Genomic DNA, 57,671 nt, shown 5'->3' with positions numbered 1-57,671 from the left:
CATACGGATCTTCGGGATGAATGCTTTCATTCGCAACTGGATAATGAAATACTTTCGTATCTTCAATATCTGCTTCAATATTCCACGGTCTGTACGTCATTTGCGGAATAAGAAGTACGTGATGAACACTTGGCTCTGGCATATAGTTCACTCCGCCAGTCGCCCATTCGACAAACTCTTCCGGCTTCATCTTTTTATTCATTTCATTTTTTGCTTCATAATCTCGTTTTAATATAGAAAATATTTCTTCTTCCTCTTTCTTAATTACACTCTCATACCAACCTGTCATAACAGCAATTAAATGAGATTTCAGCACTTGTACATCTACATCACATATAAAGCGAATATAAGTAGAATAAAACTGATGATCATCTGTTAGTTCCTTTAGTTCGTGTATTGCACATACAACTCCCGTTGCAGCTAAACGTCTTTTCTCTTCATACTTCTCTCCTAAAAACGGTAAACATATATACTTCAAATCTTCTTCTGAAAGTGAATCGATTTTAGCATGAAACTGCGATAAATCCTGAAAATCCTCTTCATACAACAACTGAAGCAATGCTTTCCACGTATTATGTTCTTCTACAAACTGTAAGTGTTCTCTCATCTCATTTGTTAATGATTGTCTAATTCCTTCCCATTCACTTTCAGTCTTTTCAAGTGTATCAATTAACCTTTTATGAGTAATTGCTGCAATGCCAAGTGCACATTCGAAAAGTATCGAATACTTTACTTGAACGTTATAAGTTTCCCTCTTTCTACTCGTTATGTGATAAACCTCCATTTTTATCCCCCTCCTTGTTTGCTATGTATTAAATTCTATTTTTATCGAATTTTACCTTCTATATTTTTAGAATTTACAAAAATATAAATTAAACCACATTCATTCTAAATTAAGAAGAATAAGAGCTTTTTTATATACAAATAATAAGCCTCAAGGAGTTGTTGACATGTATTTCATATTGAATATGTTAGGGATTTTCGTTGTCATATTAATCGTTTTCTTATGTTCGCCTAATAAAAAACATATAAAATGGAGGCCAATTGTAATTCTCATCCTATTGGAGCTTTTTATTACGTGGTTTATGTTAGGCACAAAGCTCGGCAGTATTATCATTAATAAAATTGCGTCATTTTTCAGTTGGCTACTAGCATGTGCGAATGAAGGTATTCGATTTGCATTTCCTTCAGCTATGGACAGTCCACACATTGATTTCTTCTTTAGTGCGTTACTTCCTATCATTTTTGTTATTACTTTTTTCGATATTCTTTCTTATTTCGGAATCTTAACTTGGATTATTGATAAAGTAGGTGCAGTTATTTCAAAGATTTCTCGTTTACCAAAGTTAGAAAGTTTCTTTTCGATTCAAATGATGTTTTTAGGAAACACCGAAGCACTTGCGGTTGTTCGTGATCAATTATCTGTTTTAAAAGAAAATCGATTATTAACTTTTGGAATTATGAGTATGAGTAGCGTTAGCGGATCCATTCTTGGGGCTTATTTATCAATGGTTCCAGCAACATATATTTTCAGCGCAATCCCATTAAACTGTATTAACGCATTAATTTTAGCCAATGTATTAAATCCTGTGGAAGTTTCGAAAGAAGAAGACGTTGTTTACACACCTTCAAAACATGAAAAAAAGGATTTCTTTTCTACTATTTCAAACAGTATGTTAGTCGGGATGAATATGGTTATCGTTATTTTAGCTATGGTAATTGGTTATGTAGCTTTAACAGCATGTTTAAATGGGATTTTAGGATTTTTTGTAACGGGGTTAACAATTCAAAAAATCTTCTCCATTATCTTTAGTCCTTTTGCATTTTTACTCGGTTTATCAGGCAGTGATGCTATGTATGTAGCTGAATTAATGGGGATCAAAATAACGACGAATGAATTTGTTGCAATGATGGATTTAAAATCAAACTTAAAGTCGCTACAACCGCATACGGTTGCGGTTGCAACAACATTTCTAGCTTCTTTTGCAAACTTCAGTACAGTAGGTATGATTTACGGAACTTACAATTCATTATTTGGCGGAGAAAAATCATCAGTCATCGGTAAAAATGTTTGGAAGCTTCTTGTTAGCGGGATGGCTGTTTCTTTATTAAGTGCTATGCTCGTTGGGCTATTTGTATGGTAAATAATTTTTATAATAAAAGACACTCAAGCCAATTGAGTGTCTTTTATTATTATTTTCGAATTTGTCCATTTCCACGAATTACATATTTTGTGGAAGTTAATGCCGGAAGCCCCATTGGTCCTCTTACGTGTAACTTTTGTGTACTGATACCAATTTCCGCTCCGAATCCAAATTCGGATCCGTCCGTAAAACGAGTCGATGCATTATGATAAAGTGCCGCGGCATCTACAGAAGTAAAAAACTTGCTGACGTTTTCCTCGTTTTCAGTAATAATTGCTTCAGAATGCATAGATCCATACGTATTTATATGATGAATCGCTTCTTCAACAGTGGAAACCACTTTCACTGCTAGTGTGAGAGATAAAAACTCAGTTTCCCAGTCTTCTTCTGTCGCAAGTAAGATAGAAGGATCAATCGCCACTGCTTTATTATCACCACGTAGCTCCACTCCTCTTTCCTTCAAGGAAGAAAACAACTCGCTACCATATTGCTCTGCCCAATTCTCATGAAGTACAATCGTCTCAATTGCATTACATACAGATGGACGCTGTGTTTTTGCGTTTATAATAATATTAAACGCCATTTGTTTATCTGCTGTTTCATCAATGAATATATGACAATTTCCCGCACCTGTTTCAAGTACTGGAACAGACGCTTCTCTCACTACTGTATCAATTAATTGTTTACCGCCTCTTGGTATAAGAACATCCAAGTACTCGTTCAATGTAAACAACTGTTTTGCACTATCTCTCGTTGTATCTTCTATGAGCTGTACACTTTCTGAAGGCAAGCTAGTTTGCTTAAGCGCCCGGTGAATAACGCTAACGATGGCTTTGTTAGAATGGATAGCAGAAGAACTACCACGTAGTATTACTGCGTTTCCTGTTTTTAAACAAATTGTAGCAGCATCAACAGTTACATTCGGTCTTGCCTCATAAATCATTCCGACAACACCAAGTGGTACGCGCATCTCCTGAATAGATAGTCCATTTGGCCGTTCCCATGCACTTACACATTCTCCAATAGGATCACGGAATTCAATTAACTGCTTAATACCCTCTGTCATATCAACAATTCGCTGTTCATTCAGCAAAAGGCGATCAAGGAGTGAATGAGAAAATCCTTTCTCCTTACCTTCTTCAATATCCCGTTTGTTTTCTTCTAAAATATAAGCTGTTTCTACTATCAGCTGATTAGCAATTGCAGCAAGTGCTTCATTTTTTTGATCTGTAGTTTTAAGCACAAGTTCTCTAGCAACCTCTTTTGCTTTTATCCCCTTTGCCGACACTTCATTCATTTTTATTTCCTCCTTTTTAAAGTGAAACCCAATGATTCCTATGGATGACTTCATAACTATGTCTCTCGCCTCTTACTTGAATATCTTGGCTTTGCATACCTTTTACATCTCTTAGTTCCTCTGCACTATATGTGCATTGTCCTTTTCCTATTACGCGCCCTTGTTGCGTTACAACCTCTACAACTTCGCCCACTTGGAAAAATCCTGATATATTCGTAACACCAGCTGGAAGTAAACTCTTCCCATGCTGAATGATGGCAGTAGCTGCCCCAGCATCTACTTCGATTTGTCCGCTAACAAGCGAATGCAAGGCAATCCATTGCTTGTTCATCTTCATTTCTTTTTGAGGAGCATTACCGACATACGTTCCATCACCCTTACCCTTCAAAACATCTACAAACTTTTCCTGTCCACGTCCTGTTCCGATAAATACACTCACACCAAGAGAGAGTGCTGTCTTTGCAGCATCGATTTTTGATTTCATACCGCCAGTCCCAAGTTTTGAGCCGGCATCTCCTGCAAGAGAAGAAATTTCTTCTGTAACTTCAGGAAGAAAATAATATTTTTTTGCATCCGCATTTTTCTGAGGATTTTTATCATATAAACCGTTCACATCCGTAAAGATCATGAGCGTATCTGCCGAAACAAGTCCACTTACTAAAGCTGACAGCATATCATTATCACCGAACGTCAGCTCCTCTAAAGAGATGGAATCATTTTCATTAATAATTGGAAGAGCGGAACGGTTTAGTAATTCTCCTAACGTAGCGTAAGCATTACTATATTGTTCTTTTCTAGAAAAATCACTTCTCGTCAGCAAAAGTTGCGCAGTAACGATGCGATATTTACGGAATTCCTCCGTGTACGCCTGCATTAACAAACTTTGTCCGACAGCTGCTGCAGCCTGTTTCCCTTTAATCGTTACAGGTCTGCTAGGATATCCTAGCGCTGAAAAACCTGCAGCGACGGCTCCAGATGTAATTAACACAACCTCGTGCCCATCTTCTTTCAACCGAGCCAATGCGGCAACGTGATCTGAAAGCTGTTCTGTAGAGATGCCTCCGTGACTATCTGCCAAGGAACTACTCCCAATCTTTACAACAATTCGTTGTTTTTTCACCTTTTTATCCCCCAAGTCTAAAATCAAAGTTTTTATAGTTTACACTTCATTCACTTTGCAACTATATCCATTCTCATCAATGCTGCATTGAAGTATTTAAGAGCAAAATAAAAATGACCGCTTCGCCCTTAATAAAATAAAAAGGACGAAACGGTCATTGTTCCGCGGTACCACCTTAATTGATATACATAGATATCCACTTGGTGCCTATAACGCAGGCGAACGCCTAAACTTTCATTTAAGACTCAGGGATAGGTTCGATACATTCTATACGAGGAATCTTTCAGCCGGTGAATTCCACTCTCTTTCGCAAGAAGACATATGTACTAATTCCCTTCAACGATTTTCGATCTAATTTTTTTATATTATGCGATATAGTTCGATTCGGTGTCAAGAGGTATTTTAAAAAATAAATAGAGCCACAAGTGACTTGTATGAAATTATTGCCCTACTGAATGAAAATACAAATTGATATAAGTTTAACTCATATACATAAATATAAAACCTTAAGTTATAGTGTATATATTTACAGAATGTTGAATGTAATTGATTTTTATCTTTTAGTGTTGCAAAAAGGAATATATTCTCTTAGAATGTTTCTTTATATTGCATGGTGATGTTATTGTTATTCTAAAATAACAATTTCAAAATGATATAATTTATTATAAAAGGAGCAAGATTGAGTAATTATGGACAAACAAATTGGATTCATCGGATGCGGAAATATGGGGATGGCTATGATTGGCGGAATGCTAAACAAAAAGATAGTGTCTTCAAATCATATTATTTGTTCAGATTTAAACACTGCTAATTTAAAAAATGCTAGTGAAAAATATGGGCTAACTACAACTACCGACAACAATAAAGTAGCTAAAAATGCTGATATTTTAATTTTATCAATTAAACCAGACCTATACGCATCAATAATTAATGAAATAAAAGAAGTAATCAAAAACGATGCTATCATCGTTACGATCGCTGCTGGTAAAAGTATTGAAAGTACTGAAAATGCCTTTAATAAAAAATTAAAAGTTGTAAGAGTAATGCCTAACACTCCTGCTCTTGTTGGAGAAGGAATGTCTGCATTATGCCCTAATGAAATGGTGACAGAAAAAGATTTAGAAGATGTACTAAACATTTTCAATAGTTTTGGTCAAACAGAGATCGTAAGTGAAAAACTAATGGATGTTGTAACATCTGTAAGTGGTTCTTCACCAGCATATGTATATATGATTATAGAAGCGATGGCAGATGCTGCTGTACTAGATGGTATGCCAAGAAATCAAGCATATAAATTCGCTGCTCAAGCTGTGTTAGGCTCTGCAAAAATGGTACTGGAAACAGGAATACATCCAGGTGAATTGAAAGATATGGTTTGCTCTCCAGGCGGAACGACAATAGAAGCTGTCGCAACATTAGAGGAAAAAGGATTACGAACAGCGATTATTTCAGCAATGCAGCGTTGTACGCAAAAGTCTGTTGAACTATCTGGCCAAACTAAAAAGTAAAACTATAAAAGAGATTACGTTAGCTATGAATTCACATGAATTTAATTAGAAATTCACTACATGATAAACGGCCAAACTCATATATAATTGAGCTTGGCTGTTTCGGTTTTTAATTATATTAAAATAATTTCATTTGAATCTTCTTTAAAGGTTCTGTTTTATCCCTTACCTATTCCCTACTATGATTGTGTAATTTTATTAGAAACTAATAATTTTTCAATGCATTTCGGTAACATATCTAATAGTGTTTCAAATGCGTAGTTTACATCTAGACGTTCTGTCCATTGATGTGCATCTTTTCCTACCGGCCCCATATTTAATACTGAAACATCAAACTCTTCTAATTCCTGAAGCGGAATTGAATAACCTTTATCCCATAATGGCATATTGTCTACAAGCGAACTCATTGAATCCAGTGGATACTGCAAGCCTACATAGCTTAAATCTGAAATTCCTCCAAAATAATTTTGGTTTTCAAATGTAATTTTATGATTGTAGTGTGCATACTTTTCCATTTCTACAACTACCTCTTTTATTAAAGGATTGTTGCGTGAACTCACAGCTGGATAGTACGGCGGAGCGAAGAAAAGTACAATCATTGGTGCCTTTTCTTTACATAGAATCGCTAATTTATCTACTAAATCAATCGTTACCGCACGATCATCTTTATCCTCTCTATTTTTTATAATATTAGATTGAATATGATCTATTTTTTCTTGTCCATGTTGCTCAATTGCATATGTGATAAGCTCTTCATAAGTTAATACATTTACTTTGAGATTAGGTGGTATAAATGGATTATATTTAGAAAAACGATATGCATGTTTTTCATACGACTCTTCTATTTTCTCTGCTACTTTCGTTACTTTTTGACGTAACAATGAAACTACATCTGTCATTGATTTTTCTAATAAAAACAAATTAAATAATGTGACTGCACGATGCGGAATTTGTACAGAATAATCCTCTTTTAAGTCCCTTTGAAGTAAGTTAGTTGGCGGAGGACTCGCTTCCCCTTCTACAATATCACAAAGGTCTGTGTTTAACTCTAATTCTGCTGTTATTAATGAAGCCATATAACTCCCATTTAACCCTGCAAAAGGTTCACCTACATGTGTCTCTTTTCCGTAGCAAAGAAATCCAGGTAACACTTTACCAATAGAGCCAGTGTAAATATACTTATTTTGGTCACCAGGATGTCTTGAAAACATAGGCTCTGAGTTTAAGACCGTTTTATAATCTAAGTTATGCTCTCTTGCTAAATCTAACAGTCTCGGAACAGCGGCCCTCATCCCTACAGAATTCACTTCTTCATCTGGTACAGCCAATAAAAGAACATTCCCATCGAATCTTCCTTCACATGCTTGTTCAATCATTACCATTTGTAATGCTAGACCGCATTTCATATCCATTGTTCCTCTACCAAACAGCCATTCTCCATGTTCTATATCTTCACGTACATGGTCTGGAAGTTCATCTTTATGAGAATAAAACATAGATGTTAACTTTTTAGGATTAAATGCATCTTCTTTCCACACTCCGTAATCTTGTACATCTACAACATCAAAGTGACTTACTAGAATTACAGTATTTTTTGTACTATCGCTTTTCTTTACTAATGCTGTAACAAAATATCGTCCGTCCCCCGTCGGATTTTTTTGTAAATGGTGCGGGTTTTCTTTGAAATACTGTAAGTCAGATAATTGTTCTACAACAAAGTCAGGCAAAATAACTTCAGCTTCTGAACCTGTAATACTAGGAATTTCAACAAGACCGCTTAATAATTGAATCAATTGTTCTTTTGATTGCCACTTTGACATATAAATCCCCCTATTTTTCCGCATTATGAAAATAGATTCCAGTATATGAATAAAAAATGACGACAGCTATCAAAATTATAGTTCTGATGTACTGCCGATTTTTATTGATATTTCATGAGCCGCTTGTTTTACCTTGCTAATAAGAAAAGATAGTCGATCATCATTAATACGATGACTAATTAACCCAACACTTAATGCTCCTACTACTTTATGATTAAATCCGATAATAGGTGCAGCTACTGAAGCTGTCCCTTCTGTTTTTTCACCATAACTGACAGCATATCCTTCATTTTTTATTTGCTTTATTTGATTAAGAAGAATTTGCTTTTGTTCTGGTAATGAAGAAAGTAAATTTTCTACAATATGTTCCATTTCATTCGTTTTCATATTGGCAAGCATCGTTTTATTTGCGGCACCAATTGAAAGTGGAATTTGTTCCCCTAAGTTATCAATAACTCGAATTTTTAAAGGACTATCAATTCTTTCAATGATAATAGAATGTGTTCCGTTTGGAATATTTAAATAGACACTTTCCTCCACTTCAGCAGCCAAACGTTTCATCACTTCTCTTGCAACAGATCTATAGTCTACCTTCTCCAATTGACGTAACCCTATTTCCATCCACATTGGTCCAATTCTGTACTGTTTTGTCTCTGGAATTTGTGTAACTAACCCATGCTCCATTAAAGAGTTAAGTAATCTATGTACTGTACTAACCGGGAGATGGGTTCCATCTGCTATATCAGAAATAGCCCAATACTCTTTTTCATTTGTAGAATTCAATAATTTAATAATACTTATCGCTCGATCAATGGACTGTACCATAACTCGCCTCAACTTTACTCGTAATATGTTAGTACGTTTAATTAACTATCAATTTAGCAAACATTCGAAATGAAATCAATCTATTTATTTAATTTTCTAACAATAAAAGCATATCACTAACAACGAATTGAAAACGCAAACAAAAAAATATTGACTTTTCTTTTTAATTGTCTGAAAATTATAACAAGATTTCACATCACGGAATATATTCCATAATACGGAAAAATATCAAACTTTATTCTATCAACTAAGAAAGTGAGGAAAACAATGGCGCAAGTAAACAATACAAACAATGAATTAAAACGTACGATGAAAAGTAGACACTTATTCATGATTGCACTCGGTGGTGTGATTGGAACAGGGTTATTTAACGGATCTGGCCTTATTATAAGTCAAGCTGGACCTGGTGGATCCGTACTTGCCTTTATGGCCGGTGGATTATTAATGTATTTCGTTATGCTATGTCTTGGTGAACTCGCTGTAGCCATGCCTGTTTCGGGTTCTTTCCAGGAATATGCCACTAAGTTCATCAATCCTGCAACTGGCTTTACAATTGGATGGTTGTATTGGTTAAGCTGGGCGAATACAACCGGTCTTGAATTTACAACTGCCGGTATTACAATGCAGCGCTGGTTTCCTGATATTCCTGTTTGGGTTTGGTGTTTAATATTTGGCGTTACAATCTTCACTATTAACGCATTATCTGCTCGTAGTTATGCAGAAACAGAATTTTGGTTTTCAAGTATAAAAGTATCTGCCATTATAGCTTTTATTATCCTTGGTGGCGCCGCTATGTTCGGTTTTATTGATTTAAAAGGCGACGAACCAGCTCCGCTTCTTTCAAATTTCGTAAATCATGGTGGTTTATTCCCAAATGGACTTGCAGCTATTCTATTAACAATGGTTACAGTCAATTATTCCTTCCAAGGTACAGAACTTGTCGGAATCGCAGCAGGTGAAAGTGAAGATCCAGCAAAAACTTTACCTCGTTCTATTAGAAATATTATATGGCGCACAATGTTTTTCTTCGTCTTAGCAATCTTTGTTCTTGTTGCTTTAATTCCTTGGGAAGAAGCAGGACTCACAAAGAGCCCATTCGTTGCTGTTTTTGATAATATCGGTATTCCATATGCAGCTGATATTATGAACTTTGTTATTCTTACTGCTGTTCTTTCTGTTGCAAACTCAGGACTATATGCTGCTACTCGAATGCTTTGGTCTTTATCAAAAAACGAAATGGCTCCAGCATTTTTAAAGAAATTATCATCACGTGGGATTCCTCTCAACGCTTTAATCATGACGATAGCTATTTCTGCTTTTTCTCTTTTGACAAGCGTAGTAGCTGCTGAAACGGTTTACTTATGGCTCATTTCAAATTCCGGAGTCATTACCATTATTGTTTGGATGTCAATTTGTGTTTCTCAATTCTTTTTCCGCAAACATTATTTAGCAGACGGTGGAAAATTAGAAGACTTAAAATTTAAAACGCCACTTTATCCAATCGTACCAATTCTTGGGTTTGGATTGTATGGCATTATATTAATCAGTCTTATTTTTATCCCAGAACAACGACTTGGAATCTATTGCACTGTACCATTTATCATCTTTTGCTATACCTACTATCACTTTAAAGTTAAGAAAAGAATATCTACTAACACTCATAGTGAAAGTAAAATTAGCGAGACTTCGTAATATTTGACGATACATAAAAGACCACACGTGGCGTTTCACTTCATGTGTGGTCTTTTATCGTTCCTTCTCTCATTTCCCCCTACTATTGAAAGAATTATTTATAACACTTTAAGTTCTGGATTGCTCAGGTGAACTTTGGGTTGAAAAATGAGCATTTCTATACCTTTCCCAAAATTTCAAGTTCTGCCAATGATGTTGTAGAAAGTGTTAATGTAGTAAATACTATAATACTAACAATTACTATTTTTACTATTCATAAGTTGATGATTCTGCTTACTATTACTGTTTTGTTTTGATATATTTAATATATATTTAAAGACAGACAGGAGTTAGATACGATGATAAAAGGTTTTGGAGGAATATTTTGGAGAACTAAGAATCTTGATGTTATAAAAAAATGGTACAGTGAAGTGTTGAAACTTGATATAGAAGATTGGAATGGAACTGTGATTAAACCCCAGTTAGGAAATGAGACCATCTTTTCTTTCTTTACAGATAATGACAATTATTTTCCAAAAGAACAACAAGTGATGTTAAATTTCGAAGTACATAATCTAAACGAGACTATAAAGCATCTTGAGAATATTGGTGTACCTCTTGAGAAGAAAGAAGAAATCAGTGAATTTGGAAAGTTTATTTGGATTAAGGATCCTGAAGGTCGATTGATCGAACTTTGGGAGAAATAGTGGATTATACTTATTTACTATTAAGTTAACAGCTGCGTTAATACATCAAGGTAAATAAAAAAGTCGATTCCTTTAACTCCACAGGAAATCGATTTTTTTGTGGAGTTAAACTTCTTAGCTTTGTAAATCCTCATTTTTCAAATTCTACCCTATGGCCACCAACTTAAAAACATAAAAAAACGCTATTCTTACGAAAAGAATAGCGTTTTTCATTATTTAAATATGATTTCATCTGAATTTAATAGATATATCCCCTCTCCTACAAAAGTAGTAGAGTGTTCATTTAAACACTTACTACCTCAGTGGGATTTATCACATTCCAATTTCAATATAATAGTAAATAGGTATATCGGATATAGATGTACATTACTAGGCTTATACATATTTCAACTTTAGAATTACATTCACTATTTAATTGGTAGTTACCAATAAAGAAAGGAATGATCATAATAATACAGAACATATACGAAACTCATTTACATGTAAGAAATTTAGAAAAGGCAATAAATTTCTATCAAAACAAGCTAGGATTAACGTTAGCAAGAAAACTCTCCAAAAGAAGAGTGGCTTTCTTTTGGGTCGGAGAAAATAAACAACAAATGCTTGGACTATGGGAAGTAAATAATATCGAAGACTTTGAGCCGAGACATTTTGCTTTTGGTGTAAATTTAGAGTCTTTAATGACTTCTAAAGCGTGGTTAGAGGAACGTGGAATAGAAGTGATAGGAAGTCAAGGAAAAGGAAATCAAGAGCCAATTGTCCAAAGGTGGATGCCCGCTGCAAGTGTATACTTTCTAGATTGTGATGGAAATAAATTAGAATTCATTTCTATGTTACATGAGAATCCAGATGAATTAGAATATGCATCCTATTTAAGTGTATGGAATACGGAACACCAAGAAAAATGAATGATATTTCCGTTCAAGTCTTTTCTTATTTTTAGATATAATGTTGTACTATCCCCCTTTTGCTATTAATTTTCGTCGGATTTATGAACAGTTATCGTAACGGAACATTCATGATAACTCCACTTGTTAACATAATACATTTATTGCCACCTTGTATTTGTACTTACGTACTAGCAATTCCTAATCTGCTTCCATTACAATTTGAAACATTTAATTTTTCTTCTTATCTGGCATCTAATCTTTAAACAAAAACTCCCCTTAAATCGAAAATGATTAAGGGGAGTTTTATATACGATGCAATTATAGTTCAGATTTCATCCGAACAGAAACATTATTTTTAATTATATTTTTGACATCTTTAAAGCTAACAAAATTGTTACTTTTCTCATCCCAAAGACGGAAACGGAGTGAACGCAAGCTTGTAGCAAGCGTAATTGTTGGTACATTTTTTAAAGGAAGGGTATTGTTGTGTGCCTCTTCTAGTTTATAGTTAGGTACTCTTGGACTTAAATGGTGAACATGATGGAATCCAATATTACCCGTTAGAAATTGCAAAATTTTTGGAAGTTTATAAAAAGAACTTCCCTCCACTGCCGCTTTCACATATTCCCACTCTTTATCTTCTTCAAAATAAGAATCCTCGAATGTGTGCTGTACGTAAAACAACCAAATACCTATTGAACCTGCTATTAAAAATATAGAACCATGTACTAAAAGAAACGATTGCCATCCAATTGCCCAGCAAAGCATTCCTATAATAGCAACGATTAAAATATTCGTTAAATAAGTGTTCATACGTTCTTTTTTTCTAGCACCTTTTCGGTTAAATCTATTTTTAAGCAGGAAAACATAAATCGGGCCTAACCCAAACATAACGAATGGATTGCGATATAAACGATATGCTAAACGGAGTCTAAATGGTGCTGCTACATATTCATCTACTGTAAGCGTCCAAATATCACCTGTACCCCTCTTATCCAAATTACCACTCGTAGCGTGGTGAATAGAATGCTCATGCCCCCACTGATCAAATGGGAATAATGTTAAAACACCCATACACGTTCCAACTATTCTATTTGCACGTCGACTTTTAAAAAACGAATAATGGGTGCAATCATGAAAAATAATGAAAATCCTTGTCATAAATCCAGCGGCTAACAGTGCTGGAACTAATGTTAACCAATAAGAAACTGACAAACTTTTATAAGCAAGGTACCATAAAATAATAAATGGCACGATTGTGTTGATCAGTTGCCAAACACTTTTTTTAATCGTTGATTTTTCAAAAGGAGCAACTTGTTTTTTTAAATTTTTAGTATTTTCTAAGGTCATTGTTCTAATTCCTTTCCTTTTTGTTGCTAATTCATATTATAGCACACTATTAGTATCAGGTGTTAAAAGTAGATATAATAAATATTATATACTATGAAAATCTCTTTTTTCTTACTTATTACTTACAAATTACTTACGCCCAAAATAGCTTCTATAATTGGACAGACGGGACATTTCATTTATTAAAGAAACTTCGAATTTTTCCAATAAGTACATAAAAAACAGCGAGCTTTTCCCCAAGAAGAAAAAAGCTGCCATAAGTCAGTTTCACCGACTTATGGCAGCTCCTCTTCGTTTTCCTTATTTTATCGATGAAGCCAAACTGCACCTGCAGACTTGTCTTCAGCTTGGCCTACTACTTCAAACTTCAGTCCTAGTTTCGGCAACTTACGTCCTGCATCAGGAATGATGCTGTTGATGTATTGCTTAGAATCATCAAATTTTGCAACTCCTGGTAATCCTTTATAATCAAAGATACCGCGAGTTGGTGAATTTACTTTCCAAGCTGGCGTTTGATCAAATGAAAATGCCGCATCGGCAATTTGATAACGCGTACTGCTCTTCACAGTAGGTTGTCCGTTTAATGTCCCTACAATTGCCTCTGGATGAGAATCTACTACTCCTAAGAACCCTTCACCTGGATGAACGCCTACCCAGTTATCTGTAAAGCTTTGATCCGCATACCATACAACCATTCCTGTATTAAATACTGGGCCACGCGCATGTTGTAACGCAGTGTCAGAACCAGCGTAATTTCTCCACTCTACATAGTAATTATGTTTTTTCTGTTCAAATCCGTTAGACACAGTAAAGCCTTTTAACGTCATTGCTGGCTGACCTTCTGCATCATCAGAGAAAACAACTTTTCCATCTACAGTTAAGGCTGCATTATCTAAAGCAAATCCTTTATAGGCTACTGCAATATCTGTTAAGTACTCAAATTGCAGTTTTACTTTTTTTCCTTTGAATTGGCTTAAATCGTATGATTTATCAACCCACTTACCATCAGTTGTATCCGCGCCGCCTTTTACATCTTTTTCGCCCATTCTATCAATGCGTGTCTTCGTTCCATCTTCTGCAATCGCATATACGTCAAGGAAATCATACTTCGCTTCAAGTTCGTAAAATGCCTTATAATCGAACTTAGCATCCTTTGCATTTGTTAAGTCAAATACTGGTGTCTCAAGTGTTGTATGAATGTCATTTCCTTTTGTACTGTAATAGAACTTCTTTCCAAACGCCGATTCGATATTTTTTATATCTTTGTCCGGCAAGTTAACACGAACGATTCCAGGTCGTTTAGATTTTGTAGTACTTTGATCTACATATGTCGCAACACCGATTCCTTTGCTAAGTTTGTCATAATCTACTTCAAGGATATTCGCCCAGTTCCCCTTCATATTCTTTTGGAAAAACTCTTTATTTTGTGGTGAGAAACTCGTTGGCTCTGTTCCTGCAATTTTTCCAGCCCAGCTACCACCACTCATAATAGACCATGACTCAACAGGTTCACCTTGTCCTGAGTACTTTGTATCATATTCATCTGGTAAGCCTAAATCATGACCATACTCATGCGCAAACACACCAACTGCTCCGTCTTCAGGCTCGATTGTATAATCATATGCAGCCATCTTTCCGCCCCAGTTCGAAACAGAAGATTTCGTGCCATCAATTGCATATGGTTTTGAACCTAGTTTTGAACGATGTGACCAAATCGCATCATCTTTCAATTTACCACCGCCAGCTTCTTGACCAACGCCAGCATGTACAACCATTAAATGATCAATAATGCCATCTGGCTCATTTTTATTTCCATCACCATCTTGATCGTATTGATCAAATTGGTCATAATCTGCTAAATTGATTCCTTTCGCTACCGCTGCTTTTAATGCTTCTTTCACAAAATCTTTTGGTCCTAAAGGCCCCTTGTTATCATGACCAGTACCCGCATCAGCACCATAATCTGATGCTTTTCCTGGAACAGTAAGCCACTCTGTTACAGTCCCATCAACTGTATAGCTACCACCAGATTGTTCTTCATAATATTGCTTAAATGTGTTAATCTTCGATCCATCAAATAAAGTGAATGGTTCATCACCAAATAACATTTTTTGATAATGTTCACGATTAAAGTCCTTAGAATACATGTATCCTGGCTCTTGATCAATATTGTTATGCTTAAAATCGCTAAATTCTACAAGTAAAACAAGTACTTTATCTTTTCGAACAGCTCCATTGTATTCTTCTTGTTTCGCTGATGTAGTAGGTACTTTTCCATTTAATTTCCCAGGGTTCAATACTGCACCTTGTCCAGCTACTGGGCCTACTTCAGGCTGCTGCGCCTGTTCATTTTCCTTCATTTTTGCATCTTTTACTTTTTTCATAAAATCAGAAGCTTCTTGCGTAAGGCTATCTCCTGTTAAGATTTCTTTCCCAGGGTTTTCCCCTTTCTTTTTCTCAACATATTTTTCGACAGCCTTTGACGTCTCAGCTTGTGATGCAGATTGATCAATTACCCCCCGTTGTTTTAGTGCTTCTGCCAAACGCTCCTCCGGTATTAAGTGCTCATCTATTGGTAGAGATGATGTTGGTGTCTCAGCATACGCTGCGTGACCTCCAAAAGCAAACGTACTACTTAGTACTGCTGCTGTTGTTAATACGGCTAATGGTTTTAATTTCTTTTTCTTTTTCAATGTATTTCCTCCCCAGTGTCTGCAAATTATCGTTTTTTGCCGATAACAACATAATATTCGTTATAATACGAATATTCAATATTTTTCAACAAATAAAATGTTGAGAAATATTTTTTATGCAGGGTGAAATACATAAGTTAGAAAAACAAACTCTCCTATAAATAACAGTGAACTTTTTTAGGCATTCTGTATATAGACGGTCAATCTGTTATCCAATTACCAATTAGTATCCTACTCATTGTTCTATCATCCTCTATTAGAACTTTTATATGTTCTTAGTTACAATCAAAATCCAGTAAATCTGAGATTTATATTTTTTTAATAAAAATAAGAATTAAATATTTTCTATACTATTTAATCTATGGATTACCATATTACTCACTATTCTCATTATTACAAGCTAATAGTGGTTCATACATCATTATAGCGTGATTCTCCGTTACATATTGATCTTCTATTAACTGTTTCTGTTGATTATATACTTTACGTTGAATCACATTATGTCGTATATAACCGCCCCAGTATGCAGGTTGAATTGAGTGTTCTTTCTCATACACTTCATATTGATAAAGTTGCGGATAGACTGTTCTCCATTCACCAACTAAATATTCATCTGTCATATAAAGGTGAAGTTGATACGGTTGGTCCGTTTCATTTTTAATTTGTAAATCCAAATAGTTATAGGAACAAGTCGCTCCACTCCCAAACGGTTGAGTTCGCCTAGAATCAGGAAAGACATCAAAGCTATGACGATATCGTTCTGTTACTGTCAGTGGTGTATGTAAAGTCATCCAATATATTAAATTCGAAAGCTGACAAAGACCTCCTCCAATACCTGTTTTAAACGATCCGTAGTGTAATACCATACCTTCTACATACCCTTTTTTCCTCGTAGGCTTACCTATTAAACGCCAGTAAGAAAATGTTTCTCCTGGTCTAATGACGATACCATTTAGTTTTTTAACAGCAATTTTCAAATTAACAACCTTATTCTGTTGATACCACATATCTACATCTTTGAGCTTACGAAGTAATATCGTTCGGTGCTGAATTGCTGTACAAGGTAGCTTTTCTTGTTGGAGCCTTTTTGCATATGTTTTTCCGTCTACTAACCACTGAATGTATCTCTTTGTAGAGTAATACCACGTCCCTAGCATAATACGATACTTAGACCGCTGTTTAGGACGTAAGTGCACTATATTCATTTTATTCCCTCTCTCTTTCTTCAACTAAATTCTAATATACCTCTAATCCAATAAACTACAGTTTTCTTAGCTGCATAATAATTTTCGTAAATAAAGTGAAACTTTAATCAGCCCTCACCAATCGGGCTTTTACAGGCAGCCCGACCCCCACCTAACTTCTTTGCTTTCGCTGATTTTTGAGGTGGGGGTCTTACTGCCCGGCAAATAGCGGGATAAAAAAGACAAAAAAAAATAATAAATTTACTCTAGTGGAGATTTTATTTTGAGGATTGCTTTATAATTATATGAAATTGCGCTGCAATACGATAAATTGAAATAAACACATTATAAATATAACGAATAATATTAAATAAAAAATAATGAAAATTAAAGAAATTCTAAAGTATTAATATATTTTTCGTAAATATTAATTGATAATACATTAGACTTTACTATATGTATAAATTCTCTATTCTACAAAACGAAATTTTTTAATGTAAGAAAAAAATATAATTCCCCTTTAACGTTTATACAAGTCTCATCTGGAAAAATTCCCAAAACAATCCGAACCCTTATATTTAGAATAAACGCAAAAAATTGCCACCAGTTAGCTTAACTGGTTGGCAATTTTTTAACGAGAATGCTTTACAAATAGTTGAATTGCTTCTTCTGGTACATAGCACTTTCCATTACTCTCTACAATAATACTTCCTAATTCATACCCTTTACCATTGATACGAATTATATTTTTGTTACCAAATAGTTGTGCTTCTACTTTATTATGTTTTACCACGAGTAACGGGTTTACTCCTTCGGTTTTGTCGGCTGTTACAGTTGCACCGATTTTCTTAAAGGCTTGTTCACTCTCTAAAAATATTTTATTCGTTACTTCTTCTAAGTTAAAGCCCATCGCTTTGGCCATCGTCTTCGCAATGTCTGTATTCTGGATTAAGCCTTCTGGTTTTTGAGGTCCATAAGAATATAAGAATACATCCTCACCTGTATGTCCTCCTGTCGTAAAGCCGATATTTGCACGATTAGCCAATAATATAGTAAGGATTCGTCCTACATCCATTTTCTTTTTTGCCGCTTTTAATTTTTCTTTTTCATCATGAGTTAAATTGTCCAAACCGTATAGTTTAGCTACATCTTCTACATTTGATAAATCAGATTTCAGTTTATTTATAGTTCCTTCAAGTGTCATTTCCGCCTTTTTCAATGGATCGATGTATGCAGAAACTGGTGTAGTATTGTATCCTTTTGTCGTATTCCTATTCCCTATAGAGATACCACTGTTACCATGATCAGTTAAAGCTATAAGCATCGTATCCCCATCTTTCTTCGCAAATTGTAACGCCTTTGCTACCGCTTTATCAAATGCCAATACATCACTAATCATCCCAATTGGATCATTAGCATGGGCTGCCCAATCAGGCTTACTACCTTCTACAAATAAAAAGAAACCATCTTTGTCTTTTGATAATGTTTGAATTGCTTTTTCTGTCATTTGAGAAAGTGTTGGTTGTTCTGGATTTGTTGCTATACGATCTATATCAAACGCAAGAGCATGATTTGAGAAAGAGCCCCAAATTTTATTAGATTTGGAGTTCAATAACGCATCTTTCGTTTCAACAAAATCGTATCCTTTGTCTTGAATCACCTTCACTAAATTTTCACCATCTTTTCGGATTCCATTACTTTTCATAGGTAGCAGCGCCGCTTTTCCCCCGCCTAATACGACATCTATATTTTGATATACTTGCTGCTTCGCAATTACGTCAAATTGCTTGCGATTGACATGGTGAGCCGAGAATCCCGCCGGAGTAGCATGCTGAATTTCAGATGTAGCAACAATTCCAGTTGCACGACCAGTACGTTTTGCACCTTCTAATACGTTTGCGACCGGCCGTAACTTGTCCTCTTCTTTTATTGGCTTTAAGTTAGGCGAATTTATAATAGAAGGTAGTACGCCTACATATCCTGAATTCGATTTATTTCCAGTTGCTAATGCTGTTGCTGCTGGCGCTGAGTCTGTAATAGCTGATTCTGCAGAATATGTACGAACACCTCCTGTTACAATTTGATCTAACGTAAGCGGTGCCCCTTTATACCAGCGAGCCAATGTTGTCGCCGTTGAACTCGTTCCGTCCATAACCATCATAATTATATTTTTAGGCTGGTGTTCTACTTTTTTCACCTTAGCTTTGGCCGTATGATAATTCATCATACTTTCCGTACTTAATACGCTTACTATTATAGCTCCCACTAATAGTAACTTTTTCATCTTCACACCATAATTCAACATTATTGTTCCTCCATAAACTTTGCATTCATTTAAATACACCTTATTTCCTTTTCCATTCCAAAACCTACATATGTTTTATTAGTTCCCAATTCTCATAAAGCTAACAATAGTTACTTTCTCTTTCTTTAATTAAATATAGGTATGTGTCATCTATCTTATAAAAAAGATTTAGCATTCTTTACATTAATTACTTGTTTAACAATAAATCCTCGATTAAAAGAAATAAAAATTTATTGTTAAACAATAAATTTCGTGTTAAATTAATAAGACATTAAATAAATGAGGTGCTTTTTATGAAACAAGGATCCACACTCTTTTTAAAGACCGTTGTGATTCTGATCGGAATCCCTGTTCTTGCTATGTGCATTTTTTTAGTCCCTAAAATAGGAAATTTCGCCGCAGAATTATATCCAGATATTTCATATATTAAATATCTTGTATTTATCAATTTATACGCAACAGCAATACCTTATTACTTCGCACTGTACCAAACATTTAAGCTTTTAAACTACATTGATAAAAACAACGCATTCTCAGAGTTATCTGTTAAAGCTTTAAAAAATATTAAGTACAGCGCATTGGCAATTAGTGTATTATATGTATTAGGTATGCCACTTTTCTATCTCGTGGCAGAGAGAGATGACGCCCCTGGCATTATTATTATCGGAATGATTATGATTTTTGCTTCAATGGTAATCGCGGTCTTTGCTGCCGTTCTCCAAAGACTATTAAAAGATGCTATAGATATAAAATCAGAAAATGATTTAACGGTCTGAGGTGAATAATATGGCAATTATTATTAATATTGATGTAATGTTAGCAAAAAGAAAAATGAGTGTCACAGAACTTTCGGAGAAGGTTGGAATTACAATGGCTAACCTTTCTATCTTGAAAAATGGAAAAGCAAAAGCAGTCCGTTTTTCAACTTTAGAAGCAATATGTAAAGCATTAGAATGCCAACCGGGGGATATTTTAGAATATCAACCTGAAGATACCGAATAAAAAGAGTCCTTCATACGAGAAGGACTCTTTTTATTACACATTACGGCGCAAAACTAATTTGACCAGTAAACAATAGGATAATTGCTATGATCCAAAATATAAAGAATGATGAGGACAGTATTAATGAAAGGATAGCAATCCCCTTCTTCTCTGTTTTTTTCGTCATTGTGATTATTGAAAGCATGATACCTACACCTGTCAGGGCAATTGTAATATAATCTCCAACTATATTACCTGCATTCGCTATCCTTGTTGGCGTTATAAAAACGAATAGAAAACACAAAATGCCGATGAGTAAAGATATATAGCTTATTATACTGTACTTCTTTTTAGGAACTATTTCTGTTTTCATACTAATCCCACCCCTTCTATATAGCTATGAGTTTATATTAGCATGAATAACCATAATTTGGTTATAATAAAAAGCAGATAAAATGGACACTATCACTTTATCTGTCAATTTATTTCTATCTAACAACTAACCTGACTATTTCTTTACTAAAGATAGACAATCATTCTTTAATCCACGGCAATTGGTATATAATAGCTCTAAAAAATAAAGACTGTACCTTTAAAATGAAAGATACAGTCTTTATTAATAACTTTTTTTATAAAGAAAACTCTCTATCACTCACTACCTTAAAAAACTGCGAGTAATGCGATAAAGAATAATCCGCTACATCACAATTACCTTGAAACATACATGTTGAAATACCTAATTCTTTTGCAGGTAATAAATCTAATTCTCTATCTCCAATAGCTAAATCAATATTGTATTTTTTATGCAGATGATCGTAAGCTAAAGAGTTCGGCTTTCGGGGAAAGCCATCGTCAATTGTAACCATATCTACAAAGTATTTTTCCCAGCCATAATATTTTAAAATGTCCATAACTCCAGCCCTATGTTTATGGGTCATAATCACATTTTTATCTGCAAATTTCAAAACCTCTTCGACACCTGCAAAAGGTTTCATATCTTTTGGCGTGAATTTTCCCTTCAAAACTTTAATCTTTTCTTCCTGCTCGCATGAAATATTATAATACTGAATTGCATGAGATTATGATATTTTTAAGTTTTTGTATATTTCTTGTTTTTCTACTGAATCACCTAATATTTCAGAAAGCATCATTGTATATGCAGGATACGTATCAAATAACGTCCCATCAAAATCCCATAAAATATTCATTCTATTCACCTTCTATGTTCAAATCATTTAATGACTAAATCCGCCCTATCCCTCGGCGATTCCATTTCTAAGTAATAATCCTCTGTTTTCCAATACCTATTTTCAAACTTTGAAAGGTTTTTCTGCGTTTTTTCACTCTCACGTAGAAACCTTGTTTCTCTTGGACAGTCCAAATAGACCATATAATGAAAGAAATCTCTCCATTCTTTTCTCTGCAGAAAAACTCCTTCAATAACAATTACGCCTACAATAGGAATCTGTACTTTTTTCATTTCACATGAGTCTGTTTCCTCTTGATAAAAAGGCAAAGTCAATTTTGTCTCATGTTGTAACTTCTGAAAAAACTTCTGCCTCAAGTATGTAATATCCCACTGTAAACAATAATACTCATACCATTCTTCATGGTTTGTATAATAGCGTCGATTACGCTCCACTATATGATCATCAATATGGAAAATATGAAACGGAATGCCTTCTTGTCTCATATTTTCTTTTAAATTTGCTACGAATGTTGTTTTTCCTGAACGACTTAAACCATCTATACCTAAAATGAATCTATTTTCCCTATGCTTCTTCATAATCGTTATAAGTTCGTTTGTACTCATTACTTCTTCCACTCTTCTTTTAATAAAGAATATAAAATGGTATCATGAGCAACTCCATTTTGAATCATATGTTTTCGAAGTAATCCTTCTTCTTGAAATCCTGCTTTTATTAACAGCTTTTGAGAAGCTTTATTTTCTACATATACAACCGCTGCGATTCTTATCAGTTGCAACATTTCAAATCCGTAAGCTAAAATCGCTTGTAATGCTTCCGATGCATATCCTTGTCCCCAATACGTATCATCTAATTCATAACCAATTTCAGCTCGTTTATGATTATTATTAATTAAATGAAATCCGCACGTTCCGATTAATTGGCCTGTCCCTTTTTTCTCGATTCCCCAGCGAAATACACTGCCCTCTTCATAACGATTTTTAAACGTTTGAATCGTTGTTTTCGCTTGCTCAATATTTTCAAAAGAATCCATTCCGAAATAACGTATAACTGATTCTTTCGAAAAATATTGGAACAGCGTTTCTGCATCTAATAGTGTAAGTTCTCTTAGTCGTAAACGTTCTGTTTCTAGTTTCGGAAATCCCATCTCTCTTTCACCCTCTATTCTAATGAACTGCAAATTTCAATATAATTTCCATCTGGATCAGCAATGTAGGCAATTGTTTGTCCCCACGGTTTTACAATAGGTTCAACTAAAATCTTGATTCCTTGTTCTCTAAATTGCTCAATCGTTTCTTGTACATTCTCAACAACGAATCCTAATTCGAAATGAGAAGACTGTAATTCACCTTCTGTAAGCGGTAGTCCTGTTAATTCTTTCACATCTTGCCGCGTATTCATCGCTAAAATGGTAGTTCCAGTATTAAATTCAATATATGTACCGTGCTCTGCTTTTATAGGTAACTGTAAAATATCTTTATAGAATTTTAAACATTCCTCAAACTTTTCTACATATAAAATGATGTACTTCATTTTCAAATCCATTTTACATCCCCCTTTATATCTATCCCTAAAATTTCGACAAAAGTCTCACAAAAACTTTGTTCCTTGTAGTAATGAGCAAAAAAAATGAGGCCGATTTCTCGGCCCCCCAGCTTATTGGCATAAAACAGGAGATTTGGTTTGGACATAACCAGTTCGTACTTTTATTATATTTTATTTTTTCTGAATTTTAAATACATTAAACACCTATTTATATTGAGAAAGTTTTTTGCTTGCATAAAATTAAAGAGTTTAAGAAATGATACAAATGGAGGTGTATACATATGGAACCAATGCTATGTCCAAGCTGTAAAACGAACCGTACTCGCTTTAATATTCTTGAGCAACAAGTAAAACCAGTCAAATTAAACCCACAAACTGGTCAAGTAGAAGAAGAATACACAAATGACACAATGAATGCTTTTCATATGGCCTATCAAGGACCTACTTATCGCGTCCAATGCGCTGTATGTGGGCTTGTTGAAAACCCAGAACAATTTATTAAACCTGCTCAAAATCAGTCTTTCTAATAAAAACATTATTATCCCTTATAGAAATAGAGTTTTCTATAAGGGATTTTTCCGTTTAATACGGTAAAAAAACGTATTTCTTCCTTATTATATGTTAAACTTCGCACTCTTTTGTTAATATTCAAAAAAGGACAATACATCAAGTAATATTAATATTTAGGATTTCAGATTATTTTAACTAGTGGTTTATTATTAAGAATCATTTCTTATTCATTTATGATTTTTATTTGGTTATAATACTTTAACTAGTAGTTCTACACCTTAATTGCATAGTTTTTATTATATAAAAAAGAGTGAGCAAATTACGTTTATATAGAAACAAAAGAAGTTAATCCCGGTATTTCGTATTTCCTCTCATCAACTTCTTTTAAACTCCACTCTTTATTATAATATTTCACTTTTTAATTTTTTGATTTTCCAAGAGAGTCTTATAAAGAAGTACATCCACATGCAACCTGAAAGGCCTGTCGTAACTTTCGCCCACATTGGCACTCTTGATTCCATCGGGCTTAAAAATAGGTTATACATTGATGGTAATATACTTGCTGATATAATAACAAGGAATAGCAATAATTCATTTAGTTTTTGTATCCTCGTCTCCTTTTCTGAGTAAATATCAGGCAATTCATTAACCTCTTCTACTTCTTTACAAAAATAATTCCATCTTGTGAAACTTGTTACGCGTTTCCAACCTGACATTTCGTATATTTCGAAATACTCTTGTTGTTGTTCTTTCGAATCTCTATAAACCAATCTAAAATCAGCTTTATATATTACATCTTTTGGCTCAGTTTTCTTAAACGTATATATTAAATTGTATTTTTGTAATCCCCAACCATGTTGATGCATCTTTCGTAAAAAAGCTTCTTCTTTTTCTAAATTCCATGCCGTAAAAAATTTGAATACCCTTTTAGTCTCCATATTCCATTCACTCCCCTAATATACTATTCCCATTCCTTACAGATCTCTGTAACCTGTTATACTCGAGCTCTAACACTTCTCTCCCAAACGGCGTTAACTCATAGCACTTCTTTCTATCTGTAGAGGCAACTTCAACAATTAATTTTTCTTTAAGTAATTTCGTCGTATTCCCGTATAATGTACCAGGACCGAGTTTTACTTCTCCATTTGTCATCTCTTCTACCATTTGCATAATTCCATATCCGTGCATTGGTTTCACTAGTGACAACAGTATGTAATATGTCGCCTCAGTTAACGGAATATATTTTTGCGCTTTCGCATTCATTATAACCACCTCCGATACATCGTCTTATGATATATCGACTCACGATACATCGTATATCGATATTGTATAATCATATTCCAAAATATGCAAGAGTAATTTAATAATTAAATATCCATTTCTTTGAATTAAAAAATGATACCAATTTTCTGAATAATTTGTTAAAATATAGAAATATTAGCTCTTTTATAATGAAAGGAATGGTACATATGATAAATAAATTGAAAGAAAACATAGGATCTGTTTTTGTCGGTAAGGAAAATGTTATTGATCTACTGCTTGTTTCACTGCTTGCTGATGGACATGTACTACTCGAAGACGTGCCTGGTACTGGGAAAACGTTACTGGCGAAAACTATTTCAAAAAGTATTGGTGGTAGTTTTTCTCGTGTTCAATTCACCCCTGATGTACTTCCAAGTGATGTAACAGGTATTGAATACTTCAACCCAAAAACAAGTGAATTTGAGTTAAGAATTGGACCAATTATGACAAACATTTTGCTAGCAGATGAAATTAACCGTGCAATGCCGAGAACACAGTCTAGTTTGTTAGAAGCGATGGAAGAGCGACAAGTGACGCTTGAAAAACAGTCTACTCCTCTCCCGAAACCGTTCTTTGTTATTGCAACGCAAAACCCAATTGAATCACAAGGGACTTTCCCTCTTCCAGATGCACAGCTTGATCGCTTTTTAATGACGATTTCAATCGGTTATCCTACTCCTAAAGATGAGTTACAAATGATGCGACGTTTTCGTAACGATATACCATTAGAACGTGTCACACCTGTTATCTCATTAGAAGATATATTAGAATCACAGAAACAAGTAAAAGAAATTTTCATATCAGAACCGTTAGAACATTACATAATTAAACTTGCGCAAGCTACTCGAAATCACGATTATATCGCTAACGGTGTAAGCCCACGTGCCACACTTTCTTTAGTGCGCGCAGTTCAAGCATTAACCTTCTTACGCGGGAGAGAATATTGCACCCCTGAAGATATACAATTTTTAGCTCCTTCTGTTTGGAATCACCGTATTGTCTTATCAATGGAAGGTGCTTTACGCACGACAAAAAATGATATTATGCAAAGTATTTTAAAAGAAATTGACGTACCTGTGGAGATTGAGCAAGCATGAATGGACAGCGCGTTTTAACTGTACCTTTATTTTTTCAACTCCATATTATTCAACTAACTGTGCCAGGCGCTATACTATTTACGTTTTTTATGCCGCAACGAATCATTATGTTTCTCTTTTTCTCCTATTATTTATTTGCGATTTTCATTTATAAATATGTCGCTTACATAGAGAAAAAATTCCAAGTAATTAACGAAAAACAAACAACTCGGCTTTTCCCTGATGAATCTGGACAGTTTTTTATTCATTTAAAAAATGGTGCAAACATACCACTCGTTAATGGTGTTTGTTATTTTCATTTAGATTCGTCTCTTATACAGCATAAAGATCAAGGAATTGAACAAATATCAAAAACGTTATTCTCTTTTCCATTTTCACAACCTGCACATTCGGCACAAAAGTGGGATTTAACATTAACCGCAACGAAACGTGGTGTGTTTCAAATTGAACAGTTTGAATGTGTATTAAAAGATCCTTTTCATTTATTAACTGTACACCTACCCGTTTTCGATAAGTTAAAAACTGAAATTATTGTGTATCCATCACCTAAAGAAGTCGCAGGTTTGCAAGAACTTCAGCAACTTTTAAATGGATCTTATCGAACCAATTTTTCTTTTTACAATGATGAAACATCTATTATCGGTGTAAAGCGATATGAGCGCGAGTCTTTCCGCTCTATTCATTGGAAAGCATCTGCTAAAATGCAACAATTACAAGCGAAGCAATATGAACCTGTAAAAAATTATAGTTGGACGATTTGTCTTTCTTTAGCTGCCGATCGCGGGTTTGGTTGGAAAGATAATGTTGAAGATTTAATTTCATTCGCAACATACATTTGCCAATATGCAACGAAGCATCACATACCGTTTGAATTATTTATTAGTGTATTAGCAGAAGGTGGTGCATTACATTTATCGTTACATGAAGGGCAAACGCAATATGCAAAAGCTTTAGAAGAATTAGCACGTATTTCAGATGATAGTACGTTACTTCCGAAACAAGGATTCCTTCATTATGTAACGAGAAAGAGAGAGCGATCGTCTACAATGATATACATTGGTTTACAAAGAAATGAACCCCCTCTTCTCTCGCAGCCAACGTTCCTCATTAATAGCGAAGGGATGGTGGAATCGGTTGAAAACTTGGCTCTATCACGTTAATGACTTTATTTTGCTTCTCCTCCTTTCATTATTAACAGAAAGGGATGACCTTGTTGCTATTTCCATATTTTTAGCAACAGGCTATGTAGGCGTATTTCTTATTCATAAATTCATGAAGAAAAAAACAACAGGATTTGTCATACTGTTCATTACTCAAATAATCGGTTGTTCTTTCCTTCTCCCATTCTCTCTATTCGGCACAATTATGTTACCGCTTTTCTTCTTTATCGTACATGTAATCGGACCAGGATATCCGGTACAAAAATCGTTAGGCGGTATTGTTTGGTTTAGTATTTCAGCCATATTTTATGCGCCCTTTCCACCTTTGTGGAAGCTGTTACTATTAGTTATACACATTATGATTACATTTTGGTTAACTGGGGCAAATCGGAATCAACAGTTATTACGTTTCACTTCCATCATTACCATTGGTGTAATGAGTATAGTACTTGTTCAAGTGTTTCCTTTCATTCGACTTATTTTTTCGTATATCATAGAAACAGTTGCATTAGGATTCGGATACGCTATCAATCCGTTATTTTCAGCAGCTGAATTAAAAGAAACTGATGATTTTTGGTCGAATAAAGGGAAGTTAAAGGATCCTCAAATTAAGGATGAGTTTGGACAGCGTGCCTTTGATCCAACTCTCATAAATAGCATTACCATAATAGTATGTACAACCATTGCTATTTACGTTGTTTGGAAAATAATAAAAAGACGAAAACAATTCAGTTTACCAAATATGCCCGCCTTCGAATCTACTATCATTACTGATAAAGAAGGAATGAGCCAAAATCGTTTTAAACGAAATAAACCTCCACATAACGAAATTCGGAAAGAAATTTTCAAGCTAGAGAGTAAGTTAACCCCTCCTTTAAATAGAAAACGGGGAGAAACTGTTGAGGCTTGGCTAGAAAGAATAAACGATGAAGAAGATGTAAATATTCAAAGTGATATTATTATAGACGCTTATAATACTGTGCGTTATTCAAATGGTGAAAACACTGTACTTCTGCATGAATTTAAGGAAGAGATTCATAAGCTTTATGCATATCAAAAACATTTGAAGAAAAGAAAGAAATAAGACAACAAAAGACTCCTATTTTTTCATTCATGTGCTCAGTTTAGGGAGAGAAAAATGCTAATAACCATTAGAAATAACACAATAATTTGTATGTATTTCGCATTATAAATAGCAAACTAAAACGCTCAGAAAATATTCTGAGCGTTTTTATTTCCTTCTTCAACTAAAGTACCAGTTAGTGCAAAAAGCTATTTCACCATTTGTATTGTTAACTTATCTTTTAACATTGAGCTATATGAGTCAATTTCATATTTTGTATTATTGATTTTTTCTTTTTTCATTTTTAACATATCGAATATTTCTAATTCTAAATTCCTTCTAGCTTCAAGAACTTTTATCGCTCCTTCTACACCTGAATGGTTATGTTCTTTCCCATAGCCTTGGTTAGTGTAATAGTCGACGATTCCTGTGGACCATTCTGGAGTTCTTTCTTTTAGTGCCTTCCTAAATGAAAATTCAAGATTATCTTGTTCTACATACAATAACATTGGATTTAAATTCTCTATGATTTTTGCAACTTTCATTACATAATTTATTATTTTTTCTTTTTGTTCACCATATTTAATCATCCCAATAGTTAATGAGTTTTGTATGAAACAACATTCAAAGATATAAACCTTATTGTCGTCTAGAGCACTTTCAGTAAAGTCATTCCATTTGTCAGCAATTAGTTCAACATTTTTATCGAATGGCAATTCATATATATCGTTTTTTGAAATATCGTTAAATAATTCGTCCGAAAACTGATCACCAAACTCATTTTTTATCTTTCTGTATGGTAATAAATAATTGTTTCCTTTTTTTAGAACTCTTTTAAGAAGCACTTCTTTAAAATCTCCACTGTTAGATAATAATCTATCAAATTCAAATTTATTAAAACAAGATACACCATCATAGTCGGCTGGATGGTTCAAATTTCCCTCTAAAAATAGTTCAACTTCAATTTTATTTTGGCTTAGAATTTCATTTATTAGCTTTGCAGTGGTTGATTTTCCAAACCCAGGTAAACCTTCTACTATTATTAGTTTTGTGTTCATAGTTATAAATCCCTTTCTTCAAAGTATTTAACCAAGATAAAAAAAATCACTTACTTCACTGCAACCACCCCTTCAAAATATGATATTCACCATTTCCTTTGAAAAATCCTGCTTAAAGTAACCTGACCGTTAGTTTAAGAACATTTTTTCACAATCTCTATCATTATTTTAACATAAATTTCCATTTACCTTTTAAAAAAAATATAGTCCACCATTATTTGAGTGAACTATCTAAATTAAATTATATCTTTTAAATCAAACGATTTTCCAATAATCCCCAATCGTTAAACTGATGTTTTTACTGTTTTCTTTTTCCCTTCGTTTGTGGTAAATGGCATACAAAAGTTATAATGGGTTCGAATTATCGTTAAAGTCATTTGTGCGTATTTTGGATTAAAATTAGAATAGATATAACTTTTACCATCTCCACGAGCTATCATTAAAGGTCTTTCTAGACAACCAATTTAGCAATGGTTTTAGTATATAAAATAGCAAGAGTACATAAAAGTGCTTAAACATTTTAATAACAATATAAAAAGGGATGCTAAATCATATGTGATTTACATCCCTTTTTTGTTTGTTATTTTATATTTTCTCTCCCGTAACTGAACCCGTTATTTATTCATAGGAGTCTTTTTATACTTCTACGTTACTTTTTAAATGGAAGCATTCTTCCCTGCTTCAATTTCTAATGACTCTTCATGCCACCAAAGTGTTTCTTCAGGGTCTTCTTTAGCGATTAGGTGTGCTTCTTTTTTCGTTTCTACTGTAGGATATGAACCTTTTAGCGCACGCCCTGAAGTCGTAACAAATAGTACACTAAATACAACTAATCCAATAATACTTACACCTGCTAAATAAAATGCCGGTGCGAGCGGGTTACCAGTTGCATGAACTAAGTATGAACATACGAGTGGTGTTGTTCCACCGAATATCGATACAGAAATATTAAATGAGATCGAAAGTGCTCGATAACGTACATCGGTGAAAAAGAGTGATGGTAATAATGAAGGTAATGTTCCTTCATATACACTTAAGAAGAAACCTAGTACGAAAATACCTGCAAATATAGCTGCAATATGTCCGTTACCTATTAGTAAAAATGCTGGAATTGCAAATACAGTTAAACCAAGTAAACCAATTTGCACAACGCGTTTATTACCAATTTTATCACTTAACTTACCGAAATATAGTGCTAGTGGAATCATAAGTGCCATCGTAATAGAAATAATTAATAAGCCTGTTGTTTCTTCGACTTTAAGTACTTGAGTTAGATAAGAAGGAATATACGAAAGAATCATATAATTTGTAATATTAAAGAAGGCGACAATTACTGTGCTTAATAAGAAGTCTTTTTTGTGATATTTAATAATATCCATAAATGAAAATTGTTCATTGTCTTCAGATTCCTCTTGTGCTTTTTCCATCTCTTCAAAGATTGGAGATTCATCTAGATGACGGCGTAAGTATAAACCGACCAAACCAATTGGTGCAGCTACTAAGAACGGAATACGCCATCCCCAGCTGAGCATTTGCTCATCTGTTAACAATAACGTCAAAATGGTAACAATTACCGATGCAGCAATGTAACCTGAGAGTGTTCCAATTTCAAGACCACTACCGAGTATACCACGCTTTTTATCTGGAGAAGATTCTGCGATATAAACCATTGCACCTGAATATTCGCCGCCTGTAGAGAAGCCTTGAATCATTCGGGCAACTAAAAGTAGTATTGGTGCCCATACACCAATTTGTTCATAGGTTGGTAGTAATGCGATGAATAATGTAGAAAGTGCCATTAAAATAATAGTAGTACTTAACACGATTTTTCGGCCGTACTTATCTCCTATTCTACCAAAGAATACACCTCCGATTGGTCGAACGAGAAAGGCTGCTGCAAATGTACCGAATGTAAGTACAAGCTGCAATCCACTATTATCAACACCTGAGAAGAATAATTGACTTAAAATAACCGCTAAATACGCGTATAATCCGAAGTCAAACCACTCCATTGCATTCCCTATACCAGTAGCAATTACTGCTTTCCTGGCTTGTTTAGGATTGACAATATTAACGTCTTGAGGTTCAAAATTTAAATCATTATTTTGTTGCATATAATAAAACAGCTCCTTATTTAATTTAACTTCTTTAAGCACACCTTCTCTTATTGAATAAAATTAATTCGAAGCACTTAAGGAAAATTAACGTCTCCTTATCTGTTATTATTGTTTCACATAATTAATTATTTGTCCAATGAGATGCTCTCTATGTTAAGTAATTTACTATTTTAAAAAGCTGAAAAAGCCGCTATTTTAGCGGCTTTTTCAGCTTTTTATATTTTTTATATTTTTTTAAATACTTGCTGTAGCAGCTATGTTATGAACACAGGAAATAAACTCATAAGTGAATGCGTCAATTTCCTCTTTCGTAATAATATACGGCGGAAGTAATCGAATAATATTCCCTTGTGTTACATCGACTAACATCCCTTTATTCATTAACTCAATCTGTAATTTCTTCACATTTTCATTCGTGTCATTCACACTTATCCCAAACATCATCCCCGCATGACGCACTTCCTGAATATAATAAGAATTTTCTTTCTGAATGTCTTGCAGTTTGTCATTTAAATATAGTGACGTTTCATAAGCTTCTTGCATTAACCCATCATCAAGTAATGTATTTAATACAGTTAAACCTAATGCTGTTCCCATTGATGAATGAGCAAACGTTGTCCCATGATCTCCTGGTGAAAATACATCACATAACTTTTCACCTACAATAATTCCCCCTAGCGGTATCCCGCCTCCTGCTCCTTTACCGATTTGAATAATGTCCGGTGTAATATTAAAATTTTGATAAGCAAATAGTTTTCCCGTTCGACCCATTCCACTTTGAACTTCATCAACGACAAGAAGTACATTATATTTTTCACATAAATTTTGAACACCATGTAAATATTCACTTGATAAAGGATAAATCCCCCCGCTACCTAAAACAGGCTCTAGCATAATCGCAATTGGATTTTCTTTAATAATGGTTTCTTCTAATTGGTCTATATTCTCGCGCTCTACTTCATATACAGGAATAGATGTTTTAGGGAAATTTTGATATACCTTTTCTTGTCTCGTAAAATGTAGTGCCCCTAACGTCCTCCCGTGAAAACTATCTTTTAACACAACTACTCCATCACGCTCTTCATTCGCAATAAATCTATATTTATCAATTAATTTTAATGTCGTTTCTGTCGCTTCCGTACCAGAGTTTGTAAAAAAGACTTTTCCGCTTTTTAAAGTACAACCTACTAATTTCTTTGCATACTCAATTGCAACTGGGTTTAAAAAATGAAACGGTAAATGCAACGATTTCGCAACTTGCTCCATTGTCGTTTGTACAATTTTAGGATGATTATATCCTAATACATTTACTCCTACGCCAGAAAATAAATCTAAATACTCTTTACCATCTACATCATACAGTTTACACCCTTCTCCCCTTTCCATTGCAACCTCTGTACGACAATATGTAGACATCATATATTCTTTATCTAATTGAAACCAATCCGACATTTTATATTCCTCCTAGTTATTTTCCCTGTTTATTTATGTTCATTCTCTATAAAGTCATGTATAAATTCATTTTTTAGATTGAAATTTTCATAGTAATTTTCTTCCCGATATTCATTTTTCCATAATTTCTTCTATTTCAACAGGTCCACTACATGTGCATTTTTTTCATCTAGCGGTCTGTTACCATTTTGGACTGTGCTTGTCATACATAATCAAGGCTATGAAATCATATTTAGTAACAATGGACAAAAAAGATTTGGAGGCTATATAGATGGATGAAAACTATGATAAACAGGGGCAATCTTTACTAGGGAATGACTTTAATGAAAATAGAGAACGTAATGAACAAGCTATACTTCACTCACAAACAGTTGGTTCACGTGGACCTGTTCTAAAGCAAGATAGTGTACTTCACGAGACGCTACAAGAATTTATTCACGAAAAAATTTTAGAAAGACCTGTTCATGTAAAAGGATTTGGTGCGTTCGGTTATTTTCAAACAATCTATCCAATGTCTGAACATACTAAACTACGTTTTTTACAAAATTCTAATGCGAGAGTTCCTGTTATGGTGCGATTTTCATTAGCCGTTAGTACGAAAGGAACACCTGACACTTCTAGAAATGTACGCGGTTTTTCTACAAAGTTTTATACAGAAGAAGGCATTTTCGATCTTTTATGTAATCACATCCCTGTCTTTTCCGTTCGTGATCCGATTCGTTTCCCTGAAACGATTCAAGCGTTGTTACCTTCACCTATAAATAACTTAATAGACCCTAATAGATTTTGGAGCTTTGTCGCTAGAGCGCCTGAATCCATTCATTTCGTTGTCCATTTATATTCTGATGCTGGTACGGCCAAAAGTCTTCGCCACATCCCAGGACATAGTGTTAATACATATGTATGGAGAAATGCAGAAGGTCATCGAAAGTATGTAAAGTATCATTGGTACCCCTTTGAAGGTGTTCAATACATTACTAGTGAGGAAGCGAATAAACTGGCTGCTGAAAACCCTGATTATAGCGGGAAAGATTTATATGATGCAATTGCAAATGGTAAACCAGTAGAATACGGTTTATATGTCCAGCTCATGGATCCGAAAGATGAAGCACATCTTTCTTATGACCCTTTAGATGATACAAAAGTATGGGATGAAAAGAAGTATCCTCTTATACCAGTAGGCAAAATGGTATTAAATAAAAATCCTGAAAATTATATGGAGCAAGTAGAAAAAGTCGCCTTCTCCCCTTCTAATTTACTAGACGGTGCAGAACTATCAGATGATAAAATGCTGCAAGGGCGTGCTAACATTTACAGTGATTCTCAAAGAAGAAGAATTGGTTCCGAATTTCGCAAATTGGCAATTAACAAACAGCAAAATTGGACGCCTGCTAATCAAATAACGAGCGGTGACGGAAGATACGTTGAAGGTAAACTTGAAAGAACTTCTATTACGAAACAGGATGACTTTACGCAGCCTACTGAATTTTATACGAAGTTAAAACCGATTGAAAAAGAACATCTTGCTAAAAACTTAGCTAGTGATTTGAAAGTTATCTCTGATGATATTAGGGAGGTCGTTTTGGGGTATTTCAATCGAGTATCAACTGATTTGAAAACAAGCATTGAGACAAAAATGAAAGACCATTAAGAAGATTAAAACATGCTTTACGAATGAGAATTCAAATCTATATTAATTATTTTCTTGTCAAAATCCAATGAGATTATTTAATTTAAAAATATAAAGCCAATATATCCCTGTTCTATAATTAGAACAGGGATATATTGATATAGTTTAATTTTTAACATTACATACTTTATTTCGCTAAAAATGTAATAAGTTTCCTTTCAAAATGAATTATAGTAAACTATTTTACTTGTACCGTATAATTCCCTGTTCCACCACCATACTTATATACACTTAAGTAATATTTCCCTGGCTTTGCATTATAATTTCCAAGCAATTTGTTTCCATCACGTTTTGTTGCATAAGCTACATAATTATTTAGATCTGATTCAGAATATAATACCCAGTTCAGTCCAAGATTTTGTTCGTTCGTAACAGAAATTTGTAAATCTTTTTGATCCTTTACATCAATAACAAATTTATCCCCCTGATCTTGATCGCTCAAGGTTCCTCTTAACAAAATATTCAAAGATAGTGGGTTTGCTGTTTCAAATGAATTATTTGGTTCTTTTTCTACAGCCGTACCTTCTTCCGTATTCACTCCGCTAAACACAACATCATATTCATATTGCCCAGCATTATTTACACGGTAATTTACAAAATAAGCAGTCAATGTTTTATATCCAGTCCACTCTTTTCCTGAAAGACGTTTCAACATATCATTTGTTGCTTCATTCATCATTTTCCAGTCCTCAACTTCTCCTTTAGCCGCACTTCCTGTATATGTCCCCTGTAGTGTAAATGTATTAAAGAATTGTGATTTATTCTTTGTTACTTTCACATCTTTTAATTTCGCTTCATTCGTAATATCTGAAGTAATGTCCGAAAGCGATTTTGGATCATGCTGAGTTAAATACTCATCTGATACTTGTGGGATTGTATACTTATCGCGATTATCAATAAGCATTTGCATATAAGATTGATATTCTTCATTTAACTTATTATCTTTGCTTAATGTAGCACGGTATGCATCGTAACTTGAAACATCATTTGCGCGAATCAAATCATGCACTTTATCGAACATTTCAGGGCGCTTATTATACATATATGATTGCAGCGCAAACGAATAATTATAAAAATCCCACGTTCCATATTTCGCATTTAATGTTTGTGATGCTGTATAACGTTTTGCAGGATCATTAGATAACCCACCAATTATACTTTTTCGCGGTACTACACTATCTAATCGCGTTGCACCTGCAAAGAACTCTGCGTTTCCTTCTTCAAACCATGTTAAACGTTCATTTTGATACATTTCTCCTTGTCCCCATAATCCCTGAACTTCGTACCTTCCCTGTAAGTAGTGCGTAAATTCATGGCGGAACAATTCTTCCAGACTATAAATACTTTGCTCTGGTGTACGTTCATATGTAAAGAAAGTCCCTGTCCCTTCAATATAAATCCCACCATTATTCGTTTCATATCCGTACAGTTGACGATTAAATTGATACTCATCTGGGCTATTATAAATAACCATCGTTAACACATCATCAGCATGTCCACTTTCAAGTGGTTTATCGCTACCAACTGTACGATAAAATTGAGAACGCACCTCTTTTGCCGCCCAGTATAGACGTTTAATTTTCTCTTCGCTAACTTTATCCCCAGCTTTAAAGACAATTGCTCCATCATCAAACGTGTACGTTTTCGGTAAATATTTCTTTTTACCTTCTTCTCGAATTTGATCTAAATTTACAGTTTTTCCATTCGCATCTATTCCTCCATAATTTGTAGTAATTTGTTCTGCCGCAACAAAGTATTGCTCTCCTAAATATGGATAAATTCGCATTGCATCTGTAACAACTTGTTGTCCTTTTGTCGGCGTGCTATGAAGCTTGCCCAATCGGCCAGCATAATAAATTCCATTATTAATTAACCATCCGTTTTTATTTGTTACTGTACCAAGTAGTGCAAAACGATTTACTTCATTAATAAAGTTATCGATATTCCGAAACCACATCGTATCTTTTGGCTCTTTTCCAGTCGTGTACATATCCGTCTGAATATCAAAGTCAATTCCCTTCATCAACTCATATATAGCGTCTCCTTTTGTTCGGTCTTCAATGAAAGTCGCAAGATTATCATTATATTGTTTAAAAATTTCACCTGCATATAAAACCGTTTCAACATCTGCTGATGCATTTCCAATTAATTTTCCATATGATGCAATTACTTTATTTTGTTCTGATGTACCAAGTTTGAAATTTGGATTTTTTGCAATTGTTTTTAAAGCTGGTAAACATTTATCATGGTAGCTACGCTCATTTAGTTTGCTTAATTCATCATGGTAAAAACCTAAATAAAATGCTGCACGTAGAGCTTCTACTAATGTTTCAATCCCTTTTGAATCATCTTTCGTATAAGCTTGTCCTTGTTCTGCTAGTTTATTAATAATTGCTTGCATTCGGCTATCATCTTGATAGAATTTAAGACTATCACTATTAAACTGAAATAATTCCGGAATTTGATACCATTTAATTGTCACAAGAAGATCAGTTAATTGTTTGTTATTTAATTGATTTAACTCAGCCATCGAATACTGTTTTTCTTCAGCTAACGGTTTAATATTATCGGTTGGTGCTAGTGGACGCTGCGATAAATCCGCTAATTTTAACCGTTTTGTAAAAGATGCATTTTCTTGTACTTTTGAAGGGTGCGCCAATTCATCAACAGATTTCTGTATTCCTACCGGCTCCATTTGTAATACGTTCTTCACATTTTTCTCTTTTGTCTCTGCTTGAATTTGCAAACCATTACATGTTATTGTCACTAATCCAACACCAAGAATCCACTTAGAAATTTTCGAATATTTAACCATCCCATTGCCCCCTAATAACTTAAAAGAAAATTCAGAATTTTAAAATCAAAAAACCCACTTATTTGTATGTATTTACAGTTCCGCTATAAATACAACTATGATTAATAATGCAATAGTAGCTTATTTTATACTATTACGAGTACAGATTCCTTACATACAATCTCCCTTCCTTACATGTAATACAAGCAAAAACCGTGCCAATCATATTTCTTATGAATAGCCAACATTCTTTTATAAATACTGTAGAATAAAATATACATAGGTGTTTCGGCAATGTATAAATCATTTGACACAAAATCTAATGTTTATGAAGAACAAATTCATTGAATGTTATAAATTCATTAGGCAGTAAATAATCCCCAATTATTAAATCTCTCAAAAAAAGGTAAATAAACATATTCCATAAAGCTAATATGTTTGTTTACCTTTTTCTATTTCAAATCAACAGCAAAATATCGTTGAATAAAAACAGCATGAATAAGTATTTTGTTATTCATTTCTCTTTTTCAGATAATCTTTTTCACATTGCAACGGCTTAAATTTCACTTTTTTCCCTTTCTTCTTTTTCGTTTTTATAACGAGCCATTCCCCTTTTTCAACGTCTAGTTTAAGGCGTTTCATTACATTAATATTATCTTTTTCTTTATAAAGTAAAAATGCTTCTTGCGCCCTCACAAATAAGCTGGGTTGCTCGCTAAATCCACCACTATCATAAATTTTAGTTAGCGAATTATAATAAGAATCATTTTCCTTTCCACCATACATCAAATGGGCAGCCTCTAGATCTCTTTTACTTACTTCCCAAAAACTATGTTCATCCATATTTAAATTAAATGTGGATTTAATGTCTTGTATTATATTCTTCACATACTTTTCATCTCGAATTTTCCTTTTTTCAAGACAATCAGAAGATAGCTCTGGTGCATCCGTTTGAGAATGTACAACTTGTTGAATAGATACACTTAATATAAATACACTTAATATATACAATATTTTTTTCATACTTACGTTTCACCTCAAGTAATTTAGATACTATATTATTTGAGGCTCACAATATTCTTATGCTAACAATGTGAAAGGCCCTATAAATTGGACTTTTATAGAGCCTTTCATATTAACATTGTTTTATCAAATTCACCGGTGAAGCCATTACCTTACTATTTTTCACATCATATAATCCTATAGGAGTTACCCGTATAAAAGGTAAGTGCGTCGCAGAAAAGAACAAAATGGTAAATGCCGGATCGTCATACGCGTAACCACGCTCTTGGAGTAGTTTCACCATCTGTTTCTCTTCCTGTATTAATTTATTCATTTTCAAATTAGACATAATCCCGAGTAATGGTAATGCGATTTCGTGTAATACTTCATTCTTTTCAGCTATTACCATTCCTCCCCCAATCTCTTTCACTCTATGAAAAGCTGTAAGCATATCTTCTTTATTCTTCCCAATAAGAATGATGTCACCGGTACCAGAATAAGAGCTAGCAAGACCACCTAGTTCTTTCGCAAACCCCTTTACAACTGTATTCACTCGCCAAGTACCATCACGAGCAATCATCATAAGAAAACACTCATCATGATCTAGAGAAAGTTCATCACGGTTTAAATCAATTTCAGTCGTGTATGGTTTAGTTATAACGTTATTTAATAATTGTATACCCACTTTTTGAGAAAAAATCATATCCTCTTTTTCTATAGACCAGTTTAATAATAATGGAGTTACTTTGAATTGACTCCATTCTATTCGTACTGATTCATTATTGTTTATTCCGTCACGCTTCACCCATTTTCCTTTTGCAATTACACTTATTGGAACCGGATTTTCTTTACTTTCCAAAATATTAATATTAGCTATTCTACCTGTCGCAATCGATCCATGTACATGTTCCATATTGTAATAACGAGCGATATTATAACTTGCCATATGATAAGCATCTATTATTGGCACTCCTTGTTTTATCGCGGTAGCTATCATTACGTTTGTCATTCCATTTTCATAAAACGAAGGATGTGAGCCGTCTGTAGTAAGAATAAATCTATCAAACTGCTTTACTCCTAGTTCCAACAATTCTTTCAGTAACACTTCTAAATCTGGGCGTATTGAAGAATTTCTTAGGGAAACCGTGTAACCTTGCATAAGACGAGTGAAAGCTTCCTGCCCTGTCATCGCTTCATGATCACAATCTGTACCTAACAGTTTTAACTTCGCTAAAGTCGTTTCAGATGCTCCTGGAAAATGCCCTTCCACTTTTTTATGTAATCGTTTCGTTTCCTGCAACCAATGTAACATTTCATCATCGCCATGTAATAACTTTGGCCACGCTGTTAGCTCGCCACCTTGAAGAACTGCTTTATGCTTAAGCCACTCTATTATGTCTTCACGATTAAATAAAGATTCCCCGTTTTGCAATTCAGTTTGTCCATCAAAACGACACCACCAATACATACTTGCTGGAATCTTTTCAAATTCATCTAATAAACGAAATGCTTCTTCACGTTGTAATGTGAAAAATAAAGTTAAATTATCATTAATAAAAGTCGTCGTCCCAAACTGCATCGCATAATTTGCTAACGTTTCTGGATTATATAATTGATATGGATGTGCATGCGGTTCTATGTAACTTGGAACTATATACTTTCCATCACAATCAATGACTTCACATTTATGTAGTTGCGCTGGCAGTTTTTCTCCTACATAAATAATGCGATCATCATAGATCCAAATATTTGCTTGCATCCACTCGCGCATATAGGAATTTAAATAAGTTGCATTCTTAAATAAAATATGCGGATTTCTTTTGCCATCTATTATTTCAACATGTTCTCTTAATTGCTTGTTACTCCACCTGAAATACTTTTGTTCCACTGTATTCAACTCCAATGCTATTTTAGTTACATTTAAAAATAATTAATCAACTAAACTATTTTCTATTCAAGCCCCGCAATACATACCCCTATTATATTTAATAATCATACAAATAACAATTTTCAGAATAACAATCGTTTTTATTGTTCACTACTTCTCCTTTTGAACATAAACATTTCTGTGCAGTTGTTTTACTTAAACCTTCGAAAGAATAACAACTATTTCATAAAGTAAAAAACGTGTCACCTTAATAAGATGGCACGTTTTTTACTTTGCATTTCAAATTATGATTAGTTCATACTATTTCGGAGCTGATTTATAAAGGCATGGGCTGCATTTGAAAAAACTTGATTCTTTTTCCAAACAATATTTAAGTTCGCTTCTAATTTAGGTTGTAATGGTTTAAAACAAAGTTTACTATTTCCTGACGTGTTAATTATCTTATCTATACATAATGCATATCCAATACCTTCTTCAACCATAAGTGCTGCATTATAAAGCAAATTATAGGTTGCGACGATGTTTAAATTATCTATACTTTCTCCAAACCATCCTGTTAATTCATTACTAACAGTAGATTGTCGTGAAATGAATAATGGTTTATCTATTAAATCCACTGGGCTAATAACTTGTTTATCCGATAAAGGACTATCTTTACACATTAATACACCCCAAGTGTCTTTAGCTGGCAATTGTGCATATTCATATTTTTGTTTATCAGTTGGCTCTATAACGACACCAAAATCTAATAATCCACTATCTAATTTACTCTTAATGTCATCAGCATTTCCGCTGTACAAATGAAATCGAATATTTGGATAGTCTTTTATTAATACTTTTAATGTTTTCGCAATAAGATGCATCGCTTCAGTTTCACCGGCACCAATGTAAACTTCCCCGCTTATCATTTCTTTTGAATCTTTTAAGTTCGCTTCCGTTTTATCTGCTAAATCAACAATCTCCTTCGCCTTTTTAAATAAGTATTTCCCCTCTTCTGTTAATGAGATTTTCCTATTTCCTCTTATAAATAAATCTGTTCCTAATTCCATTTCTAAATCTTTCAGTTGCCTTGATAATGTTGGCTGTGACAAATGTAATTGTTTTGCAGCTGCTGAAATACTTTCTTCATTTGCTACAGCAATAAAATAGCGTAAAACTCGAATTTCCACGATAGTCTCCTTTTACATATAGCTAATAAGCATATGAATGTATTTAATATAGGTATTTGATATTGGAATCGTATCATTTTATGATTGTATTGAAAAGATTAGCGTTTTAGAGGGGAGTATAACAATGAATATGAAAGATTTTATAAATTTTTGTAAGGCCGGCAAGCCTATTTCAGGCGAGGATAAAGAATTACATGATCTACTAGTTCAATGTAGCTATGAAGCCCAGAAGATAACAATGAAATTAAATACATCTTATCATTCTAAAGAAGAGATTGTAGCGATATTTAGTGAATTAACAGATAACAACATTGATCCATCTTTTATGTGTTTTCCACCGTTTCATACAGACTTCGGTAAAAATATTACAATTGGAAAAAACGTATTTTTTAACACTGGATGTTCCTTTCAAGATAGAGGCGGAATTCATATAGGAGACAATTGTATGATCGGTATGAATGTTACAATTGCCACACTTAATCACGGGCTAACTTTAGAAACAAGAAATACGACATACGCTTCCCCTGTTATAATTGGTGAAAATGTATGGATTGGTTCTAGCGCAACAATACTTCCTGGTGTTACAATTGGGAACAATTCAATTGTTGCTGCAGGTTCAGTTGTTACAAAAGATGTACCTGCAAACACCGTCGTTGCAGGGGTGCCTGCAAAAAGTGTGAAAGTCATTCATAGCAATTAAAAATATTCTAGATTTTTGAAATGCAAACAAGCTACTTTGATTGAAATTTGCTTTACTGCTTATATATTTATTTTATCGCTCTTGTTAAGAATTTTATTTCTCTTTGTGAGAAGAGAATGTACCTATATATTTTTCTATACCGCAATAAAAAGACTTATAGAATGATTCTATAAGTCTTTTACTATAAGGAATTAACCTATACCCATCGATTAACAAATTCAAAAACCAAAAGATTCGCCATAAATAAATTTCTAATAAATCACTATTCTCTCTAGTCATCAAAAAGTTCACAATAGTTGAGCAGTTCCTTTTACTGCCTCGTAGCCAAAATATATTCCAAACAGAATTAAAACAATGCCTGCTACTATAGAAATCCATTTCATTACTGTATGATTAATAAATCTTCTACCAAAATGAATAGATGTAGCCATAAATATATCCCAAAGCATAATCCCAGCAAAAATGGCTGCACTATACCATAAAGCTTGTTCTTTTCCAATAGTATTCATAGCACTAGTTAGAACTGATCCATATATCCCTATCCAAAAAATAATATTTAATGGATTAGAAATTGCGATAGCAAACCCCGATAGAAAAGATTTTAAAGGATGTTCTTTTTCACCTGATGAAATATATTGAACTTGTTTAGTAGCTTCTTTCATACTTTCATAACCCAAATAAATCATCGTTACAAAACCAAAAATCCAAATGCAAAGTTGAGCAACTGGAGTTGTTAAATAAGTCGAAATACCAAAGTAAATTAAAAACATCATTACAACATCTGCTGACATTGCCCCGACTCCTACTAACCATGCACTCAAAAAACCATTTTTTATTCCTTTATTTATTTGAGCAACATTAATCGGACCGACTGGTGCAGACAATGAAATCCCTAATAATATATAACTGAATATCATGCTAATCATTTTTCTTCAACCCCGTAATAGGACATCTCATTACACTTTCTTCATTTGTTTCTGGTAACATATATTGTTTCCATTCAAAGGTTTCTTTTATTCCGTAATCCCCTATATCTGGATGCATTGGAATATCATCATATGCTAACAAACGTTTTCTAATCACTTTCCGCACTTGTTTCCCTTGTTTTGTATCACCTGTAATATCATCCAGAGTACCTCGAGGTTGTAACGTAATTTCAAGGCCGGTTCCTGTATATCTACTTTTTCTTTCAGAATATATTGGAGCCCTACAAACGACAAATATAGGTTCACCACCAAAACAAAATTCCCATTTAGCATTATAAGGATCTATTGGAATTTCTGCATTCCATGGCTCCGGATCATTTCTCATTAAAAATTGTAATACATTCCAAAATTGTTTTTTGTATTCTTCAGCCAGTAATTGTTTATTAGCGGGTTTAAAAAATATTACTAAAGTAGTTCTCTTTGCAATTTGTTGATATGTTTTAATATATTCATAAATCCCATCTCTTAGTTTGAACAATTCATTTTCATCATAAGCCGATTCGGAAAATATATATCTAGACCAACCATGTTTCTCAGAATCCACTGCAAAATAACACGGAAATGGTTTAGATTGATCTAAAATGCTATCGTGAAAATTATTGAAAGATACAGTTTTCCACTCATCTAAAATCCCTTTATTTTGTTCTTCAATTATTCTCTTTTGATTGTATAAATACATTTTTGTAGTTGGCATTATTAAAATCCCCCCTAATATATTTATGATTTTTTCTCATATAGTAAAATATCATTCTCAACAATATTTAAAATTTCATTTATACTTTTTGTAGGTATTTCAATTGTTATCTCAGGTATACCGGGAGATAACAAAAATTTATTATAGTTATAAATTTTTCGATCTATAATAAGTGTGATTTCATTTGAATAGCCAAATGGAGATACACATCCTGGAACACAAGAAGTTTTTTCTATTAACTCCTCGGCTGAACAAATAGAAATCCTTTTTCCAACCAACTCTTTCATAAGTTTTGAATCTAATTTTTCTCCTTCAACAGTTACAAATATGTAATAGTTATTTGATTTATCTTTTAAAAATAAACTTTTACTGGGTACACCTTCTAATTTAAACCTTTCTCTAATTTTTCTATCTGTTTCATAATCTAATATTGGTTCATGTGTATATTGTTTATACGATATAGCCGCTTCTTCTAACAGTTCTACTACTTGTTTATACATATTTATCCTCCCTTTGATTTCATTACACAATTTGAAAAGATAGCCTTTTCTATTGCTGTTCCCCCTCCCTATTCTTTTTCACAATATATTCAATTATAGTTTACGCAACAATTAACATTGAAATAAAATACATATTTGTAATATAAATGGAATTAAAATATAAAACCTATATTAATCATTAATTTCATAATAGTCAATCATTTAGACGCAAATCATAATTATCTATTTTTGTATACTTAATTCTATTTGTTATTAATTCATACATATTGTTTCTTTTGAAAAAGGACTTGTATATGTGTTCTATTTTTCATCTTCCAAAAATGTTTTGTTTTATCCTTCGGAAATGCGTCAACATTAATACGCTTTAAGATATTAATTCATACGATAAAAGTACATTATTATGTAAATTAAGGAAATACATTCGAATATTTTTCAACAAAAATCAGAATTTACTTATTATTAACTCTGAAATCTAGAACTACTTACCTTTGTATGTTCCAATATTTTAAAAATGTAAAAGTCACTATAAATAAGACATATCAAATAAATATAATAGATTTATAGTAAAATAAAAAAATTTAAATACATCATTACTTTTCTTGTAACAGCACGTAAAAACCTCGAATCATAGGCAGTAAATCGCTCATGATTCGGGGTTTTTTAAGACTATATTTTAATAACAATTAAATCGCATACAAGTCCTTATATACCTCTATAGTAGAACTCTTTTCATCTATTATTTCTTAAATTCAATTTGCATCATTTTATTAAACTGTGTAAGAATATCAACCGGACCTAAAGAGTTAACATTGACAGCAAATGTATGCTTGCCTCCAATTACTCCACCAACAAAAGTCATAAACCCAGGAATTGATCCTCCGTGCCCCCAAACTGAGACACCATTTGGAAGTTTCGTCTCATAGATCCCAAGGCCATATCCATCACCAAGACCTTTTCCTTCTATAGGAACTGTAGTAAGCATTTCTTTTAGCTCGCGTTCTTTCAATAAATTACCACCGAGCAAAGATGAAAAGAACTTATTTAAATCGTCCGCATCTGAAATCATATCTCCCGCTGAATTAGCTAAACTCGGATTATAATACGTCATGTCTTTCAATTCACTTGTTTCATCAATTTTCATATACCCTCGAGCATGATTCTTTCCTGGTATGACTGGTGAATTACCTGGTAAAAACGTATTTGACAAGTCCAAAGGTTCAATAATTCGCTTTTCAATTTCTTCCGCATAACTATTACCAGTTATTTTTTCAATAAGCATTCCTAGTATTACGTATCCTGTGTTTGAATACGACCAACCTTTACCTGGCGAAAAATCTGGAGGTAGAGCAAGTCCTATTTTCACTATTTCTTCTGCTGTATACGTTTTTTTCGAATTCATAATGTCAGCTTCTTTTGACTTTAAATATTCAGCTATACCACTTGTATGGTTCAAAAGTTGACGTATCGTAATTTGATTGCCATCATATCCATTTCCTTGAATGAGGCCAGGTAGCCACTTTTCAATAGAATCGTCAAGTTGCACGCGATTTTCTCCTACTAATTGAAGAACAGTCGTAGCAGTAAAAGTCTTCGTCACACTTCCAATCCGAAAACGATAATCTGATTTCATCGATTTCTTTGTACTTAAATCCGCGACGCCAGCATTATAACTACTAATTTTCCCGTTATTATACGTCTTAGCTAATACCCCCGGCGCTCCAATTTGGATTGTTTCCTGCATGACTCTTTTCCAGCCATTCCGATTCTTTTGATCATGTGCTTCTGACGGATTAGAAATATTTTGAGTAGACTCTGCTTTTACAGTAAAACCTGGAGTGAATAAAGTAGTACCCGCTAATAAAACTGCCAAACTTGCTAACTTAATGGAATAACTTTTTTTCATAAGGCTTTCTCTCCTCTATTCATATCGTATTGATTCAAGCTATACTTTCATCCTATATGATAAACCTCTCTTTTTTCTTATCCATTCCTTACGAAATACTTACGTTCAAAATTTGACGACCAGATGGGAAAAAGTAATGTATGAAAATAAAAAAGAACGTGTTTTCAATTTATGAAAACACGTTCTCTTACATACTTAAAACCCTATACCAACTTTTTATTTCATTCACTTTTACCATCCTGCACTAGCGTTCATGCCATTTCCGATAATAGTAAGTAGTAATGGCCACAGCACTGGTGCTAACGTAAGAAATAAATTTAGCAGTATAAGTATTCTATATCCCTCAGGAATATGATGATTTTTACGATTAACAAATACTACAAAAACTAACAATATTATGGTCGTTACAAACAAAAGTAACACTAACAACCAATACCAAACCATTAAACTGAGACTCCATGGCTGTAATAGCTCGTGTACAATACCAAAGGTGATTCCCAATACTGCAAAACTAAAAGTAGTAACTGTTGCTTTGATAAACAATATACTTAATTTTTTATCGCATGCATACTTACAATATAAATCTATTAACGCGTATAAAGATAAAAATGCCATTAATACACCTACCCAAGACAATAACCAGTCTCCGCCTTCTCTAACTATCATAAACAGAAACCAACACATCCCTGCTGCAGAAAAAATAAAGGAAAGGAGTATGTTTTTCAATACCGGTTTCATTCTATTTTCACACCCTTACAAAAAATTTAAACATAAAGTGAAACTTTAATCAGTGTGGGGGTTTTTCATCCCCCACTGATTATTAGCCCTCACCAATCGGACTTTAATGGGCAGCCCGACCCCCACCTAAATTCTTTGCTTTCGCTGAATTTTGAGGTGGGGTCTTACTGCCCATTAAAGCGGGATAAATAATAATTTTTTATTTACATGCTACTCGTAATTGTTTTATCTCTTTTTCATTCTATATTGATGTAGTGAAGATAACCCCACAAAAAATTCAACGAGCAATATTCTACTAAGGCAACCTTTTTCCATTGGTATCAATATAAAAAAGCAAGTATACATTACCATATAATTAAATATAAGTAAACAAAATTAATTTACAGTTAATTTTGTTTACTTATATTAATGTCATCCTTTCCCGTCCCGCTCTATCCATCGTACAGCCTTCTCTACGTCTAACTCCGTATACGTCTTCTCTCCATAACGGACAGATTCATATATCGGAATAATATCTCGCGTTCTACAAATTCTGCTTAACCATTGTTGCATCGTTTCATAGGACCTTCGCTGTTCGTGAAATGGTAAAGTTCTTTCCCATTCAACTAACGTTTTCCTTATCGTGTCTTTAGGTAACGGCTGTTCAAACTGCTGCTTCACTTTCTTGTTCTTTTCGGTTCTATCCGTATTTTCTTTTGTTATCGATTGTATATCCTGTTCTATTTCTGATTTCTTTACCTTTTTCCTCGTTAATTTATAAAAAGCATATAAAATGACCACTGCAATAACTACATAAAAAACGACACTAATCCATGAATTTGAAAGAACAGAGAATATGTCTCCCCATGAACTTTTCTTTTCGAAACCTTTAAATTTTTTACCCGTCTTTGTTCTTTCACCATTATATCCCACTTTTTCTTCTTCCAAAGATGTTCCATAATCTTCAACCTTTTCGGTGTCTATCGTTTCCTTATAAATTTTTTCAGGTTTCTTTTCACTAAAAAAACGCTCTTTTACAATCACTTGTACATACACCACACCTTGTGATAAAGTTATTGCACTAATCGTAAAAAAAAGTATGATTAAAGCTCTTACACTCCATAATTTCACTTTCATATGTCGCCCTTTATTAGCCATGACATAAACCCCTTCTTATTCTTTTATTACAACCCATTTATTCGTTCTGCTGTATTTCCTTGGGGAAATACCAAGAATTAAAGGAACTGCATCCAATTCCTTTCGACGAAAACCTGCTGTGTAAAAATAAGTAGAAGATACAGGGGTATCTTGATCCGATATTGAGGCAAGTACTTTTAATACATTTTGCAAATGTTTCCGGTTATGACCGTTCTTAATATGCAATAATCCATTGTCTTTTACGCTATTGATCCATACTTCAAATGAACAGTTTTGTATGAGCAATTGTTTACATATGCCTGCCGTTAATTCAATGAGTTCCTCTGTATCTTTTCGCAAAGAAATACCGCTTTTATTTTGCAAGTTGAGATAAATCGCATATTTATCTGATTGTGTTCGCTCGTACTTTTTCGCGGTTATCGTCCCTGTTTTCGCTGTCGCACTCCAGTGGATAGAACGAAAATCTTCATTTTCATACGACTTCACTCCCATTATTTTCGTTTCATCATATAAGGGGGATGACATCGCTTTTCGAAATCCTCGTGACCATTCTTGTAATTCAGGAACTTGCATTTTCGGAACAGCTGGTAAAACTAAATAAGACGGCGTATTAACTTGTTTATATGTTATATGGTTCGTTATGAATCCAAAGGGATCAATAATGACAATTTCTACTTCTTCCCATTTCGCAATTCCTCTTTTTACAGCTACAGCTTGCAAATCAAATGAAACTGACTCTCTTCCTTTTAAATGTAAATCCATATAATAATTTGAACCTGTATTCGTATTTTTGTTTATTTCATCATGATTCCAAGTTAACTTATTTTCACATTTAAATCGAAATACGATATTGAAAATAGGGAATAACGACTTGTTTGAAATTTTCATTTTGCACATATTCGCTTCACCTATAAAAATGTTTGAATTCCCTTGACTGTATTCCCATTCAACACGAGACACTTTACGTATGTACACATGCATCGCACCTATTAAAATTACATATAAAAATACGAGAGATAATATAAGTAGATTACTTGAAAATACACATAAAATAACGGCTACAACTGACATAACTCCTATTACGAAAGGCTCCGCTAAAGGTGTATACACAAGTTGTTGATTCATCGTACATTCTCCACTGGCACATTAATCGTATGAAGAATTTCTTTCATGATTTGTTCTTTCGTCGTTTTCATCTCCCCTTCAATCGTTAACGTTAAACGATGAGCACAAACGGATGCAGCCAGTAGTTTTATATCATCTGGCGTACAATAATCTCTTTCATTTAATATTGCCCGTGCTTGAATCGCTCTCATAAATGCCAACGTCCCCCGCGGGCTTACACCAATTTCAATTAGCTCATGCTTTCGCGTTGCCTCAATGATTTCAAGAAGATAATCTTGCACATCATTTCCTACTAACACTTCTCTTGCACGTTTTTGCACTGTAATAATTTCTTCAGTTGAAATAATTGAATGTAACGTTTCTAACGGATCATTCGTTTGAAAACGATTCATCATCTCCTTTTCTGCTTCTCTCGTAGGATAGCCTTGACGTATAGTAAGTAAAAATCGATCTAACTGAGCATCAGGTAAAGGAAATGTTCCGGCCGATTCAAGAGGATTTTGCGTTGCAATAACTAAAAAAGGTTCTGGTAATGAATGTGTCTGTTTCGCAATCGTAACAGTACGTTCTTCCATCACTTCCAATAACGAAGATTGTGTTCTCGGTACAGCACGATTAATTTCATCCACTACTACTATATTTGCAAAAATAGGACCTAACCTCGTATTAAATTCTGATTTCTTCACATCAAAATATTCGAGACCAATAACATCTCCAGGTAAAGTATCCGCTGTGAATTGAATCCTTTGAAATTTAGCGTCTACACTTTTAGCCAAACTTTTCGCTAATGTTGTTTTTCCCGTCCCAGGTACATCCTCTAATAAAATATGCCCTCTTGCTATGAGAGCTATAGCTGCAAGTTCAATTGATTCATCTTTTCCTATAATAACCTTCGAAATATTGTTAATAATTTTCTTTAATGTACTCATATATTAACCTACCACCTTTAATTTTCTAAAAATTAAGAATATACACTTTCCAAATTATAACATATGATACAAAGTTGAAACAGAGCAACAAGCAAACTTATATTTTTTCTTTACTCCACGTAAAAAAAGCACCTATCGTCGTCTGTTGACAATGAAGTGCTTAACTCTCTTGATTTTCATATTGGGCATTTGACACCTTATATACATTCATTATTTTTCTATTTCACTCCAACTATCAACATCACATTCATTTAAAACCGCTTTCATTTCGTCCTTCTCAAATACTACTAAATAATTATACGGTAAAGCTAGCACTAGGATACTTGCAGGTTTCATTTTTAATAATTCGTAGGCGTATATAATTTCCAATCCTCCTGATACTTCTTCATTGATAGGACCTATATACCAACCCGAATCACCTTCATCACAATCTTATCGTTAAATTTTATTAATTGTCCCTCTATTTATATTCTCCTTCCATTTAACTAGTAACGCTTTATATAATCGTTCAGAACGTTTCTCGATCTTATCATTGGCATTTCCCATAAATTCAAAAATTCGGCTTTGAACAATTTGATTTTTTTCAATTTCCGATAGTTTGTGAGCCTCCTCTTTATTAAACGAATTTGGCAATGGGTATTCAAAACAATGCCCCTCCCATAACTCTAATTTATCATCAATAAAGTCTTGCATATAATAATCTGTTACGAAAGTATCGAAAGAACGGCCTAAAAAACTTTGTAGTGACATTAATGTTAAATCCCAATAATCTCTAGTTGCAATAGCACGCCCAACGTTAAATCCTTTAGGCAATAATGTCATATTTCCTATTGTATGTGTCACTGTAGCAAAACGAATAACATCGGGATGATTATTGATATTTTCATAATGGTTAAACACTTTTTCAGACAATAACCATTCATACCTTAACAGCTTTAAGGCATTATATTTAATTGCTTTAGGCTTCACACCACGATTATTACAGAATGCATTAAAATCATTTTCCCAAAATGACTTATCACTTGATAGCAATAAAAGCCGGTACGTTTGATAAAAAGAATTCATAGTATCTAAATCTAAATTGTTCAAGTTTTTATTTTCGTATATTTTAGAATATATCTCTAAAACCAGATCACATCTATCACAGTCAAATTTTTCTTTTACAATGTTTAAAATTCTTTCTTGATAATCTTTTTTGTACAAAATAATTTTTTTACGGGATGTAATTCTTTTTGCACTTCAAATGATGGTGAAATATTTTTAAAATCAAAGTGATTTACTTCATTTTTATCTAATTTAATAAAATCTGCCAATCTCAATTCAACAGCCTTCTTTCCCTCTACTTTTTAGTAACTATACACCCTTTTTTCTCCAACGCCTGCATTGTTTTCAATTAACTAGTAAAATGTATTCTAACATTACATATGATGACACCCATTGCAATTTGTTCGTTATAAAACTTCCTCTACATCGACACTCCCTATCTTCACTTCATACATATTTGGGATGGTTGCTTCTTTTGGTACCCATGCATAATAATTTTGATCATTTTCTAAAATAAATTGAACTAACTTTGTTTCTGATCCATTCCAGAAATTTTTAAGATTATCAATGTAGTCCTCTAAATCTTCTTTATAGTCCAATTGTAATATATAATCTCTTACCGTCAGGGCAAACACAATTAAACTACCTAATAGATTTTTTTGCTCATTTTCTTCTTCATACTCTTGTGGTAAGAACCACACTTGACCTATTCCTATCGTTTTTTTGTATTTTTCATAAAAACTACTATCATCCATATTCTTATAATCATGTATTAATTCATTGACCAACGAATGCCATTTTGGAGGAATAATATTTTCCAATGCAGGATTATTTTCAATTCCTTCTACTATTTTCTCATTTTCTTCTGTCTCATCCTCAAAATGATATTCACTTAGATTTATATGCTTAAATTTCATTGTATTCTTATAATGCACCAAATCATATGGATAATGATTATTATCTTTTAAACTTATATCATCAAGTTCCAAAATTTTCGCAAGCGCTGCCGTTTCAAAGCTCCAATATCCTACATATCCAGGTTCTTTATGCGCATTTTTCCACTCATAATCATAATGACCTTTAAACCATTCTTTCTCCATATACGTTTGTAATCTTTTAGATGCTTCTTTTTTATCTATTTGTGCAAGTTCTATAATTTCTCTCGTTTTTGCATATGGATTTTCTTTATAATATCTGTTCGTCATGTTTGTGTATCCGATATCACTAGCGCATAAGAGGAAATCGATTACTGCGTCGTTCATATTTTTTTTATCAACTATCTTTTTTAATCTTTCTAAATTCTTTTTATCCGTTTCTAATAATATTCCTAAGGAAATTATCCAAAGCATATATATATAACCAACTTTGCTAGTCTCTGTATGCTCTAAATCATCTATCGCATTATAAAAATATACTTCCATTTTACTAATGTCTTCTCCTAAAGAATACATTGCCCTAATGTCGTTCATCTCATGTATAAAATTCGATAAATAATTTTCTAATATAATACTTTTATTGTCATTAGGATATCTTTGAATACCATTTTTTTCATCTTCTTCTAAATTTCTAATCTCCTCTCTATTTTCTTTAATAAACTCTTTATGATATTCTATTCCTCTTTTACATTTTTCTTCTATACATAATTGATCTCTCATTCTATTTAATTCCTCCTAGTTTCTAAATTATGGCCATTCTCCAACGATGTTACCCTTTGCATCTATCTTAAATGTTTTAACCTTTCCACTACTATCGACTTTTGATAATACTCTTTCAACTTTACCTTTTTGCAAAGCTCTCGTAATCTGTTCTGCTAATACTTCATCTCCTTCAACAGCTTTCAATATTCTACTTTTTCCAGTTTCAGAACCTTTCAACCAACCATCTGACATTTGTGGTCCATCTTTAGTTTTCCCCAATTGTGAACTACCAAACTTAGCTTCATCAATAACATATTTAATATTTGAATTTTGATTTGTATTTTCGTATAATCCATCAATTCCTTTTACTATTTTATCATTTATGCCTGATGGTGTACTTTTGCCGACTGGTTTCAAATCAAATCCAGCTTCTTTTAAACTTTGATTATTCAATAAATTGTCACTAGATTTTATTTCACCATAATTACCTTTTTGCTTATTTGTAGCTGTTTTTGCATCAAAATTATCTACAGTTGTGTTTTTGTTACTGCTATGTTTACCGTTAGCCGCACCTCCACCAGAAGACTGGATTTTTTGAATAGTATCCTTAGTATTTTGAATCGATTTATTCCAAACAAATCCACCATGTACAAAAAGACTTGCCCCAGTAGCTGTTGCTGCTATATCTAATGGAATAACAATTGGTGATGCCAATCCACCAGTTCCTACTTCTGCCACGATAGTTAAGAAATTAGATCCGCCTATGAGCGAAATAGCTTCAAACATTTCTACAAAAGACCCGGCTATTTAATAATATTGTCCTGCTTTTTCTAATGTTTCTTAACGTTGAAAAACATACTATGTAGCAGCAAATAAAGCCTATGTGTATGTGAAATACGAGGTACAAAAAAGAATTCGCTTAAATAATAATTTTCAATTTAAATCAACAAAAGAGACCTCAAATGTGAAGTCTCTCTTGTTGATTATTTTCCATAAGTAACTCGCCATTTATTTGTTTATTTTGAGACAGATAACATGGTTCATTCAAATATATATCCTAAAGAAAAAATTTTTCCTGCCGTCATAATCTAGTAGAATAGATTCAATTAATTCTTATTAATTACGATAAACTCACTAGGAATCTCATCTGCTAACCAAACTTTTTCATTTCCTAAATAAAATTTAACGCCTTCTTCTCTAGCTTTTTCAGTATTAACTTCTAAAATAATAGGATGCTTATCTTTTCTTTTCCCCACTAATTCAGCAGTTACAATATCTTCAGAAAGATGGACATATTGTCTAGACATAGGTGATAGCCCATTTAATTCAATAGAATTTAAAAAGCGAGGAGATGTACCATGATAAAGAAATTTAGGTGGAACGCCTTCTTCCTTTACTATTTTCATGGGAATAGAATGTCCATACAACGCATGAATTTTATTTTCTTTTAGCTCATGCCTTTTTTTTCTCCGATTTCTCAATCATTATTTTTAAATCTTCTATCTTTACATCGCTCCATTCAATGGATTGATGAAGTGCGTGTAAAAGTTGCTCAACAGACACCCAGCCATTCTCATCTAACTCCAATTCGTATTCCCACGGAGCATGACGTAAAGCATAAGATACTTCTTTACTTAAATTTGTATAGAATTTTTGTTTATTCAATTTCTTCACTCCGATTGTAATCAATCATTTCTTTCATAGCAACTTCGACCCACTCCCAAAAATCATCAAACTCTTTTCTTTGTTCAAAACCTTCAGAAGCAAAATCATGAATAAGTTGAACTTTACTTCCTTTGCCAATTTCAAAACACGCAATATCATCGTTGTCATCTCTTCTAGCAAAAGGAATTAAATCTCTTTTTGGATATCTTTCCTTTAAATCATGATACCTTCTAGTAGCCTGTTCAGATTAAATTAAATACCATACATCAAAATCAACTAAATTCAATTCCACGATTTTTTGGTAAGATTCAGGATATACATATATATCTTTATCAACGTAATACTTTTCCATAGCTATAGCACTTCTTTCTATTTCATTTTTTCTAACTCAAATGAACCCATTGGATTATTATTTCTAAAACTAGTCTTTTGCTTTAGAATTCTTAAGTCTAGAGCTTCCCCCCAAGTTTTAGGTACTCCCTTTTTAGTTGTAAATCTATCAATCAGATTTGCTGGAAGTGGATCATTATAGTTTCTAATAGTTGCTTGAACTTCTATCCCAACCTCTCTAGCTGCAGCAATATTGTCTTCCTGCTCTTGTAAGTTCAATTGTTGTTCTTGCAAAGTAAATTGTTTCATCTTGGTTTGCCAGCTTGTACTTCTATAATCTCTTGAGTTCGTCTCATTGTTTCTTTAAAGAATCGACATTGATTTCTATTAGATATCCTAAGTACACTCATACTCTCATCTGCCTCTTATTCTTGCAACCAATTTCGTGCCACTGATGAACACCCTTTACAGGTGTTAAAAACATAGAAAAACCTTGAAAAGCATATATGCCAATCAAGGTCTCAGTTTATATACCACCTATTATTTACATATTCCACTTTCCCATACTCTTTTTCCGTCAGTTAAAAACACTGCACTTGGCGGATCATCATAGAGAGAAATTTCAACCAATGAACTTTTTTCTTGTATCAACCAATTATATACAATACCTTCGTTAGTAGAAGGTTGAGATAAAATATGATTTACTTGAAATGCTGTTGCATAATATTCTGCGTATGCGGGGTCATCATCTAATCCATTGTCTGTCTCATAAAATGTGTCTGTTTTGCCTATAATTCTCAACCCACTGTTCCACTCTAATATGATTTCTACACCTTCATGCTCTGTTAATGTTTTAAATAAAGAATCTGCTTCCATAGACATCCTCTTTCTTAATTTTATTCTGATGGTTTTGCTGGTACTATATGGGCACCATCTTTTCCATAATGTATCATTCCTCTATTAGTCTCTATATATTGTCCGGTCACAGTGTCATAGTATTTATCTATTGGTTTACCAAAGTCCACTCTTTCTTTATTTTTGGTAACAGTGGTTCCTTTTCCGGCAAACTTATCAAGCAATTCTTGCGCTATTTTATTATCACCATAGAAAATGCTCTTATTTTTTCCATTTGCTAATTCTTGTTTATAGTTCGGTGTATCAGGAATATGCTTCTCTTGAGCACCTGACTGTACTTTAACTGGAAATCCATGTACTTCTCTGTAAATCCCTATAGGTATGGACTTCTTTTCTCATAAGAAGGTAAGGGTAAGCCATTACCCGTACCTCGTAATCTTAAAATAAAAAGCACTTGTTTCCCATAGGCGACAAGTGCTTTAAGTTCATCTGTTTATTAAGTAGGATTATTTCGGGGAATTTTCAATTAACTTTACAATATCTTTAAAACTTACGAATTCATTAGTTTCATGTTTATTCCATTTATTTATATTCTTAGCCCACTAATAGCTATCTCGCCTAGTTATTGTTCTTATATTCAAAAGAATTACCTCTCTTCTTTGCACAAATATAAGTATTGGCCAAACTCAGGGAATGTATCCCAATTTCTAGATACATCATCTTTTGTCTCTCGCTCTTCTACTTCTCCAGTTTTAGAATCTTTTTGCTCCATAGCAATATGACCATTTTCTTGATACCCCAAAATCATACTTTTCAACTGTGTATCCCCGTCATATTCCCAATACATTATTGTCCTTAGGAATAGTCTATTATCTTCTTTAACAATAAAATCGTAGTGTAAATATTTACGAAGAAAATCATTCAAAAAACTTACCGATACCCATTTCTCAGTGACATTTACTAAATACTTTGGCTGCTCTCCATCACTAAGAACAGCAGTATAAGAATGACGATTTTCATGAAGTGTCTTGGCTGCATTCTCATCAATAATATTCCAAGGCTTCTTTTTTATATTAGACCACTTATCACAATAATAAATTTCCATTAATTATACACCTTCCCATTAATATCACGAATAATAATCCCTTTCTCATTCGCCTCTTCAATAATTTTTTGTGGAACTGGCTTTGTTTGTACAGGGATTTCCAAAATTAACTCTCCATCTAGTCGACCACCTTTTAAAGCATTAGGATTAAATTTACCTGAAGAAATTTCTGAACCGGAAGAATACTTTTTAGTAAACTCACTTAAATAACTTAATGCCGTCTTTTCTTTTACTTCAGCCAATTGGGTAAATTTCCTCGAGACAATTTCTTCACCCGGAATATAAGAATCCACAACATATTTCTTCCCATTGATTTCCTTTGCCTCTAACTCTACTTCATTATAAGGATATCGAGGACGATTTTCCTTATTAAATCTATTCCCTGCTTCCCATTGCTTTTTCACAAAGTCGGGTATTGATTTCTGTTTAGATAGTGTTTCACCCGTACCCTTACCACCATCTTTAGACTTCGCAAACTTATAATAAGCTTCTATCAATTCGCCTTGAGGTATTTTGGTTACGATAGTTCCACCAACACTAGAGAGTGCATAGGAAGCCTCTCTCTTAAATGATTGTAACATTTCAAGCGTAGGCTTCAATTCTTTTGCTAGTTTTACTGCATTAGCAAATGTACTTACTCCACTTGATACTTTTGCTCCTTTTGCGATATGGCCTACTTTATTTAGTGCCTTATCGCCTAATATTGTGGTAGCTATTTGTGTTAATCCATAGGTAGTCAATTCTGTACGACTCTCTGCATCTCCCTCTATCAT

Annotated in this window: 51 protein-coding genes, 5 pseudogenes and 1 other annotated feature (2 of these 57 cut by a window edge); of the genes and pseudogenes, 13 read left to right on the top strand and 43 right to left on the bottom strand. The window is 33.5% G+C overall.

Annotated features, from left to right (window positions below; genetic code table 11):
• Positions 1 to 784 carry the 5' portion of a metalloregulator ArsR/SmtB family transcription factor gene (locus C4S65_RS10675; protein ID WP_086407409.1) on the bottom strand. Its footprint begins 260 nt before the window's first position, so the window shows 784 of its 1,044 coding nt (coding positions 1–784); the start codon lies at positions 782 to 784; its stop codon lies off the left edge, out of view.
• 166 nt (positions 785 to 950) lie between these two features.
• On the opposite strand from C4S65_RS10675, the gene C4S65_RS10670 reads away from it, so the two are divergent.
• Positions 951 to 2,144 carry a nucleoside transporter C-terminal domain-containing protein gene (locus C4S65_RS10670; RefSeq protein WP_086407408.1) on the top strand — a complete coding sequence of 398 codons (1,194 nt, stop codon included), beginning with the start codon at positions 951 to 953 and terminating at the stop codon, positions 2,142 to 2,144.
• 49 nt (positions 2,145 to 2,193) lie between these two features.
• Here the strand turns inward: C4S65_RS10670 and C4S65_RS10665 are convergent, their stop codons facing one another.
• The gene (locus C4S65_RS10665; RefSeq protein ID WP_001006802.1) at positions 2,194 to 3,441 is read right to left on the bottom strand and encodes a glutamate-5-semialdehyde dehydrogenase; all 1,248 of its coding nucleotides are present in this window, start codon (positions 3,439 to 3,441) and stop codon (positions 2,194 to 2,196) included.
• A 16-nt stretch (positions 3,442 to 3,457) separates the two neighbouring features.
• Positions 3,458 to 4,561 carry a glutamate 5-kinase gene (gene proB, locus C4S65_RS10660; RefSeq protein ID WP_000744737.1) on the bottom strand — a complete coding sequence of 368 codons (1,104 nt, stop codon included), beginning with the start codon at positions 4,559 to 4,561 and terminating at the stop codon, positions 3,458 to 3,460.
• A 138-nt stretch (positions 4,562 to 4,699) separates the two neighbouring features.
• Positions 4,700 to 4,910, bottom strand: a binding site (T-box leader).
• A 340-nt stretch (positions 4,911 to 5,250) separates the two neighbouring features.
• Here proB and proC point away from each other — a divergent pair.
• On the top strand, positions 5,251 to 6,069 hold the full coding sequence (proC, locus tag C4S65_RS10650; RefSeq protein ID WP_000360732.1) for a pyrroline-5-carboxylate reductase: 819 nt from the start codon (positions 5,251 to 5,253) through the stop codon (positions 6,067 to 6,069).
• A 179-nt stretch (positions 6,070 to 6,248) separates the two neighbouring features.
• Here proC and C4S65_RS10645 read toward each other — a convergent pair whose 3' ends face one another.
• Both C4S65_RS10645 and C4S65_RS10640 read right to left on the bottom strand, forming a co-directional pair.
• Positions 6,249 to 7,913 (bottom strand): M20 family metallopeptidase, encoded by a 1,665-nt coding sequence (locus C4S65_RS10645; RefSeq protein WP_141551079.1) that lies wholly within the window; start codon positions 7,911 to 7,913, stop codon positions 6,249 to 6,251.
• Between the two features lie 51 nt (positions 7,914 to 7,964).
• Positions 7,965 to 8,714, bottom strand: a complete 750-nt coding sequence (locus C4S65_RS10640) for an IclR family transcriptional regulator (RefSeq protein WP_086407406.1) — start codon at positions 8,712 to 8,714, stop codon at positions 7,965 to 7,967.
• 267 nt (positions 8,715 to 8,981) lie between these two features.
• On the opposite strand from C4S65_RS10640, the gene C4S65_RS10630 reads away from it, so the two are divergent.
• The 3 genes from C4S65_RS10630 (at position 8,982) to C4S65_RS10615 (ending at position 12,000) form a co-directional block, all read left to right on the top strand.
• Positions 8,982 to 10,406 carry an amino acid permease gene (locus C4S65_RS10630; RefSeq protein ID WP_103945217.1) on the top strand — a complete coding sequence of 475 codons (1,425 nt, stop codon included), beginning with the start codon at positions 8,982 to 8,984 and terminating at the stop codon, positions 10,404 to 10,406.
• 338 nt (positions 10,407 to 10,744) lie between these two features.
• Positions 10,745 to 11,092 carry a glyoxalase gene (locus tag C4S65_RS10625; RefSeq protein ID WP_098838288.1) on the top strand — a complete coding sequence of 116 codons (348 nt, stop codon included), beginning with the start codon at positions 10,745 to 10,747 and terminating at the stop codon, positions 11,090 to 11,092.
• A gap of 449 nt (positions 11,093 to 11,541) precedes the next feature.
• Complete coding sequence (locus C4S65_RS10615) at positions 11,542 to 12,000, top strand: VOC family protein (protein ID WP_029442645.1); 459 nt, start codon at positions 11,542 to 11,544, stop codon at positions 11,998 to 12,000.
• Positions 12,001 to 12,300: 300 nt separating this feature from the next.
• Here C4S65_RS10615 and C4S65_RS10610 read toward each other — a convergent pair whose 3' ends face one another.
• From C4S65_RS10610 to C4S65_RS10595, 4 genes are all read right to left on the bottom strand, one after another.
• Positions 12,301 to 13,332 (bottom strand): fatty acid desaturase, encoded by a 1,032-nt coding sequence (locus C4S65_RS10610; RefSeq protein WP_086407402.1) that lies wholly within the window; start codon positions 13,330 to 13,332, stop codon positions 12,301 to 12,303.
• 305 nt (positions 13,333 to 13,637) lie between these two features.
• Positions 13,638 to 16,025 carry an immune inhibitor A domain-containing protein gene (locus C4S65_RS10605; RefSeq protein WP_098516898.1) on the bottom strand — a complete coding sequence of 796 codons (2,388 nt, stop codon included), beginning with the start codon at positions 16,023 to 16,025 and terminating at the stop codon, positions 13,638 to 13,640.
• Between the two features lie 374 nt (positions 16,026 to 16,399).
• Positions 16,400 to 17,230, bottom strand: a complete 831-nt coding sequence (locus C4S65_RS10600; RefSeq protein WP_001028247.1) for a VanW family protein — start codon at positions 17,228 to 17,230, stop codon at positions 16,400 to 16,402.
• A 610-nt stretch (positions 17,231 to 17,840) separates the two neighbouring features.
• Positions 17,841 to 19,514, bottom strand: coding sequence for an alkaline phosphatase (locus C4S65_RS10595; RefSeq protein WP_086407401.1), 1,674 nt, complete (start codon positions 19,512 to 19,514; stop codon positions 17,841 to 17,843).
• Positions 19,515 to 19,807: 293 nt separating this feature from the next.
• Here C4S65_RS10595 and C4S65_RS10590 point away from each other — a divergent pair, with 293 nt between their 5' ends.
• The gene (locus C4S65_RS10590; RefSeq protein WP_086407400.1) at positions 19,808 to 20,290 is read left to right on the top strand and encodes a DUF2975 domain-containing protein; all 483 of its coding nucleotides are present in this window, start codon (positions 19,808 to 19,810) and stop codon (positions 20,288 to 20,290) included.
• A 10-nt stretch (positions 20,291 to 20,300) separates the two neighbouring features.
• Complete coding sequence (locus C4S65_RS10585; protein ID WP_000974619.1) at positions 20,301 to 20,516, top strand: helix-turn-helix transcriptional regulator; 216 nt, start codon at positions 20,301 to 20,303, stop codon at positions 20,514 to 20,516.
• Positions 20,517 to 20,556: 40 nt separating this feature from the next.
• On the opposite strand, the gene C4S65_RS10580 is transcribed toward C4S65_RS10585, so the two are convergent.
• The 5 genes and pseudogenes from C4S65_RS10580 to C4S65_RS10560 all read right to left on the bottom strand — a co-directional run bounded on the left by C4S65_RS10580 (position 20,557) and on the right by C4S65_RS10560 (position 23,248).
• Entirely contained in the window at positions 20,557 to 20,868 is a 312-nt protein-coding gene (locus tag C4S65_RS10580) for a hypothetical protein (protein ID WP_000845548.1), read from the bottom strand.
• A 256-nt stretch (positions 20,869 to 21,124) separates the two neighbouring features.
• Positions 21,125 to 21,703: pseudogene (locus tag C4S65_RS10575) on the bottom strand (HAD-IA family hydrolase).
• 23 nt (positions 21,704 to 21,726) lie between these two features.
• Positions 21,727 to 22,308, bottom strand: coding sequence for a kinase (locus C4S65_RS10570; RefSeq protein ID WP_086407399.1), 582 nt, complete (start codon positions 22,306 to 22,308; stop codon positions 21,727 to 21,729).
• Positions 22,308 to 22,850 carry a GNAT family N-acetyltransferase gene (locus C4S65_RS10565; protein ID WP_000506677.1) on the bottom strand — a complete coding sequence of 181 codons (543 nt, stop codon included), beginning with the start codon at positions 22,848 to 22,850 and terminating at the stop codon, positions 22,308 to 22,310. The genes C4S65_RS10570 and C4S65_RS10565 overlap by 1 nt, the downstream gene beginning before the upstream one ends.
• Positions 22,851 to 22,864: 14 nt before the next feature.
• On the bottom strand, positions 22,865 to 23,248 hold the full coding sequence (locus tag C4S65_RS10560; protein ID WP_000364499.1) for a VOC family protein: 384 nt from the start codon (positions 23,246 to 23,248) through the stop codon (positions 22,865 to 22,867).
• Positions 23,249 to 23,529: 281 nt separating this feature from the next.
• Here C4S65_RS10560 and C4S65_RS10555 point away from each other — a divergent pair, with 281 nt between their 5' ends.
• Complete coding sequence (locus C4S65_RS10555) at positions 23,530 to 23,775, top strand: hypothetical protein (protein WP_000433605.1); 246 nt, start codon at positions 23,530 to 23,532, stop codon at positions 23,773 to 23,775.
• A gap of 384 nt (positions 23,776 to 24,159) precedes the next feature.
• Here C4S65_RS10555 and C4S65_RS10550 read toward each other — a convergent pair whose 3' ends face one another.
• Entirely contained in the window at positions 24,160 to 24,696 is a 537-nt protein-coding gene (locus C4S65_RS10550) for a DUF2812 domain-containing protein (RefSeq protein ID WP_086407397.1), read from the bottom strand.
• Positions 24,697 to 24,703: 7 nt separating this feature from the next.
• The gene (locus tag C4S65_RS10545) at positions 24,704 to 25,021 is read right to left on the bottom strand and encodes a PadR family transcriptional regulator (protein ID WP_000991891.1); all 318 of its coding nucleotides are present in this window, start codon (positions 25,019 to 25,021) and stop codon (positions 24,704 to 24,706) included.
• A gap of 206 nt (positions 25,022 to 25,227) precedes the next feature.
• Here C4S65_RS10545 and C4S65_RS10540 point away from each other — a divergent pair, with 206 nt between their 5' ends.
• The 3 genes from C4S65_RS10540 to C4S65_RS10530 are packed head-to-tail and all read left to right on the top strand — an operon-like array spanning position 25,228 to position 28,401.
• Positions 25,228 to 26,157 carry a MoxR family ATPase gene (locus C4S65_RS10540; RefSeq protein WP_086407396.1) on the top strand — a complete coding sequence of 310 codons (930 nt, stop codon included), beginning with the start codon at positions 25,228 to 25,230 and terminating at the stop codon, positions 26,155 to 26,157.
• Positions 26,154 to 27,317, top strand: a complete 1,164-nt coding sequence (locus tag C4S65_RS10535; protein ID WP_001014348.1) for a DUF58 domain-containing protein — start codon at positions 26,154 to 26,156, stop codon at positions 27,315 to 27,317. The genes C4S65_RS10540 and C4S65_RS10535 overlap by 4 nt, the downstream gene beginning before the upstream one ends.
• A complete protein-coding gene (locus C4S65_RS10530) occupies positions 27,292 to 28,401 on the top strand; it encodes a DUF4018 domain-containing protein (RefSeq protein WP_061667991.1) in 1,110 nt (369 codons plus the stop codon). Before C4S65_RS10535 ends, C4S65_RS10530 begins: the two co-directional genes overlap by 26 nt.
• A 188-nt stretch (positions 28,402 to 28,589) precedes the next feature.
• On the opposite strand, the gene C4S65_RS10525 is transcribed toward C4S65_RS10530, so the two are convergent.
• The 3 genes from C4S65_RS10525 to C4S65_RS10515 form a co-directional block, all read right to left on the bottom strand.
• Positions 28,590 to 29,438 carry a hypothetical protein gene (locus C4S65_RS10525; RefSeq protein WP_086407395.1) on the bottom strand — a complete coding sequence of 283 codons (849 nt, stop codon included), beginning with the start codon at positions 29,436 to 29,438 and terminating at the stop codon, positions 28,590 to 28,592.
• Between the two features lie 656 nt (positions 29,439 to 30,094).
• Complete coding sequence (locus tag C4S65_RS10520; protein WP_001186930.1) at positions 30,095 to 31,552, bottom strand: MFS transporter; 1,458 nt, start codon at positions 31,550 to 31,552, stop codon at positions 30,095 to 30,097.
• A gap of 237 nt (positions 31,553 to 31,789) precedes the next feature.
• Positions 31,790 to 33,007 carry an aminotransferase class III-fold pyridoxal phosphate-dependent enzyme gene (locus C4S65_RS10515; RefSeq protein WP_086407394.1) on the bottom strand — a complete coding sequence of 406 codons (1,218 nt, stop codon included), beginning with the start codon at positions 33,005 to 33,007 and terminating at the stop codon, positions 31,790 to 31,792.
• A gap of 271 nt (positions 33,008 to 33,278) precedes the next feature.
• Here C4S65_RS10515 and C4S65_RS10510 point away from each other — a divergent pair, with 271 nt between their 5' ends.
• Positions 33,279 to 34,658 (top strand): catalase, encoded by a 1,380-nt coding sequence (locus C4S65_RS10510; RefSeq protein ID WP_061666970.1) that lies wholly within the window; start codon positions 33,279 to 33,281, stop codon positions 34,656 to 34,658.
• 217 nt (positions 34,659 to 34,875) lie between these two features.
• Here C4S65_RS10510 and colA read toward each other — a convergent pair whose 3' ends face one another.
• The 4 genes from colA to C4S65_RS10490 form a co-directional block, all read right to left on the bottom strand.
• Complete coding sequence (gene colA / locus C4S65_RS10505) at positions 34,876 to 37,512, bottom strand: collagenase ColA (protein ID WP_086790418.1); 2,637 nt, start codon at positions 37,510 to 37,512, stop codon at positions 34,876 to 34,878.
• 489 nt (positions 37,513 to 38,001) lie between these two features.
• A complete protein-coding gene (locus C4S65_RS10500; RefSeq protein WP_086407392.1) occupies positions 38,002 to 38,514 on the bottom strand; it encodes a hypothetical protein in 513 nt (170 codons plus the stop codon).
• A gap of 112 nt (positions 38,515 to 38,626) precedes the next feature.
• A complete protein-coding gene (locus C4S65_RS10495; RefSeq protein ID WP_061666967.1) occupies positions 38,627 to 40,381 on the bottom strand; it encodes an adenine deaminase C-terminal domain-containing protein in 1,755 nt (584 codons plus the stop codon).
• Between the two features lie 290 nt (positions 40,382 to 40,671).
• A complete protein-coding gene (locus tag C4S65_RS10490) occupies positions 40,672 to 41,550 on the bottom strand; it encodes a LysR family transcriptional regulator (RefSeq protein WP_061666966.1) in 879 nt (292 codons plus the stop codon).
• A 124-nt stretch (positions 41,551 to 41,674) separates the two neighbouring features.
• On the opposite strand from C4S65_RS10490, the gene C4S65_RS10485 reads away from it, so the two are divergent.
• Positions 41,675 to 42,250 carry a sugar O-acetyltransferase gene (locus tag C4S65_RS10485; protein ID WP_001056074.1) on the top strand — a complete coding sequence of 192 codons (576 nt, stop codon included), beginning with the start codon at positions 41,675 to 41,677 and terminating at the stop codon, positions 42,248 to 42,250.
• Positions 42,251 to 42,537: 287 nt separating this feature from the next.
• Here the strand turns inward: C4S65_RS10485 and C4S65_RS10480 are convergent, their stop codons facing one another.
• The 20 genes and pseudogenes from C4S65_RS10480 to C4S65_RS10390 form a co-directional block, all read right to left on the bottom strand.
• Entirely contained in the window at positions 42,538 to 43,176 is a 639-nt protein-coding gene (locus tag C4S65_RS10480) for a LysE family transporter (protein WP_000624898.1), read from the bottom strand.
• Positions 43,169 to 43,930: a YqcI/YcgG family protein gene (locus C4S65_RS10475; RefSeq protein WP_061666965.1), complete on the bottom strand. Its 762-nt coding sequence runs from the start codon at positions 43,928 to 43,930 to the stop codon at positions 43,169 to 43,171. Before C4S65_RS10475 ends, C4S65_RS10480 begins: the two co-directional genes overlap by 8 nt.
• Before the next feature lie 23 nt (positions 43,931 to 43,953).
• Positions 43,954 to 44,430, bottom strand: a complete 477-nt coding sequence (locus C4S65_RS10470; protein ID WP_000278060.1) for a YbaK/EbsC family protein — start codon at positions 44,428 to 44,430, stop codon at positions 43,954 to 43,956.
• A gap of 736 nt (positions 44,431 to 45,166) precedes the next feature.
• Positions 45,167 to 46,333 carry a serine hydrolase domain-containing protein gene (locus tag C4S65_RS10465; protein WP_000750389.1) on the bottom strand — a complete coding sequence of 389 codons (1,167 nt, stop codon included), beginning with the start codon at positions 46,331 to 46,333 and terminating at the stop codon, positions 45,167 to 45,169.
• Between the two features lie 231 nt (positions 46,334 to 46,564).
• Positions 46,565 to 47,071 carry a DUF3902 family protein gene (locus C4S65_RS10460; protein WP_061666964.1) on the bottom strand — a complete coding sequence of 169 codons (507 nt, stop codon included), beginning with the start codon at positions 47,069 to 47,071 and terminating at the stop codon, positions 46,565 to 46,567.
• A gap of 411 nt (positions 47,072 to 47,482) precedes the next feature.
• Complete coding sequence (locus C4S65_RS10455) at positions 47,483 to 48,208, bottom strand: hypothetical protein (protein WP_103945216.1); 726 nt, start codon at positions 48,206 to 48,208, stop codon at positions 47,483 to 47,485.
• Positions 48,209 to 48,223: 15 nt separating this feature from the next.
• Positions 48,224 to 49,333 carry a DUF58 domain-containing protein gene (locus C4S65_RS10450; protein ID WP_061666962.1) on the bottom strand — a complete coding sequence of 370 codons (1,110 nt, stop codon included), beginning with the start codon at positions 49,331 to 49,333 and terminating at the stop codon, positions 48,224 to 48,226.
• A complete protein-coding gene (locus tag C4S65_RS10445) occupies positions 49,330 to 50,262 on the bottom strand; it encodes a MoxR family ATPase (RefSeq protein ID WP_086407390.1) in 933 nt (310 codons plus the stop codon). Before C4S65_RS10445 ends, C4S65_RS10450 begins: the two co-directional genes overlap by 4 nt.
• A gap of 210 nt (positions 50,263 to 50,472) precedes the next feature.
• Positions 50,473 to 50,738: pseudogene (locus tag C4S65_RS10440) on the bottom strand (hypothetical protein); the annotation flags it as partial.
• A complete protein-coding gene (locus C4S65_RS10435; protein WP_254905280.1) occupies positions 50,701 to 51,465 on the bottom strand; it encodes a hypothetical protein in 765 nt (254 codons plus the stop codon). The pseudogene C4S65_RS10440 and the gene C4S65_RS10435, both read right to left, overlap by 38 nt.
• Positions 51,432 to 51,581, bottom strand: a complete 150-nt coding sequence (locus C4S65_RS35165) for a hypothetical protein (protein WP_223285840.1) — start codon at positions 51,579 to 51,581, stop codon at positions 51,432 to 51,434. Before C4S65_RS35165 ends, C4S65_RS10435 begins: the two co-directional genes overlap by 34 nt.
• 132 nt (positions 51,582 to 51,713) lie before the next feature.
• Positions 51,714 to 52,961, bottom strand: coding sequence for a PoNi-like cognate immunity protein (locus tag C4S65_RS10430; RefSeq protein WP_086407389.1), 1,248 nt, complete (start codon positions 52,959 to 52,961; stop codon positions 51,714 to 51,716).
• A gap of 27 nt (positions 52,962 to 52,988) precedes the next feature.
• Positions 52,989 to 53,750 (bottom strand): annotated as a pseudogene (locus C4S65_RS10425) (hypothetical protein); the annotation flags it as partial.
• Positions 53,751 to 54,049: 299 nt separating this feature from the next.
• A pseudogene (locus C4S65_RS10420) lies at positions 54,050 to 54,608 on the bottom strand (RNA 2'-phosphotransferase).
• A pseudogene (locus tag C4S65_RS35160) lies at positions 54,601 to 54,960 on the bottom strand (hypothetical protein). Before C4S65_RS35160 ends, C4S65_RS10420 begins: the two co-directional pseudogenes overlap by 8 nt.
• A 17-nt stretch (positions 54,961 to 54,977) precedes the next feature.
• On the bottom strand, positions 54,978 to 55,247 hold the full coding sequence (locus tag C4S65_RS10410; protein WP_046959811.1) for a hypothetical protein: 270 nt from the start codon (positions 55,245 to 55,247) through the stop codon (positions 54,978 to 54,980).
• A 231-nt stretch (positions 55,248 to 55,478) separates the two neighbouring features.
• Positions 55,479 to 55,814: a hypothetical protein gene (locus C4S65_RS10405; RefSeq protein WP_061666957.1), complete on the bottom strand. Its 336-nt coding sequence runs from the start codon at positions 55,812 to 55,814 to the stop codon at positions 55,479 to 55,481.
• A 20-nt stretch (positions 55,815 to 55,834) separates the two neighbouring features.
• The gene (locus tag C4S65_RS10400) at positions 55,835 to 56,104 is read right to left on the bottom strand and encodes a polymorphic toxin type 50 domain-containing protein (RefSeq protein ID WP_255296050.1); all 270 of its coding nucleotides are present in this window, start codon (positions 56,102 to 56,104) and stop codon (positions 55,835 to 55,837) included.
• Positions 56,105 to 56,439: 335 nt separating this feature from the next.
• Complete coding sequence (locus C4S65_RS10395; RefSeq protein ID WP_061666955.1) at positions 56,440 to 56,898, bottom strand: hypothetical protein; 459 nt, start codon at positions 56,896 to 56,898, stop codon at positions 56,440 to 56,442.
• A protein-coding gene (locus tag C4S65_RS10390; protein WP_086790420.1) for a T7SS effector LXG polymorphic toxin crosses the window boundary here: on the bottom strand, positions 56,898 to 57,671 show its 3' end. It continues 927 nt past the right edge of the window; only the last 774 of its 1,701 coding nucleotides appear in the window; its start codon lies beyond the right edge, outside the window; its stop codon occupies positions 56,898 to 56,900. The genes C4S65_RS10395 and C4S65_RS10390 overlap by 1 nt, the downstream gene beginning before the upstream one ends.

The sequence above is a fragment of the Bacillus sp. ok061 genome (assembly GCF_900108285.1).
Classification (GTDB): Bacteria; Bacillota; Bacilli; order Bacillales; family Bacillaceae_G; genus Bacillus_A; species Bacillus_A thuringiensis_S.
The sequence above is the reverse complement of the archived record's forward strand: the minus strand, read 5'-3'. Positions and strand labels throughout refer to the sequence as shown.

What these genes read in the sequence shown, in the direction of transcription:
- C4S65_RS10670 (WP_086407408.1), top strand. Translation starts at nt 951, where the DNA reads ATGTATTTCATATTGAATATGTTAGGGATTTTCGTTGTCATATTAATC.
- C4S65_RS10665 (WP_001006802.1), bottom strand. Translation starts at nt 3,441, where the DNA reads ATGAATGAAGTGTCGGCAAAGGGGATAAAAGCAAAAGAGGTTGCTAGA.
- proC (WP_000360732.1), top strand. Translation starts at nt 5,251, where the DNA reads ATGGACAAACAAATTGGATTCATCGGATGCGGAAATATGGGGATGGCT.
- C4S65_RS10645 (WP_141551079.1), bottom strand. Translation starts at nt 7,913, where the DNA reads ATGCGGAAAAATAGGGGGATTTATATGTCAAAGTGGCAATCAAAAGAA.
- C4S65_RS10640 (WP_086407406.1), bottom strand. Translation starts at nt 8,714, where the DNA reads ATGGTACAGTCCATTGATCGAGCGATAAGTATTATTAAATTATTGAAT.
- C4S65_RS10630 (WP_103945217.1), top strand. Translation starts at nt 8,982, where the DNA reads ATGGCGCAAGTAAACAATACAAACAATGAATTAAAACGTACGATGAAA.
- C4S65_RS10625 (WP_098838288.1), top strand. Translation starts at nt 10,745, where the DNA reads ATGATAAAAGGTTTTGGAGGAATATTTTGGAGAACTAAGAATCTTGAT.
- C4S65_RS10610 (WP_086407402.1), bottom strand. Translation starts at nt 13,332, where the DNA reads ATGACCTTAGAAAATACTAAAAATTTAAAAAAACAAGTTGCTCCTTTT.
- C4S65_RS10600 (WP_001028247.1), bottom strand. Translation starts at nt 17,230, where the DNA reads ATGAATATAGTGCACTTACGTCCTAAACAGCGGTCTAAGTATCGTATT.
- C4S65_RS10595 (WP_086407401.1), bottom strand. Translation starts at nt 19,514, where the DNA reads ATGTTGAATTATGGTGTGAAGATGAAAAAGTTACTATTAGTGGGAGCT.
- C4S65_RS10590 (WP_086407400.1), top strand. Translation starts at nt 19,808, where the DNA reads ATGAAACAAGGATCCACACTCTTTTTAAAGACCGTTGTGATTCTGATC.
- C4S65_RS10585 (WP_000974619.1), top strand. Translation starts at nt 20,301, where the DNA reads ATGGCAATTATTATTAATATTGATGTAATGTTAGCAAAAAGAAAAATG.
- C4S65_RS10580 (WP_000845548.1), bottom strand. Translation starts at nt 20,868, where the DNA reads ATGAAAACAGAAATAGTTCCTAAAAAGAAGTACAGTATAATAAGCTAT.
- C4S65_RS10570 (WP_086407399.1), bottom strand. Translation starts at nt 22,308, where the DNA reads ATGAGTACAAACGAACTTATAACGATTATGAAGAAGCATAGGGAAAAT.
- C4S65_RS10565 (WP_000506677.1), bottom strand. Translation starts at nt 22,850, where the DNA reads ATGGGATTTCCGAAACTAGAAACAGAACGTTTACGACTAAGAGAACTT.
- C4S65_RS10560 (WP_000364499.1), bottom strand. Translation starts at nt 23,248, where the DNA reads ATGGATTTGAAAATGAAGTACATCATTTTATATGTAGAAAAGTTTGAG.
- C4S65_RS10555 (WP_000433605.1), top strand. Translation starts at nt 23,530, where the DNA reads ATGGAACCAATGCTATGTCCAAGCTGTAAAACGAACCGTACTCGCTTT.
- C4S65_RS10550 (WP_086407397.1), bottom strand. Translation starts at nt 24,696, where the DNA reads ATGGAGACTAAAAGGGTATTCAAATTTTTTACGGCATGGAATTTAGAA.
- C4S65_RS10545 (WP_000991891.1), bottom strand. Translation starts at nt 25,021, where the DNA reads ATGAATGCGAAAGCGCAAAAATATATTCCGTTAACTGAGGCGACATAT.
- C4S65_RS10540 (WP_086407396.1), top strand. Translation starts at nt 25,228, where the DNA reads ATGATAAATAAATTGAAAGAAAACATAGGATCTGTTTTTGTCGGTAAG.
- C4S65_RS10535 (WP_001014348.1), top strand. Translation starts at nt 26,154, where the DNA reads ATGAATGGACAGCGCGTTTTAACTGTACCTTTATTTTTTCAACTCCAT.
- C4S65_RS10525 (WP_086407395.1), bottom strand. Translation starts at nt 29,438, where the DNA reads ATGAACACAAAACTAATAATAGTAGAAGGTTTACCTGGGTTTGGAAAA.
- C4S65_RS10520 (WP_001186930.1), bottom strand. Translation starts at nt 31,552, where the DNA reads ATGCAACAAAATAATGATTTAAATTTTGAACCTCAAGACGTTAATATT.
- C4S65_RS10515 (WP_086407394.1), bottom strand. Translation starts at nt 33,007, where the DNA reads ATGTCGGATTGGTTTCAATTAGATAAAGAATATATGATGTCTACATAT.
- C4S65_RS10510 (WP_061666970.1), top strand. Translation starts at nt 33,279, where the DNA reads ATGGATGAAAACTATGATAAACAGGGGCAATCTTTACTAGGGAATGAC.
- colA (WP_086790418.1), bottom strand. Translation starts at nt 37,512, where the DNA reads ATGGTTAAATATTCGAAAATTTCTAAGTGGATTCTTGGTGTTGGATTA.
- C4S65_RS10500 (WP_086407392.1), bottom strand. Translation starts at nt 38,514, where the DNA reads ATGAAAAAAATATTGTATATATTAAGTGTATTTATATTAAGTGTATCT.
- C4S65_RS10485 (WP_001056074.1), top strand. Translation starts at nt 41,675, where the DNA reads ATGAATATGAAAGATTTTATAAATTTTTGTAAGGCCGGCAAGCCTATT.
- C4S65_RS10480 (WP_000624898.1), bottom strand. Translation starts at nt 43,176, where the DNA reads ATGATTAGCATGATATTCAGTTATATATTATTAGGGATTTCATTGTCT.
- C4S65_RS10475 (WP_061666965.1), bottom strand. Translation starts at nt 43,930, where the DNA reads ATGCCAACTACAAAAATGTATTTATACAATCAAAAGAGAATAATTGAA.
- C4S65_RS10470 (WP_000278060.1), bottom strand. Translation starts at nt 44,430, where the DNA reads ATGTATAAACAAGTAGTAGAACTGTTAGAAGAAGCGGCTATATCGTAT.
- C4S65_RS10465 (WP_000750389.1), bottom strand. Translation starts at nt 46,333, where the DNA reads ATGAAAAAAAGTTATTCCATTAAGTTAGCAAGTTTGGCAGTTTTATTA.
- C4S65_RS10460 (WP_061666964.1), bottom strand. Translation starts at nt 47,071, where the DNA reads ATGAAACCGGTATTGAAAAACATACTCCTTTCCTTTATTTTTTCTGCA.
- C4S65_RS10455 (WP_103945216.1), bottom strand. Translation starts at nt 48,208, where the DNA reads ATGGCTAATAAAGGGCGACATATGAAAGTGAAATTATGGAGTGTAAGA.
- C4S65_RS10450 (WP_061666962.1), bottom strand. Translation starts at nt 49,333, where the DNA reads ATGAATCAACAACTTGTGTATACACCTTTAGCGGAGCCTTTCGTAATA.
- C4S65_RS10445 (WP_086407390.1), bottom strand. Translation starts at nt 50,262, where the DNA reads ATGAGTACATTAAAGAAAATTATTAACAATATTTCGAAGGTTATTATA.
- C4S65_RS10430 (WP_086407389.1), bottom strand. Translation starts at nt 52,961, where the DNA reads ATGAGAGATCAATTATGTATAGAAGAAAAATGTAAAAGAGGAATAGAA.
- C4S65_RS10410 (WP_046959811.1), bottom strand. Translation starts at nt 55,247, where the DNA reads ATGAAACAATTTACTTTGCAAGAACAACAATTGAACTTACAAGAGCAG.
- C4S65_RS10405 (WP_061666957.1), bottom strand. Translation starts at nt 55,814, where the DNA reads ATGGAAGCAGATTCTTTATTTAAAACATTAACAGAGCATGAAGGTGTA.
- C4S65_RS10395 (WP_061666955.1), bottom strand. Translation starts at nt 56,898, where the DNA reads ATGGAAATTTATTATTGTGATAAGTGGTCTAATATAAAAAAGAAGCCT.